This is a genomic window from Streptococcus sp. X13SY08 (assembly GCF_001182825.2).
Classification (GTDB): Bacteria; Bacillota; Bacilli; order Lactobacillales; family Streptococcaceae; genus Streptococcus.
In genome coordinates this window covers 1-57,671 of sequence record NZ_LFYO02000002.1, presented here as the reverse complement: position 1 = coordinate 57,671, position 57,671 = coordinate 1, and the positions used below count along the sequence as shown (strand labels likewise).

The 57,671-nt window shown below is 40.6% G+C and carries 46 protein-coding genes, 1 tRNA gene, 7 pseudogenes and 1 riboswitch (1 of these 55 running past the window's edge); of the genes and pseudogenes, 17 read left to right on the top strand and 37 right to left on the bottom strand.

The window, feature by feature from the left end:
• The 3 genes in view from yidA to AEX56_RS00825 are tightly spaced (each overlapping or abutting the next) and all read left to right on the top strand, a layout consistent with a single transcriptional unit that may run on beyond the window.
• Positions 1-618, top strand: partial view of a sugar-phosphatase gene (gene yidA / locus AEX56_RS08730; RefSeq protein WP_236682985.1) — the 3' portion only. Its footprint begins 183 nt before the window's first position; 618 of the gene's 801 nt are visible here — the last part of the coding sequence; its start codon lies off the left edge, out of view; it ends in the stop codon at positions 616-618.
• Positions 618-1,838, top strand: coding sequence for an aminoacyltransferase (locus tag AEX56_RS00830; protein WP_049617541.1), 1,221 nt, complete (start codon positions 618-620; stop codon positions 1,836-1,838). The genes yidA and AEX56_RS00830 overlap by 1 nt, the downstream gene beginning before the upstream one ends.
• The gene (locus tag AEX56_RS00825; protein ID WP_049617540.1) at positions 1,835-3,070 is read left to right on the top strand and encodes an aminoacyltransferase; all 1,236 of its coding nucleotides are present in this window, start codon (positions 1,835-1,837) and stop codon (positions 3,068-3,070) included. Before AEX56_RS00830 ends, AEX56_RS00825 begins: the two co-directional genes overlap by 4 nt.
• A gap of 68 nt (positions 3,071-3,138) precedes the next feature.
• Here AEX56_RS00825 and AEX56_RS00820 read toward each other — a convergent pair whose 3' ends face one another.
• The 11 genes and pseudogenes from AEX56_RS00820 to AEX56_RS08715 all read right to left on the bottom strand — a co-directional run bounded on the left by AEX56_RS00820 (position 3,139) and on the right by AEX56_RS08715 (position 21,805).
• Positions 3,139-5,862, bottom strand: coding sequence for a GBS Bsp-like repeat-containing protein (locus AEX56_RS00820; RefSeq protein ID WP_049617539.1), 2,724 nt, complete (start codon positions 5,860-5,862; stop codon positions 3,139-3,141).
• Between the two features lie 85 nt (positions 5,863-5,947).
• A complete protein-coding gene (gene tpiA, locus AEX56_RS00815) occupies positions 5,948-6,697 on the bottom strand; it encodes a triose-phosphate isomerase (protein ID WP_049617538.1) in 750 nt (249 codons plus the stop codon).
• A gap of 168 nt (positions 6,698-6,865) precedes the next feature.
• Positions 6,866-8,062, bottom strand: a complete 1,197-nt coding sequence (tuf, locus tag AEX56_RS00810) for an elongation factor Tu (protein ID WP_049617537.1) — start codon at positions 8,060-8,062, stop codon at positions 6,866-6,868.
• Between the two features lie 184 nt (positions 8,063-8,246).
• The gene (locus AEX56_RS00805; protein ID WP_049617536.1) at positions 8,247-9,287 is read right to left on the bottom strand and encodes an anti sigma factor C-terminal domain-containing protein; all 1,041 of its coding nucleotides are present in this window, start codon (positions 9,285-9,287) and stop codon (positions 8,247-8,249) included.
• A gap of 2 nt (positions 9,288-9,289) precedes the next feature.
• Positions 9,290-9,367, bottom strand: a complete 78-nt coding sequence (locus AEX56_RS08725) for a hypothetical protein (protein WP_236682984.1) — start codon at positions 9,365-9,367, stop codon at positions 9,290-9,292.
• A gap of 74 nt (positions 9,368-9,441) precedes the next feature.
• Positions 9,442-9,687: a hypothetical protein gene (locus tag AEX56_RS08720; protein ID WP_236682932.1), complete on the bottom strand. Its 246-nt coding sequence runs from the start codon at positions 9,685-9,687 to the stop codon at positions 9,442-9,444.
• Positions 9,688-10,092: 405 nt separating this feature from the next.
• The gene (locus AEX56_RS00795; protein ID WP_053093885.1) at positions 10,093-16,854 is read right to left on the bottom strand and encodes a pullulanase; all 6,762 of its coding nucleotides are present in this window, start codon (positions 16,852-16,854) and stop codon (positions 10,093-10,095) included.
• A gap of 171 nt (positions 16,855-17,025) precedes the next feature.
• Positions 17,026-19,562 (bottom strand): annotated as a pseudogene (locus tag AEX56_RS00790) (phosphoenolpyruvate carboxylase).
• 113 nt (positions 19,563-19,675) lie between these two features.
• Positions 19,676-20,850: pseudogene (locus AEX56_RS00785) on the bottom strand (FtsW/RodA/SpoVE family cell cycle protein).
• Between the two features lie 109 nt (positions 20,851-20,959).
• Positions 20,960-21,325: a DUF4430 domain-containing protein gene (locus AEX56_RS00780; protein WP_049617535.1), complete on the bottom strand. Its 366-nt coding sequence runs from the start codon at positions 21,323-21,325 to the stop codon at positions 20,960-20,962.
• Positions 21,326-21,508: 183 nt separating this feature from the next.
• Positions 21,509-21,805, bottom strand: coding sequence for a hypothetical protein (locus AEX56_RS08715; protein ID WP_236682931.1), 297 nt, complete (start codon positions 21,803-21,805; stop codon positions 21,509-21,511).
• Positions 21,806-21,894: 89 nt separating this feature from the next.
• Here AEX56_RS08715 and AEX56_RS00770 point away from each other — a divergent pair, with 89 nt between their 5' ends.
• The 5 genes from AEX56_RS00770 (at position 21,895) to lysS (ending at position 26,445) form a co-directional block, all read left to right on the top strand.
• Entirely contained in the window at positions 21,895-22,761 is an 867-nt protein-coding gene (locus tag AEX56_RS00770; RefSeq protein WP_049617534.1) for a glycoside hydrolase family 25 protein, read from the top strand.
• A gap of 22 nt (positions 22,762-22,783) precedes the next feature.
• A riboswitch (TPP riboswitch) is annotated at positions 22,784-22,879 on the top strand.
• 40 nt (positions 22,880-22,919) lie between these two features.
• Positions 22,920-23,468, top strand: coding sequence for an energy-coupled thiamine transporter ThiT (thiT, locus tag AEX56_RS00765; protein ID WP_049617533.1), 549 nt, complete (start codon positions 22,920-22,922; stop codon positions 23,466-23,468).
• A gap of 53 nt (positions 23,469-23,521) precedes the next feature.
• Positions 23,522-24,367 carry a DUF368 domain-containing protein gene (locus AEX56_RS00760; protein WP_049617532.1) on the top strand — a complete coding sequence of 282 codons (846 nt, stop codon included), beginning with the start codon at positions 23,522-23,524 and terminating at the stop codon, positions 24,365-24,367.
• Positions 24,364-24,837 carry an aminoacyl-tRNA deacylase gene (locus AEX56_RS00755; RefSeq protein ID WP_049617531.1) on the top strand — a complete coding sequence of 158 codons (474 nt, stop codon included), beginning with the start codon at positions 24,364-24,366 and terminating at the stop codon, positions 24,835-24,837. The genes AEX56_RS00760 and AEX56_RS00755 overlap by 4 nt, the downstream gene beginning before the upstream one ends.
• Positions 24,838-24,954: 117 nt before the next feature.
• Complete coding sequence (lysS, locus tag AEX56_RS00750) at positions 24,955-26,445, top strand: lysine--tRNA ligase (protein WP_049617530.1); 1,491 nt, start codon at positions 24,955-24,957, stop codon at positions 26,443-26,445.
• A gap of 652 nt (positions 26,446-27,097) precedes the next feature.
• Here the strand turns inward: lysS and AEX56_RS00745 are convergent.
• The 4 genes from AEX56_RS00745 to AEX56_RS00730 form a co-directional block, all read right to left on the bottom strand.
• Positions 27,098-27,994 carry a transglutaminase domain-containing protein gene (locus tag AEX56_RS00745; protein WP_049617529.1) on the bottom strand — a complete coding sequence of 299 codons (897 nt, stop codon included), beginning with the start codon at positions 27,992-27,994 and terminating at the stop codon, positions 27,098-27,100.
• A 122-nt stretch (positions 27,995-28,116) separates the two neighbouring features.
• Entirely contained in the window at positions 28,117-28,554 is a 438-nt protein-coding gene (locus tag AEX56_RS00740) for a hypothetical protein (RefSeq protein WP_049617528.1), read from the bottom strand.
• Between the two features lie 51 nt (positions 28,555-28,605).
• Positions 28,606-28,929 (bottom strand): YSIRK-type signal peptide-containing protein, encoded by a 324-nt coding sequence (locus AEX56_RS00735; RefSeq protein ID WP_049617527.1) that lies wholly within the window; start codon positions 28,927-28,929, stop codon positions 28,606-28,608.
• A gap of 529 nt (positions 28,930-29,458) precedes the next feature.
• Positions 29,459-30,394: a manganese-dependent inorganic pyrophosphatase gene (locus tag AEX56_RS00730; protein WP_049617526.1), complete on the bottom strand. Its 936-nt coding sequence runs from the start codon at positions 30,392-30,394 to the stop codon at positions 29,459-29,461.
• Positions 30,395-30,566: 172 nt separating this feature from the next.
• Between AEX56_RS00730 and AEX56_RS00725 the strand changes: the two genes are divergently transcribed.
• Positions 30,567-32,264: a M3 family oligoendopeptidase gene (locus tag AEX56_RS00725; RefSeq protein WP_049617525.1), complete on the top strand. Its 1,698-nt coding sequence runs from the start codon at positions 30,567-30,569 to the stop codon at positions 32,262-32,264.
• An 89-nt stretch (positions 32,265-32,353) separates the two neighbouring features.
• Here the strand turns inward: AEX56_RS00725 and AEX56_RS00720 are convergent, their stop codons facing one another.
• From AEX56_RS00720 to AEX56_RS00690, 7 genes and pseudogenes are all read right to left on the bottom strand, one after another.
• Positions 32,354-33,478 carry a hypothetical protein gene (locus AEX56_RS00720; protein WP_049617524.1) on the bottom strand — a complete coding sequence of 375 codons (1,125 nt, stop codon included), beginning with the start codon at positions 33,476-33,478 and terminating at the stop codon, positions 32,354-32,356.
• A 292-nt stretch (positions 33,479-33,770) separates the two neighbouring features.
• A complete protein-coding gene (pflA, locus tag AEX56_RS00715; protein ID WP_049618200.1) occupies positions 33,771-34,559 on the bottom strand; it encodes a pyruvate formate-lyase-activating protein in 789 nt (262 codons plus the stop codon).
• Between the two features lie 118 nt (positions 34,560-34,677).
• Positions 34,678-36,015 (bottom strand): hemolysin family protein, encoded by a 1,338-nt coding sequence (locus AEX56_RS00710; RefSeq protein ID WP_049617523.1) that lies wholly within the window; start codon positions 36,013-36,015, stop codon positions 34,678-34,680.
• Positions 36,016-36,148: 133 nt separating this feature from the next.
• Positions 36,149-36,709, bottom strand: coding sequence for a tRNA (mnm(5)s(2)U34)-methyltransferase (locus AEX56_RS00705; protein WP_049617522.1), 561 nt, complete (start codon positions 36,707-36,709; stop codon positions 36,149-36,151).
• Positions 36,678-37,354, bottom strand: a pseudogene (locus AEX56_RS00700) (YdcF family protein). Before AEX56_RS00700 ends, AEX56_RS00705 begins: the two are co-directional and overlap by 32 nt.
• A gap of 22 nt (positions 37,355-37,376) precedes the next feature.
• Positions 37,377-38,107: pseudogene (locus AEX56_RS00695) on the bottom strand (TIGR01212 family radical SAM protein); the annotation flags it as partial.
• A 327-nt stretch (positions 38,108-38,434) separates the two neighbouring features.
• Positions 38,435-39,268 (bottom strand): AraC family transcriptional regulator, encoded by an 834-nt coding sequence (locus AEX56_RS00690; RefSeq protein WP_049617521.1) that lies wholly within the window; start codon positions 39,266-39,268, stop codon positions 38,435-38,437.
• 187 nt (positions 39,269-39,455) lie between these two features.
• On the opposite strand from AEX56_RS00690, the gene AEX56_RS00685 reads away from it, so the two are divergent.
• Positions 39,456-40,067, top strand: coding sequence for a prepilin peptidase (locus AEX56_RS00685; RefSeq protein WP_236682930.1), 612 nt, complete (start codon positions 39,456-39,458; stop codon positions 40,065-40,067).
• A gap of 3 nt (positions 40,068-40,070) precedes the next feature.
• Here AEX56_RS00685 and AEX56_RS00680 read toward each other — a convergent pair whose 3' ends face one another.
• Positions 40,071-40,970, bottom strand: coding sequence for a methylenetetrahydrofolate reductase (locus tag AEX56_RS00680; protein ID WP_049617519.1), 900 nt, complete (start codon positions 40,968-40,970; stop codon positions 40,071-40,073).
• Positions 40,971-41,093: 123 nt separating this feature from the next.
• Between AEX56_RS00680 and AEX56_RS00675 the strand changes: the two genes are divergently transcribed.
• Both AEX56_RS00675 and nadE read left to right on the top strand, forming a co-directional pair.
• Complete coding sequence (locus AEX56_RS00675; RefSeq protein ID WP_049617518.1) at positions 41,094-42,542, top strand: nicotinate phosphoribosyltransferase; 1,449 nt, start codon at positions 41,094-41,096, stop codon at positions 42,540-42,542.
• Between the two features lie 14 nt (positions 42,543-42,556).
• On the top strand, positions 42,557-43,381 hold the full coding sequence (gene nadE / locus AEX56_RS00670; RefSeq protein WP_049617517.1) for an ammonia-dependent NAD(+) synthetase: 825 nt from the start codon (positions 42,557-42,559) through the stop codon (positions 43,379-43,381).
• Between the two features lie 30 nt (positions 43,382-43,411).
• On the opposite strand, the gene AEX56_RS00665 is transcribed toward nadE, so the two are convergent.
• From AEX56_RS00665 to rsmD, 6 genes and pseudogenes are all read right to left on the bottom strand, one after another.
• Entirely contained in the window at positions 43,412-43,927 is a 516-nt protein-coding gene (locus tag AEX56_RS00665) for a VanZ family protein (protein ID WP_049617516.1), read from the bottom strand.
• A pseudogene (gene rlmN / locus AEX56_RS00660) lies at positions 43,924-45,038 on the bottom strand (23S rRNA (adenine(2503)-C(2))-methyltransferase RlmN). The gene AEX56_RS00665 and the pseudogene rlmN overlap by 4 nt, the downstream one beginning before the upstream one ends.
• Positions 45,039-45,046: 8 nt before the next feature.
• Positions 45,047-45,739 (bottom strand): YutD family protein, encoded by a 693-nt coding sequence (locus AEX56_RS00655; RefSeq protein ID WP_049617515.1) that lies wholly within the window; start codon positions 45,737-45,739, stop codon positions 45,047-45,049.
• A 125-nt stretch (positions 45,740-45,864) separates the two neighbouring features.
• Positions 45,865-46,875, bottom strand: a complete 1,011-nt coding sequence (locus AEX56_RS00650; RefSeq protein WP_049617514.1) for a SepM family pheromone-processing serine protease — start codon at positions 46,873-46,875, stop codon at positions 45,865-45,867.
• Positions 46,866-47,369, bottom strand: a complete 504-nt coding sequence (gene coaD / locus AEX56_RS00645; RefSeq protein WP_049617513.1) for a pantetheine-phosphate adenylyltransferase — start codon at positions 47,367-47,369, stop codon at positions 46,866-46,868. Before coaD ends, AEX56_RS00650 begins: the two co-directional genes overlap by 10 nt.
• Positions 47,359-47,898, bottom strand: coding sequence for a 16S rRNA (guanine(966)-N(2))-methyltransferase RsmD (gene rsmD, locus AEX56_RS00640; RefSeq protein ID WP_049618199.1), 540 nt, complete (start codon positions 47,896-47,898; stop codon positions 47,359-47,361). The genes coaD and rsmD overlap by 11 nt, the downstream gene beginning before the upstream one ends.
• Positions 47,899-48,056: 158 nt before the next feature.
• Here rsmD and AEX56_RS08500 point away from each other — a divergent pair, with 158 nt between their 5' ends.
• Both AEX56_RS08500 and AEX56_RS00635 read left to right on the top strand, forming a co-directional pair.
• Entirely contained in the window at positions 48,057-48,203 is a 147-nt protein-coding gene (locus tag AEX56_RS08500) for a hypothetical protein (protein ID WP_160315154.1), read from the top strand.
• A gap of 55 nt (positions 48,204-48,258) precedes the next feature.
• Positions 48,259-48,639, top strand: coding sequence for a hypothetical protein (locus tag AEX56_RS00635; RefSeq protein ID WP_131542145.1), 381 nt, complete (start codon positions 48,259-48,261; stop codon positions 48,637-48,639).
• A 45-nt stretch (positions 48,640-48,684) separates the two neighbouring features.
• Here the strand turns inward: AEX56_RS00635 and AEX56_RS00630 are convergent, their stop codons facing one another.
• The 7 genes and pseudogenes from AEX56_RS00630 to AEX56_RS00605 form a co-directional block, all read right to left on the bottom strand.
• Entirely contained in the window at positions 48,685-49,068 is a 384-nt protein-coding gene (locus tag AEX56_RS00630) for a rhodanese-like domain-containing protein (protein ID WP_049617511.1), read from the bottom strand.
• A 1-nt stretch (position 49,069) separates the two neighbouring features.
• Positions 49,070-49,221: pseudogene (locus AEX56_RS08085) on the bottom strand (YqgQ family protein).
• 46 nt (positions 49,222-49,267) lie between these two features.
• Positions 49,268-49,867: a response regulator transcription factor gene (locus AEX56_RS00625; RefSeq protein WP_049617510.1), complete on the bottom strand. Its 600-nt coding sequence runs from the start codon at positions 49,865-49,867 to the stop codon at positions 49,268-49,270.
• The gene (locus AEX56_RS00620) at positions 49,864-50,961 is read right to left on the bottom strand and encodes a sensor histidine kinase (RefSeq protein WP_082326127.1); all 1,098 of its coding nucleotides are present in this window, start codon (positions 50,959-50,961) and stop codon (positions 49,864-49,866) included. The genes AEX56_RS00625 and AEX56_RS00620 overlap by 4 nt, the downstream gene beginning before the upstream one ends.
• Positions 50,958-51,689 carry an ABC transporter permease gene (locus AEX56_RS00615; protein WP_049617508.1) on the bottom strand — a complete coding sequence of 244 codons (732 nt, stop codon included), beginning with the start codon at positions 51,687-51,689 and terminating at the stop codon, positions 50,958-50,960. The genes AEX56_RS00620 and AEX56_RS00615 overlap by 4 nt, the downstream gene beginning before the upstream one ends.
• Positions 51,686-52,564: pseudogene (locus AEX56_RS00610) on the bottom strand (ABC transporter ATP-binding protein). Before AEX56_RS00610 ends, AEX56_RS00615 begins: the two are co-directional and overlap by 4 nt.
• Positions 52,565-52,688: 124 nt before the next feature.
• On the bottom strand, positions 52,689-53,384 hold the full coding sequence (locus AEX56_RS00605) for a phosphoglycerate mutase (protein WP_049617507.1): 696 nt from the start codon (positions 53,382-53,384) through the stop codon (positions 52,689-52,691).
• 214 nt (positions 53,385-53,598) lie between these two features.
• Here AEX56_RS00605 and AEX56_RS08330 point away from each other — a divergent pair, with 214 nt between their 5' ends.
• From AEX56_RS08330 to AEX56_RS00590, 3 genes are all read left to right on the top strand, one after another.
• Positions 53,599-54,774, top strand: coding sequence for an acetyl-CoA C-acetyltransferase (locus tag AEX56_RS08330; RefSeq protein ID WP_049617506.1), 1,176 nt, complete (start codon positions 53,599-53,601; stop codon positions 54,772-54,774).
• Between the two features lie 12 nt (positions 54,775-54,786).
• Positions 54,787-55,944, top strand: a complete 1,158-nt coding sequence (locus tag AEX56_RS08325; RefSeq protein ID WP_049617505.1) for a hydroxymethylglutaryl-CoA synthase — start codon at positions 54,787-54,789, stop codon at positions 55,942-55,944.
• Positions 55,945-56,005: 61 nt separating this feature from the next.
• Complete coding sequence (locus AEX56_RS00590; protein WP_049617504.1) at positions 56,006-57,268, top strand: hydroxymethylglutaryl-CoA reductase, degradative; 1,263 nt, start codon at positions 56,006-56,008, stop codon at positions 57,266-57,268.
• A 265-nt stretch (positions 57,269-57,533) separates the two neighbouring features.
• Here AEX56_RS00590 and AEX56_RS00585 read toward each other — a convergent pair.
• Positions 57,534-57,604 (bottom strand) — tRNA-Gly (locus AEX56_RS00585).
• Positions 57,605-57,671 lie beyond the last annotated feature (67 nt).

Genomic DNA, 57,671 nt, shown 5'->3' with positions numbered 1-57,671 from the left:
TACGTCATTACCTTCAACGGTGGCTTAGTCCAAGAAACAGCTTCTAGAAATGACGTTTTCAAAGACACATTGACCTATAATGACTATCTAGATATTGAACTCTTGTCTCGGAAACTGAACTTACCGCTTCATGCTTCCACCAAAAATGGCATGTATACTGCTAACCGCAATATCGGTAAATATACTATTTACGAGGCACAGCTGGTCCATTCTCCTCTCTTTTATCGGACACCGGAAGAAATGGTAGATCAAGAAATCATCAAAGTCATGATGGTAGATGAACCCGAAAAATTGGATGCCGCCATGGAGAAAATTCCCCAAGAATTCTATGATCGATTTAATATTGCTAAATCAGCAGCCTTTTATCTGGAAATCACTCCGAAAACTGCTAGCAAAGGACAAGCTGTCATTCGTCTCGCTGAAAAATTAGGCTTGACCATGGACCAAACCATGGCTATTGGAGACGAAGAAAACGATCGTTCTATGTTAGAAGTCGTCGGGAATCCTGTCGTCATGGAAAACGGTAATCCTGAACTGAAGAAAATCGCTAAATATATCACCAAATCCAACAGTCAGGACGGAGTGGCACACGCCATTAGAGAGTGGGTATTGAACTAATGTATTCCTACAAAGTGGGTATTTCTGCCCAAGAGCATGATGCCTTCGTGACATCACATCCCTTAAATAATCTTCTACAAAGTAGCCAATGGGCCCAAATCAAAGATAGTTGGGGAAATGAGCGGATTAGTTTTTACAAAGAAAATCAACTGGTCGCAGTCGCTTCTATCTTGATCCAACCATTACCACTGGGTTATTCTATGATTTATATCCCTCGCGGTCCCATTATGGATTTTACAGATGAAGAATTGGTCATCTTCGTCATGCAATCTCTGAAGAAAATCGCAAAAACCAAACGTGCTGTTTTCGTCAAATTCGATCCATCTATCTATTTCCAACAACATTTAGTAGACCAAGAAGTTACTGATCAAAAAGAAGCGCAGCACGTGATTGCTATTTTAGAAAAAGCAGGTTGCCAATGGGTAGGGCGCACAAGTGACTTATCCGAAACAATCCAGCCGCGCTTCCAAGCCAATATCTATAAAAATGATTTTGTGCCACAAGCTATTCCTAAAAAAGCACGCCAACTCATGCGCATTGCTGAAAACAAAGGCGCAACCATCGAAATCGGCCATCTGAACTTTGTCTCTGATTTCGCCAGCTTGATGAAAAAAACCGAAGATCGTAAGAATATCCATCTCCGTAATCAAGACTACTATGAAAAACTCCTGACGACTTATGGTGACGATGCCTATATCACCATGGCACGATTGGATATTGCTAAACGCTATGAAGAGCAAACACAAGCACTCGAAAAGCAAAAAGAACTAAAAGCTACTTTTACGGAAAATACGCGTGAAACCAAGGTCACCGCTACTTTGAAAGAAATCCAGCGCCTAGAAAAAGAATTAGCCTTTTTGTCTACCTATCTTGATAAAGGATTAACCACCGTTCCGCTCGCAGCGACTCTCTCGCTTAATTTTGGCACTAGTTCTGAAAATATCTACGCTGGTATGGATGACGACTTCAAACATTACCAACCAGCGCTAGCAACTTGGTACAAAACAGCAGAACATGCCTTTGAAAACATGGGGATTATCCAACAAAATATGGGTGGTATTGAAAACAATTTGGATGGTGGACTCTACAACTTCAAATCCAAATTCAATCCCATGATTGAAGAATTCATCGGGGAATTCAATCTTCCAGTTAGCCCCTTCTACGGTCTCTTCAACTGGGCCTACATACTACGTAAAAAATTAAGGAATCGACACTCATGACATTGACTATCCTCAGTCCTGAAGAATATCAGGCTCACCTTAAAGAAGTTGAGCAAGTCTCATTTCTTCAAACGAAAGAAATGGCAGAGCTTTTAGAAAAACGAGGGATGAAGACTCAGTTTGTCGGATTAAAAAAAGCAGGACAGCTAAGGGTCTCTGCTCTACTCTATAGCCTCCCTATGACAGGTGGGCTCCATATGGAAATCAATTCTGGTCCTGTGACCAATCAGCCATCCGATTTACCTGAATTCTATCGTGCATTGCAGGAATATGCAAAAAACAATGGTGCTCTTCGCCTCCTTGTCAAACCCTATCAAACCTATCAAACATTTGATAGCGATGGTAAGCCGATTTCTGACCAAGCAAGTCAACTCATTCGAGATTTGACTGATGTAGGCTATGTGTTTGATGGACTACAAACAGGTTATCCTGGGGGAGAACCAGATTGGCACTATGTCAAAGATTTAAGCCAGTTGACACAAGAAACTCTCTTTTCTTCCTTTAGTAAAAAAGGGAAAGTCCTAGCAAAGAAAGCTAATTCCTTTGGAATCAAGGTCCGTGCCCTCACTCGTGATGAATTGCCTTTATTCAAATCCATCACTGAAGCGACTTCTGACCGCAGAGAATACCAAGATAAATCATTAGAATACTATCAAGATTTCTATGATGCTTTTCACACAAAGGCTGATTTCCTATTTGCCTCTATCAACTTTCAGGATTATTTGCAGCATTTAGAAAAACAGAAAGCTAGCTTAGAAAATCACCTTCAAGCCATCGAGCAAGATCTAGAAGTCAATCCACGTTCCAAGAAAAAACAAAATGAACACCGCGAAATTTCCAGCCAAATCCAATCCTTTCAGATTCGGGAAGCTGAGGCTAGAGACCTCCTTACACAGTATGGTCAAGAAGATGTTCCTCTGGCTGCTAGCCTCTTTGTCTACACGGATCACGAGCTGGTTTATCTGTTCAGTGGCTCTCTCACCGAATTTAATAAATTCTACGCTCCAGTTGTCCTACAAGAATACGCTATGCGTAAAGCCATTGAGTTGAAAATTCCATTTTATACCTTATTAGGTATCACAGGACTATTTGACGGAAGTGATGGCGTCCTGCGTTTCAAGCAAAATTTCAACGGGTTTATTGTTCGTAAAATGGGAACCTTCCGCTACTATCCACGTCCTCTCAAATTTAAGGTGTTGCAATCTATAAAGAGAATTATCGGAAGAAATTAACTCTAACTAGTTTCTCCCATCAGCCTAATGTACATAAAAAAAGAAAGCCGAAGGGCTTTCTTTTTTGCTTATTGATAAGTTGCATAGAAGGATTCAATCCCTTGATACAAGCCAATTGCCAGTTTGTTTTGGTAACTTGCCTGTTTGATTTGTGTTAATTCACTTTCATTGTCCATAAAGCCCATCTCGACAAGTACGACTGGTTTTTCAGTTTCCCGAAGAACTGCAAATGTCGCTCTACGAACACCACGATCACTTGCTCCTGTTTGAGATACCATTCCTCCATGTACTGCATTTGCCAAGGTTAAACTTTTCGCTAGACGGTCTGGGTTGTTATGCAATGCCTGATTGATTGCTGGTGGATATAAATCAGATGACTCATACCAATAGGTCTCAATCCCCTTGGCAGTGCTGTTGGCTACTCCACTAGAATTAAAATGAAGACTGATAAACAGATCTGCATTTGTCTCATTTGCCATTTGTGAACGAGCTGTTACATAATCAACATAATAATCGCCTGTTCGACTCAGTAGAACTGTGAATCCTGCTGCTTCTAATTTTGCTTTTAGAAGGTTGGCAACTCCCATTGCTAGATCCTTTTCCTTGACTCCTCCATAGTAAGCACCAGAATCTGTGCCACCATGACCTGGATCTAAGAAAATAACTCGCTTGAGTGCCTGTTTGTAATCAACTACTGTTGTCTTCGTAGTTAATCCAGTTTTATTGCCTACTTCTGGTGTCATGTATAGATGCACTTGGTATATCCCTTTTTCACCTTTATGGTTAGTCTGTGATACACTGGCTTTGAACGTCCCATCCACCTGCTTCACTGCTGTGTACCAGATAAGATCATTTTGTCCATTCACTTCGCCCCAAACCGCAACTTCCACTTGCTTAATAGCAGTTGGCGCTAGGATACGCGCAATAATATCAAACGAACCCGTCTGCAAATTTCGATTGGTGATTTCCAAGCTACCTTGTGGCTGAACTGACAACATATTGATGGCTGCACTTGTGCTAGCCACACCAGACATTTCTCCAGATGGATGAGTGACATAGAGATGTGCATGGTATAAACCACTGCTGTACTTATGGTTACCCAGACTAACGGTTACCTTGTAACTACCATCAGCTTGTTTCCCAGCCGCATACCACTTGATGTCATCTTGTCCATTTTCATCTGACCAGACAGGAATTTGCACGCTTGAGATACCTTTTGGATGGCTCAGATTGGTTACCCGCACTTCAAACAATCCTTGTTTGCTATCTACGTTTTCAATAGCGATATTCCCCGTCGCCGCAGGTGAAGTTAAGGTCGTTTTGGTTGATCCTACTCCCAGCAATCTATTAGACGCATCTTCATAGTAGAGATGGATTTGGTATTCACCTAGTTCATTCTTATGATTTGTTTTATCAACGGTAAGAAGATAAGAGCCATCCGCCTGCTTAGTTGCAAGATACCACTTCAAATCATCTTGTCCATTTGCTGATGTCCAAACAGGAATCTTAACCGTTTTTAGTCCTGTTGGAGCTACAATATTTGAAACCCGAACCTGAAATGTCCCTAATTTTGTATTGACATTTTCAACCGTAATCGTTCCCTTGGGCTTACTTTCAAGAGTCGTTTTGGTAGCAGCAATCCCTTGTTTTTGACCATCTTTATAGACGTAATAAAGATGAACATGGTAAACACCCATACTATTTTTGTGTTGCGCCTTATTAACGTTAACCTGATAAGAACCATCTATCTGTCTAGTTGCTGTATACCATTTAATATCATCCTGTCCATCAATGTCCGACCAAATAGGAACTTGGACAGAAGTGACTTCTGCATCAGCATTCCCTCTAACATCTGTAATTCGAACGGTAAAGGTTCCTCTTGCAGCATCTAGTTGTTGGATTTGGATAGTCCCTGTTGCGTTGACATTTAGTGACGCCTTGGTTGACGTGACTCCATTTACTTTGCCGCTATTATCAACAAAATAAAGATGGACTTGATAGGTTCCTATCCCATTCTTATGGTTCTTTTTATCCACTTGAACCTGATAAGTTCCGTCATTTTGTTTGATGGCTGTGTACCATGTTAAATCATCTTGTCTATTTTCTTCTGTCCAAATAGGAACACGCACTTCTTTCACTCCTGACGTCGGTACATTCCTAACTTTGACAGTAAAGGTTCCTAATTGGTATTGAAGATTTTCGATAGATAGACTCGGTTGCAAGGCAGATTCTGAAGTGGGCTCTGACATCAAAGTCTTTTCCTTTTCTATTCCTGCCTCACTGGAAGAACTTGTCTGGCTGTCTGTGCTAGTGGAGGAACTTGATTGCTCTGAAGACAGACTAGAGCTTGAAGAGCCCATCGGTGCACCCTGCTTTGGATTAACTTGCCAATCCACTTCGTAGCCTCCCAATGCATACAGACTATCTTCATTTTTCACCAGATCCAATTGAATCATTAGCTTGCTAGATTCTACTGGCAAAACTGCTGACTCTACCTTAGCTTGATAGCTTCCATCTTCCTGCATTCCAAAGACGAGATCACTAATTTTTTGGTCCATATCACTCATACGAAGTTGGCCCTTGACTTCTTGGAGAGCAAAAGGTAGTTTCGTTACGGTAATAATCAATTGGTCATTCTCAAAGACTGCCTGCACTTCTGCTGAAATAGTTGTATCCTTTTGCGCAGTTACCACTTCTGGTTGAGCTATCACCTGATCCGCATAGACAGCTTGACCCAGTGTAAAAAGACCCAACAAACTACCCGCGTAGATGAGTGATTTAAATGTTTTCATTTTCTTAAGTTCCTATCATTTGCCAGAAAACTTCTAGGCGATATGCTTAGAAGTTTGATATGTTTTCAATAATAGTTTGTCTCAATTAGAAGTCTAACAATGCTAAGAAGCTTGCTGGTTCAAGTGAAGCACCACCAACAAGAGCACCATCAACGTCTGGACAAGCCATGTATTCTGCTACATTCTCAGGTTTTACAGAGCCACCATATTGTACACGAACTTTGTCTGCAACTTCTTGACCGAAGTCAGCTGCGACAACATCACGAACTGCTTTACACATTTTTTGTGCATCATCTTGAGTAGCTGATTTACCAGTACCGATAGCCCAGATTGGTTCATAAGCGATAACCAAAGAAGCCACTTGTTCTGCTGATAAGTCTTTCAAAGCTGCTGATACTTGTGCACCAACAAATTCTGCTGCATTACCAGCTTCATAAGTTTCAAGTGACTCACCACAACAGATGATTGGTGTCATACCATTTTTGAAGATAGCATGTGCTTTTTTATTGATATCTTCATCTGTTTCATGGAAATAGTCACGACGTTCTGAGTGACCAATAACCACGTAGTCCACACCCATTTCAGAAAGAACTTTTGGAGAAGTTTCACCTGTAAAGGCACCAGCATCTTCAAAATAACAATTTTGAGCAGCAACTTTAAGGCCTTCAACATTTGCCGCAAGAAGAGCAGACAAGTCAACGGCTGGAGCTGCAATCGCTGCTTCAACACGATCAGTAGATGGCAATTTACCTGCGATAGCTTCTACAAATGCTTGTGCTTCTTGTGGATTTTTGTTCATTTTCCAGTTTCCGGCAATAATTGGTTTACGTGACATTTCACATACCTCTTTATCTTTTATTTTTACTTGTCTAGTATACCATATTTTGAATAATAATTCTACTCGTTTTATCTCTCTTACAATACCAAAAAAACTCACTCCACAAGGGGAGTGAGTTTGCAATTAAAGTCTGACCAATAATTGTTATTCTGGGAGCTTAATCAATTAAGCTTCGATTTCAGATACGATACCTGAACCAACTGTACGGCCACCTTCGCGGATAGAGAAAGTTGTACCTTGTTCAACGGCGATTGGGTGGATCAATTCAACTTCGATAGTCACGTTATCACCAGGCATTACCATTTCAGTACCTTCTGGCAATTTGATTGAACCAGTTACGTCAGTTGTACGGAAGTAGAACTGTGGACGGTAGTTGTCGAAGAATGGAGTATGACGTCCACCTTCTTCTTTAGAGAGGATATAAACTTCACCCTTAAATTTAGTGTGTGGGTTGATTGAACCTGGTTTAGAGATAACTTGACCACGTTCGATTTCATCACGTTGTACACCACGGAGAAGCACACCAACGTTATCGCCGGCAAGACCTTCGTCCAATTGTTTACGGAACATTTCAACACCAGTAACAACTGCTTTATGTTTTTCTTCTTTGATACCAACGATTTCGATTTCGTCGTTGACACGAACTGTACCACGGTCGATACGTCCTGAAGCAACAGTACCACGACCAGTGATTGAGAATACGTCCTCGACTGGAAGCAACAATGGTTTGTCAGTGTCGCGTTCTGGTTCTGGAATGTACTCATCAACAGTGTTCATCAAGTCCATAACGATATCTTCGTATTTAGTATCGCCTTCAAGGGCTTTAAGAGCTGAACCTTGGATAACTGGAAGATCGTCACCTGGGAAGTCGTATTCTGACAAGAGGTCACGGATTTCCATTTCAACCAACTCAAGCAATTCTTCATCGTCAACCAAGTCAACTTTGTTCATGAAGACGATCAAGTGTTTAACACCAACCTGACGTGAAAGCAAGATGTGCTCACGAGTTTGTGGCATTGGTCCGTCAGTTGAAGCAACTACGAGGATCGCACCGTCCATTTGGGCAGCACCAGTGATCATGTTTTTAACGTAGTCCGCGTGTCCTGGAGCGTCGATGTGAGCATAGTGACGTTTTTCAGTTTCGTACTCAACGTGCGCAGTGTTGATAGTGATACCGCGTTCGCGTTCTTCTGGAGCAGCATCGATAGACGCATAGTCTTTTGGTTGGTTAACTGATGAAGGCAAGCGACGTGCCAATACAGTTGTGATCGCTGCTGTCAAAGTAGTTTTACCGTGGTCAACGTGTCCGATTGTACCGATGTTAACGTGTGGTTTACTACGATCGTATTTTTCTTTTGCCATTTTAGGAAAAGCCTCCAATAAAATATATTTTATAGATAGACAGTAGGCAATACGGTCTAACTTTACCTTACTATTCTATCAAATTGTCGTGAAAATGCAAGTATTTTCTATCTTTTTCTGATGAAGGAGCCATAAAAAGACGGAAGGAACGGATATTTCCATCCATTTCTTGACTGATTTGCTCCTACTTTTCTAGGTGATGATAAGGCTGAATTTCGACACTCTGACCAATGTTAGAAGCGAAAATCCATTTTACATCTTTTAACTGAGCAAAGTTCTCAGCACGACCTGTTAGAATAACGCCAGCAAATTTAGCGGTTACGGCATCTTTATTTTGAGCTAAAAAGTCTTTTAATGCTACAAGTTCTTTAGAATCACTTTCATCCCCACGCATAGCTAAAAATTTTTGAGCATTATCTGCAAATATTGTGAAACTATTTTGCATCCCAACTAGGGGGGTGACTTTTTGCTCCTGCTCATATTTCCTGTATATCTTTGCCACTTCAGCCTTAGAATTTTTTGTGAGTGCTTGATTAACCTCTTTTGTCATTGCGTTCTGTTGCTCAGCCGTTAGTCCCTGATCAAAATGGGGAGTAAAACCATACTGATACGCTAAATTCCCATTCACAAATCCTTGCTTGCCAACACCAATCCAAATCCAATTCATTTTTAAACTATCTGGTATCATCTTGCTGATTTCTTCTAATGTATACCCTTCATCAAATGTAATAGCTACTTCCACAGCTTGATTTGTCATGTCTGGAATAAAGTCTAAATCTTGCTTTTGTTTATAAAACACGTTTTCATTCTCCAGCACATCGTAAAAGCGTGGTATTTTGTAATTTTCCTGATAAGTATAATCTGACTTTCCATCATCACCTGTTCTCAACGCTTCGTCTTGGTTCAAATCATAATGGTGGAAAATGGAATATTCTCCCTCATATTTAATAAAAGGAATCGTAATCCCATCAACATCTTTGATTCGGTTGGAATAAAATTTACCTGAGAAATTTGACGTTGGTTCCCATCCCCATGTTGTGTACTCGATATTCGGGTAGGCAATTTCGTTCAATAGTAGATATTGTTTTTGAATTTTTTTACCGTTTCTCGCTGTCAATCTAGTTAAGCCATAAGATAATCCTCCAACTGCTAACACGCTGACTAAGACGCTAGCAATCGTCCATTTCATCCAGTTTTTCCGCTTATTTTTTTGTGATTTTTTCAAAGTTAGATAAGGTCTTCATAAATAGAGAGAATGTGGCTCATTTCCTTGACTGTAAAATCTTGGAAATAATACAAATCCATCACCAGTCGGTATTTTTCAGGTAATTCTCCCAATAAATGATAGAGTTCACTGGTGTCCTCTTGGTCAAATTGAATCAGGTTTTCCTTCGAATAGCAACACGATACATCCGCGCGCGGATTTTATCACGTGACAAAATCAATTGACTTTCCAATATGTTGACGAGGACATCTTGGGTCACATCCCAACTATCTTCTGGACTAGCGCCAGATTTCCTAAGATAATAAACGATCTCGTCTGCTATTAAGATTGATTCCTTTTCATACAACTCAAATCGAATGCCCCTCACCTCCTCGCTGAAGGAATGGCAAATCTTAGCCAAAATTACTATTTTTCTCTCGTCACTATTATAACGAATCAGCACATGCTTTGGTCACAAAAAAAACACGAACAAAGTTAGCTCCATTTAGAAACTTCTTTGCTCGTGTCATAATGATAGCGGCACAAAAATCGGTGACTCGTCACTAAATAAGATTTCGATTTTTCAGCACTTTTTCATTTTAGGTTATTAAGCTAAAACAGTCTACTAGACTGTTTTACTCCAACTTCCGCACAGTTGATTAGATAGGGGCTATCCCTTGCAATGTAAGGGATTAAGACTTGCAATCAACCACTGCGTTGAACATTTATTACGTAAAAAGTGAAAAGAGGTAGGTCTTTTTTGACCCAACCTCTTTTAGGACGGACCCTGATAAAACGAATTTTCCTCTCGAGATTACTCTGGTACCTAACTTGCGTCATATCGTGAATAAGTCAAGACTTGATGCAAAGTAGATGTTGTTATTGTAAATGCAGAATAGGAAGCTCTAGCTGTCCATCTTGGACTGGGTTGACCCAGCGTCCAGTCAAATCCCGGAATGGACATGCCCCAATTCATCATGCTAAGTCGAGGATCAACCATATAAGGAGCCGCATAGTAACGATAATGTTTGTTAGCTGAGCGTCCTAACACTGGTTTCAATCCTATTCCCACTAGGTGTTTCAATGCCTGATTGAGTACTTTTCCATCAAGTTGCACACGAATGAATTTCCCATTACCATTTACAGTGACCTTGACTCCCTCAAAATGGAGAGTGCTTTGATTTAGCTTGCCTTTTTGTAGTTTATCAACAGGCTTGCTTGGCTTAGTCGTTTGAATTGGTTTAGCAGGTTCCAATTTAGTTGCTGGAATAGTTTCTACTACTCGAATTGGAATAGTAACCTGACGACTGCTACCATCTTTGAAGGTCACGCGCACCTTAGATTCGGTTAGACCAACTTTGCTCAAATCAGGGGCTACTTCAACTCCACTGAGCACAGCCCCTTCTAGCAAGGTCAAAGCTGTTTTATAATCAATCGTTTGGGCATCTTGATGGAGATTTACACGCATTTCAGTTGGTTTAGGAATCTCAGGAATGTCAACAATAGATGCCGCAGGTTGCCCCTTTGAGATACGAAGCACGACAGCGGTTAGACCATCCAATTTGATTTGATAATTGGTTTTATCAATGTTGACACCAGTTGGATTTGCGGTTGCCTCGATTCCCGCTCTTGATTGATCAACGAGGATTTCTGCATTTACCAGATGACGGAATTTCTCTGGCAAATAGAGAATTCGAGTATTGGTATCTGCGTTGAGAATGACCGCGTAGATATCCCCGTTTGAAGCGACTGTTTGATAAGCGATAAAATGATCACTGTTCCCAACTGAACCTTGATTTGGCTCTGTTATCAAGGTCACATCTCGATCTACTTCTGCTTTTGTAGCTTTTGAAAATGCATCTGTTGAACGTCGAAGAGCAATCAACCCAGCTGTGTAAGCTTGCGTTTTAGTCGTGATGGGATGTGCTGCTGTGTCCGTTGCCTTCGCCCAATCAAAGTGATTAACACCATCTGAAGAATCGTAACTATCATGTATAAAGTACGGATGGTTCGCAACACCACTATTATAAGTTGACTTGTGAGGATCCTTGCCCTCACCCAAGTAGCTTGCATATTCATCATTTAGCAATTGCTTAGTGCGTCCGTATTCCTGTCCTGAATGGATAAATGGTGTACCTTGCGATGTCAAAATCAAGGCATTCCCAAGACGAAGACGCTGATGAGTTTCCTGCTCAGCTGTTGCTGGATCTTTTTTGAGCGAATAAGCAATGACATCATGGAGTGTCAAATTATCATGAGCAGCAATGTATTGGATAACATCCCCTGGATCATCACTGTTGAAGTTATTTGGTTGTGCTTTTATCGTATGGAAGAGTTTCCAGATGTCCTGACGACCGTTTGTTAAGAAGGCTGCTGCTCCCTCATTTGGAAAACCTGATTTGAGCATATTTCGGATATCGTCTGAAAAGACTGCAACAGTATCTGTTTTTTCCATCCAGCCTTGGTCAGCAGCTGGAACACCTTTATTGTCATCTCCTGTAAATGTGCGCCATCCCTCACCCAACATGATGATATTTGGATTCAGTTTTTGTGCTTCTTTAAGGGCTGCTTCAATGGATGCTGCATCATGGTCTCCCATCATATCAAAACGGAAGCCATCCACTTTAAATTCATTTACCAAATACTTGATTGAGTCCACTAGCACGCGACGGCTCATGTGGTGTGTTGTTCCCAAACGACCTCCACCAAAACTTTCTTTTGGCGTCCCGTCAGCAGTCATGAAGTGGTAGTAATTTGGCTCTAAATCTTCAAAAATCGCTGTTTTAGCAGTATGGTTGTACACAACATCCAATACGACACCCATATTGCGTTTATGGATTTCGTTGACCAAGTTTTTGAATTCTTGAATCCGCAATTCAGGATTGGTCGCATCTTCCGAATACATACCTGTCAGCGCAAAATAGCTTTGTGGATCGTAACCCCAGTTATAATTTTGATTGGCTGAATTGTACTCTGCTGAACGAGTCTTATCCAACTCATTAACATAATAATAGCTGAGAATTGGCAAGAGTTGAATATGCGTGACACCTAGTTTTTGAAGGTAATCCAATTTTTCAGCGAAGGCTGCAAAGGTTCCAAATTGATGCTTGAGCTCTGGAGCAATGGCTTGATCAGAAGTGAAATCACGTACATGCGCTTCATAGATGATGGCATCTTCTCTCTTAGTGAATCTTGGAATGTTAGCAAAATCCAATTTTGGTCCTAATTTACTTGGGTTAACAAAAGCTGCTTTAGCAACATAACTCGTATCCGTCACTTTGCTATTGTCCCATTCCGCCAATGACTTAGCATATGGGTCTAGGGCTAGAACAGTTTTTGTGCCACGCGTAATTTGGCAATGGTAGTAATAGCCTGTCAAATCTGAAAGTTTGAGACTTGAAGCTGCTAAATCTAAGGCCCATACCCCTTTTTCTCCTTTGGTCATTGCTACCGTACCGACAACGGTATCTTGCTGGTCTTTGTCATAGACTACTACTTCTACTTTATCTGCACTTGGTGACCAGAAATGAAGAGTTGCTTGGTTACCAGACTCATTGAGCTGTGCTCCTAAATCTCCATCGTAGGCGTAGAGTTCATCCTTTAATTCCCACGACATACGTGTTTGATAAGATGCAGATCCGAAGGTAATGGTGTAATTGGCTCCTTCTTGTCCAAATTTTCCGCGAATCAAAATCGTCTTGTTTTTACTATCCAACTCAACACCTTCAAACTTTACGGATTGTCCAGCTTTGTCGATCACTTTTAAGTCTTTTAAAGCAGCATCTTTCGTCAAGCCTTCTAAATTGCTAAAATCCGCAACCAAACTGCTTGTCGAACGATGTTCAGCACCCGTTAATTTTACCTTATCTACGTAATATGTATTGGTATAAATTTTCGGATCATTATCTCGAACAAAAATCTGACTGTGATTTGCAAGATCGGTGAAAATGTAATCAGACGGAGTTTTCTTAGCTGCGTCCCCTTCCTTGGTTTCGTCTACAATCAAGAAACCTAGTTCTTTTGCCAAATCCTTCAATTCAACATCTAGGTAAACTCCATAATCTCCTTCATTGACTAAGTTGGTGCCATCAGGGAACTTCCCAGTTGAAGGGAATTTGACATCTCGGAAAAGCCATGCGCCTAGGTGATTATAATTTCCATCTTCACGTTTGTAATTAATTCGAATAAAGCCTTTTTGACTTAGCGGTTCATAACTGTATTCATTAAAGGCTTCATAAATCCACACTTCCTTCTTACTTGGGCTGAGAATTTCAAAACTTTGATTTTCTGTTAAGTTGGTACCTGAACCGCGCAAATCATTGATTAAGTATGAAATCTTTCCATGGCGATCTGGATGCATTTTGACATCTAAATAATAACCATAATCATCTTGACTTGCTTGTGCAAATTTATCCGCTCCATTAGGCCAGCCACCTTTATCATTAGAAATAGTCTCTACATCATCCCACGTCCACAGACCTAATTGGTTAATATCGTGACCGTCAGGTAGTTTCTTGAAATGCATGCGAATGTAGCCTTCTTGAATGTCTGGTGCTTTGATGGTGATAGCCTGGGCTTTCTCCACACTACCATTTTCCACTGTCAAAAGCATCGTGCCACCATCAGTAATAGCTGGCGCATCCAAGTTGATAATCCATTGGCCAGCTTCATTCTGACTGGCTTTGAAACGTTGCCCGCTGTAATGATCCACTACTGCAGTATCTGGACCGGACACAGTCAAGGTGATAGTGCGTTTTTGCTGATTAAGATTATAGGTAATAAAGGCTGTTTGTCCTTGGTAATCACGTTTCGCCATTAACCAACGTTCAGAATCTGTTCCTGCAAAAGTTTCGTTAGTGCCACGTGAGAGTAATTCAGAATAATTTTTGCGGAAGTCCAATACCTTTTTGTAATGTGTCAGAATGCTGTTATTATCCGTAGCCTTCCAGTCAAAATCAGGTCTCTTTCCATAATATGGCCAATTATTTTTGCCAGATTGTCCAACTTCTTCCCCATAGTAAACCACAGGCTGACCTTTAGCTGTCAATTGCATAGTTGCTGCGATTTTTAACCGATCTTCTGTAAGCTCCTTACTGCCAAAAAGATCTGAATTCACTTTAAATCCATCTTCATCATGGCTACTGAGGAATTGTCCCAATGTAAAGGAGCTAGTTAATATTTTGTTTCGAGCAATCAATTCTTGGTTGGCAGCTTGTAATTGACCAGTAACCAAATTTTTGGCAATGCCTTTAAAGCCAAAGTCAACCAAACTATCCATCATTCCATTTCCCAAGTGGCCATTGGTATTCTTGTAATTGGCTCCCCAAGATTCTCCGATCAAATGGAAATCTGAATCCTTGCTCACCAATTCATTTTTGAAATGCTGCCAAGTAGTATGGTCAACATGCTTAACTGTGTCCACACGGAATCCATAAATTTTATTACCTTTTGCAGTAGTTGATTTACGAATCCAATCGGATTGCCAAGCGACTAATTTATCCCGAACAGCCTTATCCTCTGTCTTGAAATCAGGTAAACCAGCTAGTGAACCAAGAACGTCGTTCCCTTTTTTATCCTCAGAACCTGTTCGAGTCATGCCTTCAAATCGTTTTCGATCTTCTTCAGTTGGCGCACCGGGTGCTTTCGACTTGGTATCCTCATTCATACCATACCCAGCATGATTTAAAACGACATCCACAATGATATTGACACCCAAATCAGCCGCTTTATCAATCAATTCATGGTATTCTTCCATGGTTCCCAAATGCGGATTTAATTTTTCAAAATCAGATGCCCAGTAGCCATGATAAGCATAGTAAGAACCATCTTTGCTACCATATGAGGCATCATGTTCTATATTTTCTACAATAGGTGTCAACCAAATAGCGGTCACGCCTAATTTTTTCAGATAGTCTAACTTTTTAGTAACTCCTTTAAAATCGCCGCCTTGATAAAGCCCACGTGGGTTAGATGGATTCGAATAATCCATCATTTTTGGATTATCATTCAATTGATTCCCATTGTAAAAACGGTCCGTCACCATGAAGTAGATTACTTGCTCATCCCAATCCAAGTCACCTTTTTGCTTCTTCCGCTCTGCAATAGTCACTTTGGCAGTAGTGGTGTAGGAACGCTGATGGTCATCATAGAGAGTAATCGGAATATCATAAACACCTGGTGCCACACTAGAATTCGTATTAACTGTGATTCGTTTCAATTCTGGAGAAATCTCTAATTTCCCACCTTGAATACTAGAAGCATCGGCAGTGATTTTAACAATTTTAGCGTCGCTTGGCTCTTTATAGGTAATATCTAATATACCAGCCTCATTATAGTTAAATGGCTTTTGTAAGGTAGCGGAAGCTTGAATATCTTCTGTCCCTTGAGTAGCTTTACTGGTATCAACTTCTTTGGTTGATGCCACAAAATAAGGATTGGTATAAACCGTCTCATCGTTTTCACGCAAGAAAATTTGACTGTATTTTCCACGGAGATCAAAAGATAGATTCTTTGTCTGTGTCTTATCTGCTTGATTGATCAAAAGGAATTGCAAATGAGAATCCAATCCTTTAGACAAGTCAACATCTATATAACGGCCATATTTTCCTGTTTTTATAAAATCTTCCGCCCCTTGAGGCCATGTTCCTTCAACAGATGGTGTCTTGGTGTCTCCCCACATCCAAACACCCCAGTTATCGTATTTACCATCAGCACGATCGTAATTGATGCGGAGTTTATTTTCATCTTGTAGAGGTTCAAAACTGGCATCTTGATAATCTTTATTGATAAAGACTTCATTCATATCTTTATGCAACAAGCTAATTTTTTGATTATCAGGAGTGACCTTCGTCCCATTTGTACCGCTTAAAACAAGGTAACCAATTTCAGCAGCGTTGTCTTTCTTTTTGACATCAATATAATAGCCATAGGAAGATTTCTTTGCATCTTTAAGGCTGAGAGCTCCTGTTGGCCAATTTTGTGACTCATCTGCCACACCACCCCACAACCATAAACTACGGTCAGCTTTGTTGCTTTCGTCAATGGATTCCAAGTGAATGCGCACGTACCCATCTTGGTTTTTATCTTCTTCTGCTGTGTCAGCTGTTACTTCTGCTATTGCGGTGACTGGTTGAGCAGCTACTTCGACAGATTGGCTATCTGCTCGTTCCTCGACCGGAGCTACAGCACCATTTAACGCATTAAGTTCCGCTGGTACTTGTTTCTCAACTGTTTCTGCTACAGCAGTATCAGTTTTGGAAGCTGGTTCCACAATCACTTTTTCTTCTGTCGAACTAGTTGATTTTGATGGGGTCGATGCAGACGTTTGCATAGAAGGTTCTGTTGAACCCGCGCTAGAATTTTCCTGATGGGAAAGACTGGCATCTGCTTCAGTGACAACTTTCTCTGGAGCAAGTTGGCTATTTTCAGTTAGCTGAGTTCCCGTTGTAGGCGCTTCAGCGAGAACCATTCCCCCATTTACAGCAAAAAAGGCACCAATCACGACTGAAGCGACACCAACGCTCGGCTTCTTGATACCATATTTAAATTGCTTGTCAAACAAGGACTTGCTTTGATTTTTCTTGTGCATAAGAACTCCTTTTAGTAGTTTTTCACTTGCATTATAACATGTGGCGCAAGCGTTTTCAATGCAATGCTTGGATTTTCTAAAAGAAAATGTTACCAGAAAATTACTGTAAACCAATTTTCAAAAACTAATAAAAAAAGAAAACCAAGATACACTTGATTTTCTAAATAGAGTCTATCCTGAATTTCGCAAGCCTGTTGCGATTCCGTTGATGGTAATATGAATGAGATTTTCTTGGTCCGCACTCAGTTCTCCACGGCGCAAACGGTTGATGAGTTCAATCTGAATATAATTTAAGACATTGAAGTAAGGTAAACGATAATCTAGACTAGCTCTAAGGAATGGTAATTCAGCAAGTAGAGAATCGTTCTGTTCAATTTGCAATATTATATTTTTGGTCAGCTGCCACTCATCCAGTATAGGATAAAAGACTGCCTCTACCTCAGGATCCTGACACATTTTAGCATATTCAAAGGCAATATTCATATTAGACTTAGAAAGAACCATGTCCACGTTTGACAAGAGGGAGCGGAAAAATGGCCAGCTAGTATACATTTTTTGTAGTTTGGCGAGATTTTCAGGTGCCTTGTCAATATAGCGCTTAAAACTAGAACCAACACCGTACCAACCTGGTAACATGACACGGTTTTGCGACCATGAGAAGACCCAAGGAATTGCACGTAAACCAGAAATTTCAGTAATGGTTTTACGAGCAGCTGGACGAGAGCCGATATTCAAACTTGATACTTCACGAATCGGGGTAGCAGCAAAGAAATAGTCATAGAAATGAGGATTGCCAAAGACTAGCTCACGATAAATACTGTAGCTGTCTTCTACAATATCATCCATAGTGGCACGATAACCATCGATTTCACTCGGGTCGGTAATCATCTGGGTCACCATACGATCCAAAGTTGCACCCCTTGTTCTGTCAAGCGAATGCGATCATTGATGGAACCGAATGGCTGGGAGGTAATAGCATCATAAGAAGGACCACCACCGCGTCCGACAGTTCCACCACGACCATGGAAGAAGGTAATTTTTACCCCATGATTGCGACCGATTTGCGTCAATTGGTTTTGAGCCTTATACAAAGTCCAACCAGAAGCCAGATAGCCTCCATCCTTATTTGAATCAGAATAACCCAGCATAATTTCTTGGTAATGATGGTTATCAGCAATCCAGTTTTGAACAACTTCAAGATTCAAATACTCTTCTAAAATAGCCGAAGAATGTTCTAAGTCTTCAATGGTTTCAAATAATGGAACGATTTGAATGCGAGCTTTTTCCTTATCCACCAAGCCAACTTCCTTAAGAAGAATAGCTAGCTCTAGCGTATCTGACACACTTTCAGAATGAGAAATAATGTGCTGCTTGATAACGTCGTCACCCAATTTGTCCTTGAGCTCACGCGCGGCTTGAAAAATAGCCAATTCTTTTTCCAATTGCTCTGATTTTGGCACATGAGTAACAGATAGAATTCGCGGATCCTCTGTGAGTTCTTGCAAAAGGACACGGCATTTTTCATCCTCAGATAAACTAGAATAATCTGCCACAATATTAGCTGCTGCCAGTAATTCAGCGACACTGGCCTCATGAATGATGGAATCTTGACGCATATCAATACTTGCTAAATAGAAACCAAAAGCTTCAACAGCTTCTAACAATTCTGCCAGATCGCCTTTGACTAAGATAGCCGCATTGTTTTCTTCAAGCGACGTTTTAATAGCCAGCAAGTCCTCCTTAAATTCTTTCACACTGCCATATCGCAAGTCATGCTTTTGATCATGAATGAGAAAATCCCGTGTATGTTTCAATTTCATACGGATAAAGTGGAAAGCACGACGGTAGGGCTCGTGTTCACGATAGACTGACTTATCTTCCGACAAATCCGCCAAGGCTAACACTTCAGGAGTCACATCAACAATAGTCGTTGAAAGAGAAAGTGTGCGGTAAAGCTGAGAAAGCTTTTCGTCATAGTAATCCATGATTACTTCTGCCTGTGTCAATGCAGATAATTTGAGCGTTTCTGCTGTGACGAATGGGTTCCCATCGCGGTCTCCACCAATCCACATCCCCATAGTAATAGGACGAGGATTTTCCAACTCCACTCCACGCTCCGCAGCCAAACGCTTGTATTCGCTCTGTAATTTGGTAACAGCTTCAATAAAAGAAGAATTGTAGTATGCCATGGCATTGGTGATCTCATTGGTCACCTTGAGTTTCTTCTCACGAATCATATCCGTCTGCATGATAATTTCAACGTAAGAGCGCAATTGTTCTTCCCACTTGGTTTTATTGAGAAGACCCATTTCGATATCACGATAACGACGTAAGAGTTCATGAATCCGATTGGTCAAATCCAGCATGGATTGGCGCTGTACCTGAGTCGGATGGGCAGTTAAGACAGGCACCACATTAAGATGTTCCAAAATGTCTTTTGCATCTTCACGCTCTGCTACCATTTCAATGGTCGTTGAAATTTTGCCTAGATAATCTGTTCCAAGATTGTTTTGACGATTGATTTCATAGGCCAAATCCACATCTTCTGAAATATTGATGAGAAGAGGCAGTACAGCAAAATAGCGAGAAATGACTTCCAATTCCTTATTGGTCAAATCTTTGATAATATCCAACAATTCATGGTAATGTTCTGCCGTAGCGAGCTCTGACAATTCAATGATTTTATCGAAACTATCCTTTGAAATCATCTGACGAGCCACATCTTTTAGAGTCTCTGTCAAGATGAGAACTTCTTCATGAATCGTTTCTTTATTGTTATGGCTTTCCAATTTTTGTATCGACATCATTTATCTCCTAGTAACTACTCTTTTTCAGCATCAAAAGCGGTGCGTTCAATTTCCTCGCGGAGAATTTCACGTTTTTCATTGGCATCAATATTAAGGACAAAGGCAATCCCAATCGAGATAATCAAAAGGCTTGATCCCCCTTGTGATAGGAAAGGGAAGGTTACTCCAGTTGCTGGGATAAGACCAGAAATTCCTCCGACATTGACGAAGGTCTGGATGAGAAGCATGCCTGCAATTCCAAGTGCCATCATGGAATTAAACGTATTCCTTGCTCGAATTCCCACCACGATAATACGCAGAATAAGGAAAAATAAGATCGCCAGAATCAAGCTAGCACCAATCAAACCTAATTCCTCAATCACAATTGAAAAAGCAAAATCTGTATGGGCTTCTGGCAAGTAACCATTCTTTTCTATCGAATTTCCTAGTCCCAAACCAAGCCAGCCCCCATTACTCATAGCATAGTATGAATTTGCCAACTGGTGACCTGCATTGGTTACATCCTCAAATGGATTGAAAAAGGCTGAAAAACGTTTGGCGACATAACCAATCCCAGGAATATTGGATACAACATCCACTCCAAAAATAGCAATCGTTCCAAGCAGAGCACCTGCCCCCGCTACAAGGCCCGTCAAAGCGACTGAAAACCAGCGAAAACCAATACCACTAACGGTAATCATGATGATAATTTCTAAGCCAATAATGGTCGCATTCCCCAAATCAGGCAAACTCGCAACTAAGCCAAGCAAAAGGACGCTGACAACACGCCAATCATTAAAATGATGGGGCAAGAAATGCCCTTTTGTTAAAGCTTGATAATCATAAGTCCGAATATCGCCCTGTATTCTGGCAAATTTATGAGCTAAGAACCATATGATGACCAACTTTAAATATTCACGGTAGGGAAAAAACGTGAAGCAATCAAGAGGATAATTTCTACCCAAATGGCCCCCATGACAACCTGACTGCTTCGCAAAAAACTCAGCCGCATCCGATAGATAATAAAAATAGCCGCTAAGCTCACAATCCAAAAGGCAGATTGGCTAATCACCGGACGAAAAGGATTAGCTCCTCTTTGAATCTGATTGGCACTGGTCGTTGAATAAACAATGATTAAGCCCACGACAGATAAGATTAAATAGGGAATCAAGATTGAATAATTTAATAAATGACGCTTGTCGATTTTCATGCATACACCTTCGTTCTCGTGGATAATCTACATTTTTTCATATTGTTTCATTATACCATATTTCTTCTTAGAATAGCAGAGCAAAAAAGGGCTAGCGCCCTTTATTCCTTTATTTAAACGCTTCAAGCCGGAAAGCAATCTTGTCCCCTTCTTTAAGGACAGCTTCTTCTGCACCAACTTCCGCCATTTTTCCATTAATATCATAGAGCCAATAAAGATTTTTTGAAGCATCTTCACTCACGCCATCAATAGCTGTAATAAAGCCACCATCTTCTTCAATGTCATAATTGTCTTCCATGACGTCCATGACTGAATCTCCTTCTTCTACTTGAAACTCTTGGGTACGTGATTTCCCATTTCCCTCGATAGTGACTGCAACTGGAATCATTTTTTCGCCATCAGACGACTGGTTGTGACATGCTCCTAAAAATAGCAGAGTGACAAGTGAACAAAGGATCAGACTAATTTTTTTCATGATAAAATCTCCTAAAAATAGAATAAATAAATGGGTAGAAGAAAAAAGTAGATAGAGCATGCATGACATCAAAGCTCAGCCCATTGAGCCAATAGGGCAAAAAATCAGCTCCAAACTGCATAGAAGTTGGAATACTAATCAAAAATCCATATAGAAATGCTGCTAGACCGGCACAGAAAGGACCTAGCCAAACAGGGAGTTTTCGCCTTTTTTCAAGAGGACAAATGGTACTAGACCAGCATAATGAGTAGATATGCCAACACCTGCCAGACAATCGCGGGGCTCATCCCAAACAAAAAAACCACTCCCCACCATAGTCAGAGCCATGATAAGTAGGCTATCTACCAACGGAAGATAACATAAGCTAATCAAGAAAACAGCCGTCAATGGCTTGATATTTGGAAAAGCACCGAATGCGACGCGCAGCACGATAGATAGCGCACTTAGCATCACAATATAGCTCAATTTCTGTACCTTCATCTCACTCCTTCTTCTAATAATTACTAAATATAGTTGGTTTTAGCTTATATTTTTTGATTTTTTATTTCGATTAATGTAGAATATACCCGATGAGAAAGAAAATTAAACCTATCTTTGTGATTGCCTTTTTCCTCTTTTTCACTGGACTCATACTTGTGACTAGAGGATATGCTCAAAGCACTTCACAAGACCTGACACAACCATCTACAACCACGGGAGTTCTATCCACCTCCTCTGAAGTCTCTTCTTCCACGGCGGCCTACAGTGCTAGCCCTGTTTACATTGAAGATCCTCTGGAGATGAAACCCATTATTGATGTATCTGGCTGGCAACTTCCAGCCGATATGGACTATGATGTTTTAGCAGCCAACATTTCAGGTGTCATTGTGCGCGTCCAATCTGGTTCACACACAAAAAAAGATAATAACGCTTCTGACAAAAATGGTTTGGATAAATCGTTTAAAACTCATATCAAAGAATTCCAAGCACGTGGCATTCCAGTAGCAGTATATGCCTACGTAACAGGAAACAGTGAGAAAAAGATGAAAGCCGAAGCTAAAACCTTCTATGAAGCAGCTTCTCCTTACCACCCAACTTTTTACTGGCTTGATGTAGAAGAGAAAACCATGGACGATATGAATGCGGGTGTAGAAGCTTTCCGCCAAGAATTAGTGGACTTGGGAGCTAAAAACATCGGTATTTACATAGGAACTTACTTCATGGAAGAGCACAGTATTTCAACAGAGAAGTTTGATTCCGTTTGGATTCCAACATACGGTAACGACTCGGGCTACTATGATGCCGCGCCAAATACCAATTTGGACTATGATTTGCATCAATACACTTCTCGTGGCTATGTCAATGGTTTTAGACACCATTTAGATTTGAATTTGATTACTCCCCTCAAGGAACCAAATGCAGTTTATCAAAAGCTCTTTACAGTTCCTGAAAAATAGGCTATACTATTTCTACAATTATATATTCACAAAGGAGCGCCTTGGCTGAGATCGCGTAAGCGAAATCCTCAAACCTGATCTAGTTAGGACTAGCGTAGGGATTGTGTTGATAACTTGCTAAAAAGCAGAGCTCCTTTGTATTTAGAAGGAGTTTTTTTATGTTCCAGTCTCGACTACGTATCCTTGCAGAAATCGCTATTTTTGCCGCCATTGCTCTCATCCTAGATCGTCTTCCCCTTTATACTTTGCCTCAAGGTGGCTCTATCTCCTTGGTTATGCTACCAATCTTGCTCTTGGCGCTTCGCCATGGATTTGCTACAGGATTGGTAACAGGTGCTATCGTGGGCTCCATTCAGCTCTTTTATGGTGGCTACTTTCTCAATATTTTCCAGATCTTCCTTGATTATGCTGTAGCCTATGCTGGAGTTGGTTTTGCCGGACTCTTCGCCACATCTCTCAAACAGGAAAATACTGGTTCTAAAGCTGTCCTCATCATGACATTGGCAAGTCTGGTCGGTGGACTCTTCCGCTTTTTAGGGAATTTCCTCTCAGGAGTCATCTTCTACGGTGATTATGCTCCTAAAGGTATTCCAGTTTGGCTCTATTCTCTTCAGTACAATATGAGTTATATCCTACCTTCAACTATTATCTGTTTGATTTTACTGGTTATCCTGTTTAAAGCACGTCCTAGCTTTTTTAAAGTATAGACCCCTTTCAAAAATGTGGTACAATAAAGTATCACATTTTTTTGGAGGAAATTATGGCTTCTTGGATTTCAAGAATCATCAAAGGCATGATTATTGCTCTGGGCTTTATTTTACCAGGCGTTTCTGGTGGCGTACTCGCTGCTATTTTAGGTATTTATGAACGATTAATTGGTTTTTTAGCCCATATCCGTGAAAACTTTGTAGAAAACGTTCTTTTCTTTATTCCTGTGGGAATAGGAGGAATCCTTGGAATAGCTTTGTTTTCATTTCCAGTCGATTTCTTATTGACTCATTATCAAGTTCCAGTTCTCTGGGGATTTGCGGGTGCCATTGTTGGGACATTGCCAAGTCTCTGGAAAGAATCTAGCAAGCGCTCTTCAAGAGACACGGCAGATTGGTTATGGTTAATTGGAACATTTATCATTTCAGGGTTCTTCTTGTATTCCTTGAATGATTTGGTAGGAACCTTACCGGCTAATTTTGCATCCTTTATCTTAGCTGGAGCCTTGATTGCACTTGGTGTGTTGGTCCCTGGCCTCAGCCCTTCTAATTTACTGCTTATCTTAGGGCTCTACGCACCTATGCTTACAGGCTTTAAAAAATTAGATTTAGCGGGTACTTTTTTACCCATTGCTATTGGTGGTATCCTTGCCATTCTCCTCTTTTCCAAAGCCATGGATTATGCCCTAAAGAACTTCCATTCACGTGTCTATCACTTCATCATTGGAATTGTCCTTTCCAGTACCCTTCTCATTCTCATTCCAAACCCAAGTAGCAAAGAATCTATTATTTCTTATCTTGGAGCCGGTTTTGGTACGTGGGCAATGGCTGCGCTTCTCTTTGTACTCGGTATTTGGTTGGGACTTTGGATGAGCAAACTTGAGGAAAAATACAAATGAGTAAGAAGACAAAAGTCAAGAAGACCCTAGTGGATCAAATTCTAGACAAGGCAAAGATTCCACACGATAGCTTAGTTTTAAATGCTTTTGAAGGAGTTTTACCAGAGGGTATAAAAGAATCAGATATCTACAAAACCCTTGCCCTAACTGGGGATAAGACTGGTCCGATTATTGGAATTTTACCCATCACAGAGCATTTGTCTGAGAAAAAATTAGCCAAAATTTCTGGCAATAAAAAAGCCAGCATAATTCCCCAAAAGGATCTTGAAAAGACAACAGGCTATATCCACGGCGCTAATAATCCCGTCGGTATTCGTCAAAAACACGCTTTTCCCATTTATATTGACCAATCAGCGGCTGACAAAGGAACACTGATCGTCTCAGCAGGAGAAATAGGTCGCTCTATTCGCATCGACAGTCAGCTACTAGCAGATTTTGTGGGTGCCAGCTTTGCAGATTTAGCCCAATAAACCAAAACATGGATCATCTGGTCCATGTTTTTTCCTGTCTGGCTCAACTTTTCCTGCTTTTTTGTCTAATCTATGATAAAATAAAAAGAACAGACTTTTTTATAGGAGAAATCGAGAATGTCTAACGAACACATCGAAGAATTAAATGACCAACAGATTGTCCGTCGTGAAAAAATGACGGCTCTTGCTGAACAAGGAATCGATCCTTTCGGAAAACGATTTGAGCGCACTGCCAACTCAGCAGAATTAAAAAAAAAATACGCAGATAAGACCAAAGAAGAATTGCATGACATGGACGAAACAGCTATTATCGCTGGTCGTCTGATGACCAAACGCGGCAAAGGGAAAGCTGGTTTTGCTCACGTTCAAGATCGTGAAGGCCAAATTCAAATCTACGTCCGCAAAGATATGGTTGGCGAAGAAAATTATGAACTCTTCAAGAAAGCTGACTTAGGTGACTTTGTCGGTGTTGAAGGGCAAGTGATGCGCACAGATATGGGTGAGTTGTCTATCAAGGCTACTAAATTGACTCACCTGTCTAAAGCACTTCGTCCACTTCCAGAAAAATTCCATGGATTGACAGACGTCGAAACCATTTATCGTAAACGCCATTTGGATTTGATTTCCAACCGTGAAAGCTTCGATCGCTTTGTAACATGTTCAAAAATCATTTCAGAAATCCGTCGTTACCTTGACGGACTTGGCTTCCTCGAAGTGGAAACACCTGTTCTTCACAATGAAGCCGGTGGTGCTGCTGCTCGTCCATTTATGACTCACCACAACGCACAAGATATGGATATGGTTCTTCGCATCGCCTTGGAATTGCATCTCAAACGCTTGATTGTTGGTGGTATGGAACGCGTTTATGAAATCGGTCGTATCTTCCGTAACGAAGGAATGGACGCTACTCATAATCCAGAATTTACTATGATTGAAGTCTATCAAGCCTATACAGACTACCTTGGTATCATGGATTTGACAGAAGGTATTATTCAGCATGCAGCACGTGCTGTCAAAGGTGACGAACCTGTTATCTATCAAGGAACAGAAATCAAAATTAATGAACCATTCAAGCGCGTGCATATGGTAGATGCTATCAAAGAAGTAACAGGCGTTGACTTCTGGAAAGAGATGACTCTCGAAGAAGCAATCACTCTTGCAAAAGAAAAAAATGTTCCACTTGAAAAACATTTCAATACCGTTGGTCACATCATCAATGTCTTCTTTGAAGAATTTGTTGAAGAAACCTTGATTCAGCCTACATTTGTCTACGGTCATCCAGTGGAAATTTCTCCACTTGCTAAGAAAAATGAAGAGGACCCACGCTTCACAGATCGCTTTGAGCTCTTCATCATGACCAAAGAGTACGGAAATGCCTTCACTGAACTCAATGACCCAATCGACCAATTATCTCGTTTTGAGGCACAAGCTGCTGCTAAAGAACTCGGTGATGACGAAGCCACTGGTATCGACTACGATTATGTAGAAGCCCTTGAATACGGTATGCCACCAACCGGTGGTCTCGGTATCGGTATCGACCGCCTCTGCATGCTCTTGACAGATACGACAACCATTCGTGATGTGCTCTTGTTCCCAACGATGAAGTAAACAAATTTCTAATCCTAAACTACACCTCAATGCTAGATGGAAAAGGACTCTTATCAACATAATGGGTAATGAGCGATTAAGTAGAAGAGAGAATCAGATTGATTCTCTCTTTTCTTCTATTCAAAATCAGGAGAATAATAATCATCTAGCAATTTAAATAATTTTTTGCTCATTCTCTTGAAAACAAAGATACACTAGTTGATAGAAATGGTAATCATAAAAGATTACTTTAAAGAACTCTCTGAGAAAAACATTTTCCTAAGTTCACGAGTTTCCCTAAAAATTCAAGACCATAAGGGATTGTCCGAGAGTCATGAGTTATCTATGTCGAAAGTTTCCCAATACTGTTTCATGATGTGATAGAGAATGACAGCTTCTCAACAGACATCATGATGACAGCCACACTTCATCTTTCTTGTCTTCAAAAAACATTAAAAAGTGATTTTCAAAATGAAAATCACTTTTTTTATATGCTGCCTTGACGTAAATTGATATATAATGATCAAATTTGATTTGGCATTTTACATCACACGAATATTTTTTAACATAAGTCTTATGCTTATTATTTTACAATGTCTTGTTCAGCTAAATTTGGCATCTTGCTAAAATCTGCGTCATAAGACTCATTTGCTTTTTCGAGAGTTCTATTGTTTCAGGCTTTTAAGATGTAATAATTTCTGTTAGGTTTTAAGGCTATTTTATTTTCTTCAAAAACGGAATCAGATTTCAAGAAATACATATAAGGATTTTCTTGTTGCCAGTTTTTTAGCATATTATCAGTATGATAAGTATTGACATGATACCACTTATCTTCAATTTTCACAAGATTCCAAGCATGATTTAAATTAGCCTCACTATAAGTACTCGTATCAATATTTTTAAATTTCTGCTTAGCTAAATCTATTGATGTTGCTTTAGCTGAGGAAGTCATAGCTGAATACCCATGAACCACTCGCACATCTATTCCAAATCTCTCAGCCATACGCGCAAAAGCAGTTGTATAGGTCAAACAAACTCCCTCCCCATCAATAAAAATTGAAGCCGGAGAATGTATTCTTACATGTTTATTTGTATTATAGACCCATGGATAATGTTCTTCAGTAGGTGCTACATTTCTTGCGCTAGCATTCAATAATAACCAATCATGAATCAGTTTTTCTCGCTCAAGATCAGTTTTTGCGATGTCTTTGTATTTTTCGTAAAATTCAGTAACTTTCTTTTCTCCTTGCCGGATGTAATCCAGCTCTTCTCTATACCCAAATTTGATTTCTAATTGATACTTACCATTTTCAAGATAAACGGGTGGTTGCACTTTGATTTCAGCGTGTCTGAAATAAGCTCCTTGGAATGAGCCATTGATCATATGCTGGTATACTAAATCCGCTTGATCTTTCGTTCCATAAAAGACACCTGTAGTTTCTGCCCCCTCATAGACTTTCTTCACAACGAGATCTTCTAGATCATCTTGTCTGCCAGTGAAATCTACATTTTTGTACTTCACTGGATGTTTAAAATCTACTTCTCGTGATAGGAATTCTTTTAGGGACATTTTTTCTCTTGAAGGACCCACCTTGAAGAGAACTTCATTTGCTTCATTTTCTTTTAGGGTAATCGTTTTAGATTCGTCATCTAAATTTTCATAGTTTTCATCAAGGTTTTCAGGTTTGACAACTACTTCCTCTCCAATAAAGCCGTCTTTGACAATTGGTGTCTGCTGGATAGTTTCCCCAGATGGACCAACGTATCGAATCGTGTAAGTTGTAGGAACCTTATTGCTATTTTTTCAGCATTTTCCAGCTCTTCTTTAACTACTCGAAGCATATCTTTATACAAGTGCAAATGATTTCCGTATTGGTTATTGTCTAAATTGTTTTTAAGCCAACCTTGAGTTTCTGGAGAAACACTTGGATTATTAAGATATGCATGCAATTGTTCTTTCATTGCTTCAAGTTCTTGGTCTAATGCAATAGCTTTTTCATTTGACGAGATTGTTGCTTCTGAGAAGATCTTTTGAACTTCTTCCTCGCTAGCTTCTTCTTTCATTTTATTGACAAAATCAACTTTTTCGCCAAATGTTAATCCATCTAATTCCCAAATCTTATCTTCCAAAGATTTCTTCAATTCTGCAACTTTAAAAGTATTCTTTTCAAAATACTCGACTTAAGATCTAAACCCAGCAATATGAGTTTCATTTAAATCGCTTAATCTAGACAGTCTTTGATACTCATTGACTAATTCGATGACTTCTTCTCCGACAAATTTATCTTCAATAGCATCAAAGTCGTCATTTAACTGATTGATGCGTTCAGCTTCTCTATCCAAAATGCTTTTATACGGTGATTCGACCTGATCAGTGGGAATACTTAACGTTTCTGCACTAGCTACTACTGGCACAATCCCTTCGAAGATAGCAGTAGCAACAATAACAGAAGCAACTCCATTTTTAAATTTTCTAAGCGAGAAACGATTTATATTCTTTTTCATTTTTTCACTTTTTTCCTTTCTTTAATCCATTTATTCTTTTGTGAAATTTTCTCAACTTGAACATTTTATCTTTTTGTACATATGTGTAAATAGTGTTTATGCTTTTTTGGATTTTTTGTATCACTCTTGTTGAGATAAGAATAAATAGTCTACCTCTTGGCGCCGAAAAAGTGAAACTTATAAGGTTATTCAGATAGATAAATCGACGAATAGACTGAACTACTCGGAAAAAGCATTATCCATTCCGTGTCCCAAAAAGGAACATTCGCAGATAATGCCTATAGTGACTAATTTCATTTTACCCAGAAGTCTAAAAGAATCCACTTCCGTTCATAAATGAAGGTCCCTGAAGAAATGAGGGGATAAGTGCTATTGATAAACATCCTATCTGGTTTTCAATGAAATGAGAATTCATTAAAAACGAAAGGACCAGCCTTCTGGTATGTACAGAAAACTGGTCGCATAAGTATATTTTTCTTTTATTTCATTTATATGCGAACGACTGCCATCGGAGCCATCTTCCATTTCACTAAGCATTGAAGCTGTCTGTCAATTGTGGCACAACTTGTTTTTTACGTGAAACGGCACCTGCAAGAAAGGCATGGTTATTTTCAAGGGTGAAATTGAAAGCTGCCTCTACCTTATCCATGTTGGTTCCGAGTGCCAAAATTTCAGAGTTTGAATTCACAATATCCGTAATCATGAGGACAAAGTCCGAATAACCTTCTGATGCGATAGCTTCTAAGATGGCTGCTTCGATTTCTTCTTGACGTTCTAAAACTTCAGCGATATCCACTGTATTGACTTGAGCAACACGAACTGGATTGCCATTTAATTCAAAGGTTTTCGCATCGATATCAATTAATTCTTCTGCAGATTTGCTTGCCAAGTCTGTACCAGCTTTTAAGAGTGCCAAGCCATATTCTTCCAAATTTACTCCAGCAATTTCAGCCAATTCTGCTGCTACTTGTGGATCAGAAGCGTGAGTAGTTGGAGATTTCAAAAGAAGAGTATCTGAAATGAGACCTGACAAAAGAAGACCTGCAACTTCGCGAGGTAATTCCACACCAGCTTCTTTAGCAGCACGGTAGACGATTGAGGATGCTGAACCAACTGGCTCTAAGCGCATGAAGAGAGGATTTGCTGTTTCAAAGTTTGCCACACGGTGATGGTCAATAACAGCTGCTACTTCCACTTCACAGATATCAGCGATAGACTGTTGGAACTCGTTGTGGTCTGTCAAGATGACTTGGCTCACGCCTTCGGCCACTGCTGAATCCACCACGCGCGGTGCCGTCACACCAAAGTACTCAAGAGCAAAAGCTGTTTCTTCGTTTGGTGTGCCAAGTGCTACCGCTTCGGCATCACGTCCCCAAGCTGTGCGCTCCAAGTAAGCCCAACCGTAAGATGATGCAATCGCATCCGTATCTGGATTTTGATGACCAAAGACTAAAAATTTAGACATGTTTCAAACCTCTTTTTTCTATTATTCATCCTATTTTACCACATTTCTGCTTTCTTGTGAATGGAGCATGTCTCCATTTGCAATCCGCTTTCAAAAAGGGTAGAATAGCCTTATATGTGGTTTTTAAGCGCCTGACGCCAAAGACCGATTTTACTACTAGAAAGAGAAATTCATGAAATTCTCAGAATACAAGTATACACGTCCTGATTATGAAGCTATCAAAGCTACATTAACCGATTTGACCAATCAATTAGCTGCTGCCGAAAATGCTGATACAGCGCTTGAAATCGTCAAAAAAATTACCGCTATCAACCTCAACATTGATACGCAAGCCAACTTGTGGAGTATCCGTCACTCTATTGATATGAATGATGAATTCTACAATGAAGAAACCAAGTTTTGGAACGAGTACTCACCACTCTTTGATGAGCTCATGACCGACTACTACCGCGTCGTGGTAGCTAGCCCATATCGTGCTGGTTTGTCTGATTTCTTGCCAAAAACATTCTTCCTCTTGGCGGAAAATAAACTCCAAACTTTTTCATCAGAGATTATTCCTCTTCTTCAAAAGGAAAACCAATTGGTAGATCGCTATAATAATCTCATGGCGACCGCCAAATTGGACTTCCGTGGCACCACCTACAACCTGTCTCAAATGGGACCATTCGCCCAATCAACAGACCGCGCTACGCGCAAGGAAGCTTCGGCTACCATAACAGGCTACTTTGAAAAACACGAAGCAGACTTTGATGACGTTTATGACCAGTTGGTACAGGTCCGCAATGAAATCGCAACAAGACTTGGTTTTAAAGACTATGTAGAATATGGCTACAAGATGATGAATCGCTTTGACTACAATCGTGAAATGGTCAAAACCTACCGCGAAGAAATTCAAAAATTGGTCGTTCCTGTAGTTAATCAACTGCGTGAGCGCCAAGCGGAACGTATTCAAGTAACAAGTCTCAAACATTATGATTTGACTTTGGAATACTTGGATGGAAACGCAACGCCAAAAGGGACCCCAGAAGAATTGGTTGCCCAAGCACAAAAAATGTATCGTGAATTATCTCCTGAAACAGGTGAATTCTTCGACTTCATGGTAGAGAAAGAATTGCTGGATTTGGTGGCAAAAGAAGGTAAGGACACTGGTGGATATTGTACTTATATCGCTGATTCCAAGAGTCCATTCATCTTCTCCAACTTCAATGGAACTAGTGGGGATATTGATGTTTTGACCCACGAAGCTGGACACGCCTTTCAAGTATACAACTCACGCTGGATTCAAACACCAGAAAGTATCTGGCCAACCTACGAATCCTGTGAAATCCACTCTATGTCTATGGAATTTATGATCTGGCCTTGGATGGAACTTTTCTTCAAGGAACAAGTTGACAAATATAAATTCAGCCATTTATCAAGCACGCTCTTCTTCTTGCCTTATGGTGTCTTAGTGGATCACTTCCAGCACGAAGTCTATGAAAATCCAAACATGACGCCAGCAGAACGCAAGGCAACATGGCGCAAATTAGAAAAAATGTACCTGCCATCAAAAGATTACTCAGAATCTGAAGCACTAGAACGCGGTATTTTCTGGTATCGCCAAGGACATATCTTTGCAAGTCCATTCTACTATATTGACTACACCCTTGCTCAAGTCTGTGCTCTCCAATTCTGGAAACGTACACAAGTGGATCATGATGAAACAGCTTGGGAAGATTACCTACGTATCTGTAAAATGGGCGGAACAGCTACCTTCCTTCAAATCGTGGACGCAGCAGGTCTCCAATCCCCATTCCAAGAAGGTGCCCTCGAAGCAACTATCAAAGCTGCTAACGATTGGTTAGATGCCATTGATGACAAAGCACTATAAAGAAATGTGCTAGCTGATTGCAGCATGTCATCAAAAAAATAAGCTTGCCTTCCTAATTAAATTGTTTGCGAACACCTTGTCTAACAGTGTTATTGTTCACGGTAGTAAATTTTGAATACATCTTTATTTTCACGTACAATCTTACCTGTAAATTCATATGTATTTCCATTTTTTCCACCTACGATTGTTTTATCTCCCTCATTTAATGAAGATTTCAATCCCTCAATGGTTACCTGTGAAAAGATTTCGTGTTCTTTCTCAACCAATGTCACATCGGTTGCTTCATCAACATATTGCAACGTGATGATTTGTTTTTCATCCGTTTCGTCTTCCTTAGCAATATAGTAAATTTCTATGATAGCATCTGTATGGCTATCAGAAGGCTGGCGGTTACCTTGTACAATATATTTAAATTCGTTATCCTCGTAACTGTCGTATACAAATCTTCTCGCGCCAGAATCTACCATGACTTCAGTGCTGAGTCGTTTAACAAGTTTATAGCCTTCTTTAGCTTCTTTAGTTGTCTCAAATAATTTTTGTGCATTGTTCCAGAGCAACTCTGAACTGATTTCATCACCAATTTTTGCGTATCCTGTTCCAGCTTCAGCCATAACTCCTGTTGAAATAAGACTCGTGCCATCTTTTTTCTTAAAGGTAACTTCTTGTTGCCACTCTACATCATCTGTGTCCACAACATGCTTGCCACCAATCGGCTTTTCAGCTACGACTCGATGATCCTCTTCGGTAGCTTTTAGAGTTTCTCTCAAAGTTACTGTTCCACTCAAATTGAAAACTGGTGTTTTTCCGTAATATGTAAGGCCAGGAACGGCAAAACCAACTTCAGGGATTGGCAAGTTTGTCTTACGGTAACGCTCATTGTTAACTTCAAGTTGCACATTGGCATATTCAGTTAATTCATAAGTGTTTGGCAATGTAGCATTGATTGTAGCAAGAACCATTTCTTGAATAGTCGCTAAATCTAATTGACTTCCGATGGTTAAAGGAAACTCCACTACGCGTGGACGAAGAATGACATTTCGGTCCATATCGACACCAGTAATGTTGACTTTTAGATGTGTTCCTTCTAATTCGTTAAATTTTTTAACGTGTGTTGAAACAACATCTGTTTCTTCAGTATTTGCAGAAACTTCTGTAGCATTTGCTAAAATAGCTGTGCTAAGAGCAAGTGAGGTTAATAAAACGATTCTTTTCATATAAAGATTCTCCTTTAATTTTTACTCTCTTAGCATAACATGTTTCTAAATTGAAAAATTTACACCTTCCGAAATTGTGTCTAAAAATACATAATTTGTACTAAATTTAAAACTTCTGATAATTCTGATATTTTACAAAAGCCTAATAATCTAGCATAAAAAGCTGACATTCTCTATCCTGCCTATAATTCTCAAATTAATAAATATACAAAGAAATATCACATCCTTGCCCTAAATTAGAAATACTGTCTCGAACTCGTAACAAAAAAAGAAACCAAGTTTCCTTGATTTCTTAATTACGAATGCGATTGAGATAGTCTTGATAGGTCTCGGTTTCCATGAGAGATTTGGCATTTTCTACACGTGCTTTGCTAGGCGGCTTAGTTCCTTCTAGCGGATAAGGGCGACCGAGTTCCCGCCATTTGAATTCTCCCAAATTATGATATGGAAGTACTTCAAAACGTTCTACATTCGTCAGCGTCTTAACAAACTCACCTAGATTTTTCAAATCTTCGTCTCGATCCGTCAAACCAGGTACCAAAACATGACGAATCCAAACAGGCTTTCCAATATCTGATAAATAACGGGCACAGGCTAGGATGGTTTTATTGCTATGACCTGTGACAATTTTATGTTGGTCTGGATTGATTTCTTTAATATCTAAAAGAACGAGATCCGTTACCGCCATCAACTTTTCATATTTCTCTAGATAGCGTGGATTATTACGGAAAGTCAGAGCACATGTATCCAAAGTCGTATGAATGCCCTGCTCTTTTGCCAATGTAAACAGTGCAATCAAAAAGTCAATCTGGATCGTGGCCTCCCCACCTGAAACGGTAATCCCGCCTTCTTTACCCCAGAACATCTTGTAGCGCATGGCTTCGTTGAGCACATCCTCAGCGGTTCTCTCAGTCGCAGCAGGATTGATTAGATCCCATGTATCAGGATTATGACAGTATTGACAGCGCATGTGGCATCCCTGCATAAAAATGACAAAACGCACGCCAGGACCATCTAAAGAGCCAAAACTCTCCGTTGAATGTACCAGACCTGTTACTTTTCTGTAGTCTATTTCTTCCATTGTTTCATCCATCCTTTATCTCTATCCATTATAGCACGATTTCCCCTCAAAAAAAAGACGAAAGTCGGAAACGTTTTCCTAAACTTTCATCTTTTGATTTCACACTGTTTTCAAGGACTCAATCAGCTTCTTCCTCATCAGCTTCGATAGGGATAATCATCAATTTGAGCTTAGTCACACGACCATTTTTAACCTTATCGTTAATCAAGATCAGGTGTTTATCCTTGCTGTCCACTTCATAGGTTTCTTTTTCTTCTTGACTCGGAATAGTCCCCACTCCAGTCAGATAGAAGCCTGCAATGGTATCCACATCATCACTTTCCAGCTCAGTATCAAAATATTCATTGAAATCATTGAGAGTCATGTTTCCCTGAACAATATAAATTGACTCCGCAATCTCACGGACAAAGATCTCCGTCTTATCCGTCTCATCATCAATCTCACCGACAATCTCTTCCAACAAATCTTCCAGTGTTACTAAACCAGAAACACCACCATATTCATCCAAGAGAATAGCCATCTGATTTTGTGTATTTCTAAAGGAAGCTAATAAATCATCCACAAAAATGGTTTCTGGCACAAATAACGGTTCTTGCATGATGCGGCGAATATTAAGGTAATCAAACCCGTTTTCAAAACCTTCTGCTAAAATTTTCTTGGTATGAATAAGCCCGATAACATTGTCTTTATCGCCATCATAGACAGGAATTCGTGAGAAATTTTGCTTAAGAATTTTCGTCATGATTTCAGCGGTCGTATCGTTGATATCGACCATGAAAGCATCTGTACGAGGCACCATGACCTCACGCGCCACCAATTCGTCCAAGGAGAAAATTCCTTGTAACATCTCGATTTCTTCGGCATCTAGACTGGCTTCACTCTTGGTTAGCATGTACTCAATTTCGTCACGAGTCATCTGCTCATCCGCATCATCAAACTCCATTGGCGTTAAGCGCGATAAAAGATTGGTGGAGGCAGATAAGAGCCAAACGAAGGGACTGACAATTTTCCCTAGAAAGATGACAACGGGCGCTGCAACTACTGCCAGATTTTCCTTCATATTCATAGCAATTCGTTTTGGATATAGCTCACCAAGAACGATAGATACGTAAGTTAAAAGCGCCAAAGCGAGCCAATAACCCACTGTATTTGCCGTTGAAGAGTTGCCCATCCAACCAGCAAATACTTTGCCCAAATCATCTGCCAAGCTAGCCCCTGATAAGATAGAAATAAAGGTAATCCCAACCTGAATGGTGGACAAAAACTGATTGGGATGTTCAAGAACATTTAGTAAACGAATGAATTTTTTCTCTCCATCGGCTGCTTTTTGCTCCACGCGGGAACGATTGAGCGAAACGAGGGCCATCTCTGTGGCTGAGAAAAAGGCATTGAGCAGGGTCAATACAAACAACAATAAAATTTGCAAATAGATGGTCTGACTACCGGGGTCTTCCATGATGTTCTCCTATATAAAATTCAAATAGTACCCCCATTATATCATATTTTTTCTTCTCAAATACAATATTTATCTTTAGGAAGTCATTTTATTCTCCAAGGTTTAGCATAAATTTAAATATAAAATAGTCGATTTAATCGACTATTTTTGCTAATTTCTCCACCATTACCAAAAATGGCGGAGTATTGATTTGGTTGAGCGGTTGGTAAAGCATGGCGGTGAAGACGGTCTGGTCCAAAGTCTTGATGTATTCCAGCACCGCATCTTTTTCCATAGATCCGCCCTCATGACCGTAATAAATCATGATAGCTAGGCGCCCGCCAACTTCTAGACGCTCTAAGATTTTAGAAATGGCAGACAGCGTCGTATCTGGTTTGGTAATAATAGATTTATCGACAGATGGTAGGTAGCCCAGATTGAAAATAGCTGCGCGGATCGCCTCAGGCACATGCTGGTCCACTGTCTCGTGCCCCGCCAAAATCAATTCCGCATTGTTTAAACCAAGCTGCGCTAAACGCTCAGCGGTTTTTTGTAGTGCTTGCTCTTGTACATCAAAAGCGTAGACTTTCTTGGATAATTTTGCCAAAAAAGCCGTATCATTGCCATTGCCCATGGTCGCATCCACCGCAATAGCCTCTTTATCTAACACCTCTGCTAAAAAATCATGTGAGAGGTGAATGGGACGTTTGATCATCGTTTTCTCCATTTTCTAAATCAAGGGCCAAAATATCCCCTTTGTTGCCATACTGCAGGATCCGTAAATATTCTCCCCACACGCGTGAGCGACCAAGCTCGCTGGTCATCCAAGTATCACGTGATATCGGAATTCCCTCATAAATCGCATCAAATGTGTAGGGCACATGGGTTAGGCGAGCTGGCAGATGCTTTGCTAAGGTTCGCCACTGTCTACCTGTCACATGACTCTTCAGATAAACAGGAGCGACTCAATCGTCTCAAAATCAAAGATTTCCTTGGCAAATAAAACATTTTCCAGTGTATTTGTAGAGCGATTCTCATAAAAAATATTCTCTTTTGGAATTCCAGCCGCCAACAAGCATTCCACTATGACTTCTGCTTCTGGCGTCTTTCCATGTACCCAAGATGGATTGGGCGTACCTGTTGGACTAATTCCACCTGTCACAATTATCTTCTTAACTAGTCCTTTTTGATAGGCTTCAATCGCTTTTTCCCAATGGCCAGCATGAGTCCCTCCAAAGACAAAGAGAGCATCGCAAGGAACTAGAGAAGTTTGTTCCCCAAATGTTACTTCCGTTAAAAAATGAATTTCTTCCACTGTCAGTTCTGGTACATCAGGTGTTTTTGGAATAATAGGATTCATTTTTCCTCTTTCGTATTGTTTCTTCCCATTTTTTTAGACTCCACATAGGACCAATCAGCATGTCGCGCGGGGCGTCACCTGTGATGCGGTGAATTACCATATGTTCTGGGATGATTTCAAGTTGATCACAGATAATCTGAATATACTCTTCCTGGCTCAACAATCGCGTGTTTCTTCTGGCAAACCATTAATCAAATGGCTGACAATCTCTACCCTTGGAGCTTGCTTACGAATCCGCTTGACCGTTTCTACATACAGTTCATAACTATGCGCACGATTAATGAGCCGAGAAGTATCTTCATAAGTGGTCTGCAAGCCCAGCTCAACCGTCACGTGCATACGTTCTGAAAGCTCTGCTAGATAAGCAATGACATCATCTGGCATACAGTCAGGACGGGTTCCAATATTGATTCCCACGACTCCAGGTTCATTGATAGCTTGTTCATAGCGCTCACGAATGACTTCCAATTTTTCATGAGTATTGATGAAATTTTGAAAATAAACCAAATATTTCTCAACATCGGGCCATTTGCGATGCATGAAATCAATTTCTTTGTAAAATTGCTCGCGAATAGGCGCTTCTGGTGCCACAATAGCATCTCCTGATCCCGAAACCGTACAAAATGTACATCCTCCATGGGCAACGGCCCCATCCCGATTAGGGCAGTCAAAACCCGCATCAATGGGTAATTTTAAAATTTTTTCACCGAATAATTCTCGGTAATAAGCATTTACTGTGCGATAACGTTTCATGTCTAATATTATAGCACATCTTATAGATTCTAGATTTAAGAATTCAAGAGAGTATGAAGTAAAAATCAGCCATTTCAAAGAATACGATTTTAGCCCCACTTCCCTATTTCGTGGAAAATGAAGCGAGCATTTCTTACATATTACATTTTGGATTGAAAAAAAGGAGTTGTTAGCGCAATTGAGAGGAGGAAGTTGCTTGGAACTCATAATCTTTCCCCTCAAGCCGTTTTAAATAGTCGGAATACTCAACCACTAACCACTAGATATTTTCAAATAAACCATATAAAAAGGTGTTTGGAACTACTTTTGTCCCAAACTCTACTTGACTTATTTTACCACTGGAACCCAAATTTCCATTTCATAATCTGGACTGTGCATATCTCCTTCTGCATAGACTTCAAAGTCTGGTGCACCTGAATGACGATAGCCAGTTTCTGGGAAGAAAACTTCCAAAACATATTTCCAAGCCTGATGAAGGGAAGCTGGAATGGCCCCTTTGACTGGAATAATGGCGTACTCAGCCTCTGCAATGTCTAAAATACTTAAGTTAAGCGCATGTCCCTTTTCCTTATCCGTTACCTGATAGCCTGCCATGTAGTTCATTTTTTCACCTACAGCAATATCTGAACAGACTCCATAAGACTGGCCACCGCCTAAGGCTTCTAGTGTCTCAAATGAATGTGCCTTATACAATCTATCCCAAGCAGCTGGACATTTGCTATTATTGACATTCTCTAATAAAATGCCTGCCACTGCAAATGCGGGTTTCTGTTGAATACTGATATTCATATTTTTTCCTCCTGTAATCTTCATAGATAATTGAACTTTGGGAAAGATCTTAGAAGGCTTTCTATTTCTGACTTCTGAGGGTGTCCTTCCGTGAAATTTCTTGAAGGCAGCGCTGAATGAATCGACAGAATCATAACCATATTTAAGCGCTATATCAATGATTTTATCAGATGTTTCGCGCAAATCGTTGGTCGCTTCTGATAATCTACGCTTGCGCAGATACTCAGCTAAAGTCATATCCGATAAGATGGAAAATAATCTGCTAAACATAGAATAAGAATACCCTGATAGTTGCGGAACTCTATTCATATCCACCTCTGTGTGCAACACACTTTCCAAGTAAGTCATGGTTTGATTAAATTGATGCATCATCTTTCTTCACCTCTCGAATATAGTTTAACAAATTCTGTTCACGATTACCCAAGAATTACCGTACAAAGATTAGGGGATTTTTCTACCTCACACCATAAGAATACTTTTTTCATCTCTATGTTTTGAAAAATAGATTTACGAATAGATAAGTATGAAGATTATTTTATTATTTTTCTTAGGAGCATCCTTGGGATCATTCCTAGGTGTCGTCATTGATCGATTTCCCGAAAGATCTATCCTATTTCCTGCTAGCCACTGCAACCATTGCAAGCGTCCTCTCAAAGCGTGGGATTTGATTCCCATCATTTCGCAACTTTCAACACGTTCAAAATGTCGCTACTGTGGGCTTAAGTTTTCTTATTGGTATTTACTCTTGGAAGCTACAGCGGGTCTACTCGTTGTAATTGTCAGCATGGGTTCTCTATCATTGGTGACGGCTTGCGTTGTGTTAGCGGGTACAGTCATATCCATTTATGATATCAAGCACCGAGAATATCCTTTCCTTGTCTGGGCTATTTTTACTGCGCTAGCTGTACTTCTTTCCGCTCTGAATCTTCACTTTCTCCTATTTTTATTTCTAGCTTATCTAGCGGAAAAATATCCTTTGAGAATTGGTTCAGGTGATCTGCTCTATCTAGCCAGCCTATCCTTGATTTTTCCAATAATAGATCTTCTTTGGATTATCCAGATTAGTTCTGTGGCAGGTATTTTTGCAATTATTTCCTTAAATCTCCGAAAATCTCCCCTGCCTTTTATCCCATTTCTTGTTTTTGCCAGTCTCCTCCTCTTACTACTGTAAGATCTATGGGCACACTGTTTCTTTTGCTTTTATATAGTCAATTAATTGACAAGTCACCTCCATTTGTTGTGGCAAATGAACAAGATAGATACTATTAAAATGCTGCAAAATCACATCCACTAATTTTTTCATATGCGTCAAAGCAACTTCCTGACATTTTGCAAGGTCATCCTTTACTTGTTCTAAATCTTCCAAATAGCTAGGTGGCAGGTGAATACCTGGCACATTTTGATGAGCTGATAAGGCACTTTCATAGGTCGAAAAAGGCATCAATCCCAGAATCATTTTATCGAGATTATCTGGCGAAGTGGCTAATAATTTTTCCACTGTTTCCATCTCAAAGACGGGCTGGGTAATCGCATAATTCGCGCCAGATTCCATTTTATTACGGAGAGAATTTTTTAGCTCATCTTGTTCTAAATTCGGGTTAATGGTTGTCGCCACTCGAAAATTCGTTGATTTTCCTAAAGACGATCCATTAAATGCTCGTCCCTGATTTAATTGCTTGAGCAAGGGAATTAACTGGTGAGAGGTAACATCATAAACGCTACTGGCACCGATTAATTGCCCCATCTGAGAGGGATCTCCCGTCACAGCCAAAACATCATGAAATCCTAAAAGGTGCATGCCCATGAGCTGGGACTGGAGACCAATTAGATTTCGATCACGACAAGTTAAATGGAGCAAAAAGGGTGTTTTTGTCTCCCCTTTCACAGATGCGGCTAAGCTAAGATTAGAAATACAAGGATTTGCCATGGGATTATCCGGTATCGATATGGCCGAAACATTTTTTCTGTCAATCATCTTAATAGCTTCTCTAAACACACTATCATCCAAGGTTTTGGGAGGTGCTATTTCAACAATAATCTTGAGTTTACGAGTTGATTTCAATATAGTTTCCATTTTCCTAGTATACCATAGAGGCAGTGTCATAACTTATTTTCATATTGAAAACATGAGGCAGCAGAAAATAGCATGTCTTCTTTTTTCCTATCTATGCTATAATACTGTAAAAGGAGAGAAATCATGTACACTGACGATAGCTTAACTCTACACACCGACCTCTATCAAATCAACATGATGCAGGTTTATTTCGATCAAAATATTCATAATAAAAAAGCTGTTTTCGAAGTATTTTTTCGAAAATTGCCTTTTGAAAATGGCTACGCTGTTTTTGCTGGCTTGGAAAGAGTCATTGATTACCTGTCAAACTTACGATTTACTGAAAACGACATCGCCTATCTGAAAGACCTGGGCTATCCCGCTGATTTTTTGGCTTACTTGAAGGAATTCAAAGTAAACTTAACCATTTCTTCGGCTAAAGAAGGCGATCTAGTCTTTGCAAACGAGCCTATCTTACAAGTTGAAGGTCCGCTGGCCCAGTGTCAATTGGTCGAAACAGCTCTATTAAATATCATCAACTACCAAACCTTGATTGCTACAAAAGCACGCCGTATCAAAGCAGTCATTGAAGAGGACCCCTTGTTGGAATTTGGTACCCGTCGTGCTCAGGAAATGGATGCAGCGATCTGGGGTACCCGCGCAGCTTTCATCGGCGGGGCAAATGCTACATCTAATGTGCGCGCAGGAAAACTCTTTGGTATTCCTGTTTCTGGTACGCACGCGCACTCTTTGGTCCAAGCATTTGGAAATGACTACGAGGCATTTAAAGCCTATACGGCAACTCACAAAAATTGTGTCTTCCTAGTAGATACTTACGATACTCTTCGCCTGGGTGTACCTGCTGCTATTCGAGTTGCCAAAGAATTAGGCGATAGCATCAATTTCCTTGGTGTTCGTATTGACTCTGGGGATATGGCTTATATTTCTAAAAAAGTCCGCCATCAGCTGGATGAAGCTGGTTTTACAAATGCAAAAATTTATGCTTCCAATGATTTAGATGAAAATACTATCCTCAACCTCAAGATGCAAAAAGCAAAAATTGACGTCTGGGGAGTTGGTACCAAACTCATTACCGCCTACGATCAACCTGCTCTTGGCGCCGTTTACAAAATTGTTTCCATGGAAAATGAGGAAGGACAAATGGTCGATACCATCAAGTTGTCTTCCAACGCTGAAAAAGTATCTACTCCTGGAAAAAAACAAGTTTGGCGCATTACTAGTCGCGAAAAAGGCAAGACAGAGGGAGATTATATCACTTTTGCAGGGACTGATGTGACAACATTAGATGAGCTTCATATGTTCCATCCAACCTATACCTATATCAATAAAACGGTTCGAAATTTTGATGCGGTTCCACTGCTCGTTCCGATTTTTAAAGCTGGACGATTAGTCTATGAATCGCCAAGTTTAAAAGAGATTCAAGCCTATGCTAATCAGCAATTTGACAAGCTGTGGGATGAATACAAGCGAGTTCTCAATCCGCAAGATTATCCTGTTGACCTAGCTAAAGACGTCTGGGATAATAAGATGGAATTGATTGACCGTGTTCGTAAAGAAACGACAAAAGAGTAGAGAAGGGGCTTTAGATGACATTACAAGAAGAGATTATCAAAGAATTAGGCGTAAAAGCTAGCATTGATCCGCAGGAAGAAATCCGTAAGGCCATTGACTTTCTAAAAGCCTACATACTTAAACATCCATTTCTGAAAACCTATGTTCTAGGTATTTCAGGTGGGCAAGATTCCTCTTTAGCAGGTCGTCTAGCTCAATTGGCTATGGAAGAGTTACGTGATGAAACAGGGAATTCAGATTATCAATTTATTGCTGTTCGCTTGCCGTATGGCATTCAAGCAGATGAAAAAGATGCCCAGCGAGCTCTCTCTTTTATCCAACCTGACAAACATCTCACTGTTAATATCAAGCAGGCTGTTGATGGACAAGTGGCCGAGCTAGAAGATGCAGGTCTGAGCATTTCTGACTTTAACAAGGGCAATATCAAGGCGCGTCAGCGTATGGTTACCCAATACGCTATCGCAGGTCAAATGGCAGGCGCTGTCATTGGTACGGATCATGCTGCAGAAAATGTAACAGGATTTTTTACCAAATTTGGAGATGGCGGAGCAGATATCTTGCCACTATTTCGCCTCAATAAACGTCAAGGAAAAGCACTCCTTGCAGAACTTGGGGCAGAGCCACGCATTTATGAAAAGACACCTATCGCTGACCTAGAAGAAAATCGTCCTGGTCTCGCCGACGAGGTGGCTTTAGGGGTTACCTACGAAGAAATCGATGACTATTTAGAAGGAAAAACAGTTCCTAAAAAAGCTCAGGAAACAATTGAAAGTTGGTGGCAAAAGGGGCAGCATAAACGCCACCTTCCAATCACTATCTTTGATGATTTCTGGAAGTAAACGAAAACGACTGATTTGTAAATCAGTCGTTTATTTTTTTCGATACAGTCGATTCATTGATACAAATCCATGATAAGCTAACAATCCTCCTAGTGTATTGGTCCAGAGGTCATCGATTTCAAAGACACGACCTGCATCTATTAGGAGATCCAGAAGCAGCTGCGTACACTCGATAGTCAGACTCATGAAAAATGTGTAAAGCAAGACCTTCTGTAAGCTCCGCCATCCTTCCTTAAGAAACAGCATAGATAGTACAAAGGGAAAAAGAAGAAAAACATTAGAGAGATTTTGCAAGAGAATCCAGAAATAACCTCTGAGTGACTCAATCTCGTCGCCATTTACCAGAGAATTAAAGGGCGTGAGTAGAAAATAAAGGCGCCCTACTTGAAAAATACCTGGTGTCAAAAATCCTTTTGGATTGGGATAGATCCATTGTGGAAGAAAGCATAAGAAAGAAATAGCCAGGAGATGAATCCCGGCTAAACTTTTGATGACTTTTCTTCCAAAAATGGTTAATTCTCCATCTGCTTGAAAAAAGTGTCTCATCTTGCTTTAATTCCTGCCTTAGCTTTGGCTGCTGCAATCCGTGCACGCGCCGCTTCACGGTCTTTTTTAAGTGTATTAGAGCGTAATTGCCCACAAGCCGCATCAATATCGGTTCCATGTTCTTGACGCACGACATAGTTGACGCCATTTTTCTTGAGACGGTCATAAAAGGCGGCCACGCGCTCTGGCGTTGAACGACTGTATTAGTCATGTTCTGAAACAGGATTGTAAGGGATTAAGTTAACATAGGACAACTTACGGATTTTCTTAGTTAAATCTGCTAATTCCTGTGCTTGCTCAACGCCATCATTGACACCATTTAACATAATGTACTCAAAGGTAACACGACGATTGGTCACAGCAATGTAACCTTCAATGGCGGCAAAGAGTTGCTCAATTGAAATTTGGCGATTGATTCGCATCATGCGAGAGCGAATTTCATTATTTGGCGCGTGAAGGGAAACAGCCAAGTTGACTTGAACACCTTCGCGGGCAAATTCACGGATTTTGGGTGCTAGACCTGATGTTGAAACCGTAATATGACGAGCTCCAATTGCCAGACCCTTATCGTCATTGACGACACGCAAGAAATTCATGACATTGTCATAGTTATCCAGTGGCTCACCAATTCCCATCACGACGATATGGCTGACACGCTCTCCATCCCCACGCTCATCAAAATATTTTTGTACCAGCATGATTTGAGCAACAATTTCACCGCTGGTCAAGTCACGTTGTTTGGGAATGAGACCGGATGCACAGAAGCTACAGCCGATATTACAGCCAACCTGCGTCGTCACACAGACGGATAAACCGTAATGCTGACGCATGAGAACCGTCTCAATCAGCATGCCATCTGACAATTCAAAAAGATATTTAACCGTTCCATCTTGCGATTCTTGAACGATACGCTGTTTAAGGGGATTCACCACAAATTCCCTATCCAATTTTTCGATCAATGATTTGGGCAAGTTGGTCATTTCTTCAAATGTTCCAACACGCTGTTGATAGAGCCACTCCCAAATTGAGTTGCTCGGAACTTTTTCTCTCCTTGCTCAAGAGTCCATTCTAATAATGCTTTACGCGTTAGTCCATAAATGGACGGTTTCATGTTTACCTCTATTTCTGACGGATGACAAATCCGCGTTTCATTTCCCTTACTTCTGGCGTTTTGACCTTCTTGTTGCGGCTGCGGTTAGATTTACGGTTTGACTCATTTTTCTGACGTTTAGAGCCCACTTCTACCTTCTCTGTCACCTTGAAATGACGTTCTTCTTTGGCTGCCTGTTTGCCACGCTTATCCCGTTTTTGCCCCTTGTCAGGCCTTGTCGAGTCAGCTTTTTTCATTGGCTTAACAGGTAGTATCTCTGCCTCTGTCCCACTATGCTTGCGTTTGCGATTGTTGCGGTTACGGTTACGATTTCGTTTCCGTGCTGGACGATCTTCAATTTCCTCTGGCAATTCAAGCGGGCTAGGATTTTCTAAGACAAAGTACGCACAACCAAAATTACAAAATTCCAACAAATAATCTTCTAAATGGCTAATTTTAGTATCTTGTTTGACAGCCTTATCATCCTTGTAAAAACCCTTAAGGCGCAATTGTTCATTTCCCCAATCACCCACGATATAATCGAATTTAAGCATGAGCTGAGAAAAACGTTGACCAAAAGCAGTCTGGTCAAATGCCTCCCGATAATTATCCACCAGATTCAATTCAATATTTTCAGATACAACCTTGTCCCCTACCAAGGCAAAACTTGGTCCAGGAAATTTGTTGTAATTGTACATTTCTGGAGAAATATCTTTCTTCATTCTACTTCCTTTTCTAACTACTCTAACTTTTTAATTATAACCTATTTTTTTTAATTTTTCCTTAGATGACCCATAGATAAGAAATTTCTGACACTTCTCATTTAACTTTGATGAAAAAAGGACGATTATTCGCCCTTACTTTCCTTGAGGTAATCAATAGCTTCTTGCACATTGGTCACAGGTACAACTGTAATATCCAATTTTTCCTTTTTAGCAACTTCCAAAGCCTCTTCGTAGTTGGTTTTGGCATCTGGATTTTCTTTTAGAACTTCTTTACTTACGGGGTTATTTGGGGCAAAGAAAATCGACGCTCCAGCTTTAGCAGCAGATAAAACTTTCTTATCCGCTCCACCAATATCACCAACAGAGCCATCTTTTTCGATAGTTCCTGTCCCTGCAATCACGCGACCATCTCGAAGGGTAGAGTCTGCTAATTGGGTGTAAATGGACAACGTAAACATGAGACTCGCACTTGGTCCACCAATATTCCCCGTCTGAAACTCAATATTTACAGGACTGTGGACTTCTGTATGATCAACTAGACAAATCCCAATGCCATTTTTACCGTTAGCTAATTTAATAATCTGACCACTGGTCATATAAGTCACTTGGACATCACTTCCCAAGTCCAAGCTGCTAACATAGTCAATCAATTCTTTAGAACTTTCAAATTTTTTGCCATTAACAGCTGTTACTGTATCTGCGATGTGAAGGACATTTTTAAAAGTTGAATCATCCGTCACATTGAGAACATAGACCCCAAAGAAATCCATATTGGCTTCTTTATTCGCTAGAGTTAAGGCTTCGTATTTCGCCAAATTCTGGGATGTTTCCATGTAAAACTGGCTAATTCGGAAATAGTCCGCGCTAGATGATCCTCCTGTCATCTCTTCAGCTGTATGAACATCTGCATGCGGATCAAGTGCAGCAACTAAAAGCTGAAGAGATGATGCTTGTTTCACTTGAACGTAGACAAAATTATAGGAGCCATCTTCCTTATCTTCCTGACCATCCACGCGCAAGACACTCCGAACATCAGACGCTCCTCCTGGACTTTCAACGTAGTAAGGAAGCGGAATCAGAACTGCTGCCCATAGTAATAGACTGACCAAAACAGCAGCTACAATTAAAATGATTTTTTTATTTTTTTTTCACGTAATTTTACCTCTTCATAAACAGACTTAGGAACGTAGGAAGCAATATCTGCCTTAAAATAAATGAGCTCTCGCACCCGACTAGACGAAATTTCTCGGTGCTCAGGTTTAGCTGTCAGATAAATGGTTTCCAGCTGGTGCGACAAGTCACGGTTGAAAAATTCCATGTTCACTTCATAGGCCAAATCTGTTTCATTGCGAAGCCCACGCACCATGTGGGTCACGCTTAATTTTTCTGCCACAGATACCGCTAATTCATTGCTAGATTTAATCATCGTCACATTTTCCAAATGAGCTAAAGCAGACTCTACCATCTTCTTGCGAAGGTCAATGGAAAAAAAGCCCTGCTTTTCTTTATTGAAAAAAATACCAACATAAAGCTGGTCAAACAGCCGACTGGCACGCTCAATTAAGTCTACATGCCCCTTGGTGATAGGATCAAATGACCCCGTAAACAATCCAATTTTATCTGACATATACTGTCACCTTGCTAATTCCATAAATTTTTTGCTTCCAAATCCCCAAATCAGCGATTTCTTCAGGCAAGTCCACAGTTTTATCCGTCTCACAGACTACCATGACCGCTTCTGACAAAAGCTGGCGCTGACAAAGTTGTGTCACCGTCTCCACAATGGTCTCCTTGGCATAGGGCGGATCAAGAAAGACCAAATCAAAGGTTCCCGATAGTTGCTCTAAAGCCCGCGCTGCCTCCATTTTCAAGAGTTGAAACTTCTGACTTTCCTTGGTCATCTGGATATTTTCTTGGACAATGGCTTGCGCTCTACGATCACGTTCAACCAGAACAGCAGCATCCATCCCACGCGATACTGCTTCAATGGACAGCCCACCACTACCAGCGTATAAATCCAGCACTCGCCCGCCTTCAAAGTAGGGACCAATCATATTAAACATGGCACCACGCACCTTATCAGATGTGGGTCTTGTCGTCTGACCATCCAAAGTTTTAAGGGGGCGTCCCCCGTAGTTTCCAGAAACAATTCTCATAGGAAACATTATAACACAGTTTCTTGGATTTGACAGAATCTGAAATAGCTATATCAATCAAGTGTTACAAAAATATTACAATTATTACACAAAGCACTTGTTTTATGTAATGTTTAAGTTTATACTATCCTTAAGATAATAAAAAAGGAGTTTACCTCATGAAACATCGTTCTCTCACTATCGGACTATCTCTTGTCAGTCTTGTTTCTGCCGCCATTCTGCTTTCTGCTTGTCAAGGAAAAACTGACAAACAAAGAAGTCCCTCAACTACTAGCCAAACAACCTCTACTTCTGAATCAAAGTGAAACAACTACCACAGAATCTAGCTCAACAGAGGCTTCCACTGCAATAAATCAACTCATGCCAGCTGAACTTGTCGGAACTTTTAGCGGAGAAAGTTTGCAAGCAAAAGATGTTTCCATCACAATTTCTGCAGATGGTGCTGTCTCAACTACTGCGCATTTTATTTTTGATGGTGTGGATGAAATTAAAGAATCTCAAGCGCAAATTAAGACGATTGTTGCAGTAGCTCCGAACATTTATCGTATCGATGATTATGATGGACTAATCGATGCCATTCAACCTGGGATTACTGGTCTTGGGGGAACTGGATTTGTTGCCTATGTTGGGTTTAAAATTGAAAATGATACCCTCACACCTATTGCCTTTGTTGCCCCAACGGCTGAAGAAATTCCTTCTGTTCAACCCACCGATCTTGGCGTCAACCTCACTCGTAACTAATTCAAATTAAAACAAAAAAATCAGACTTATAGCAGTCTGATTTTTTTATCCAGCTTTCACTTTTCCATCCCAGTCATTGAGACCATAACTAAGAATATAAATATCCTTGTACCCTTGTTTTTTGAGATAGATAGCAGCGGGTGTCACACGTTGTCCACGGTCATTCTCATAGATTAAGATGGGTTTATCCTTACGAAGGGCACCCAAACTTTGTTTGAGCTGCTCATAGGGAATATTCCGTGCTCCCAAGATATGTTTACGGCGAAATTCATCTGGCGTCCGCAAATCAACCAATTGACCTTGTGGGATTTTCGCAGCAAATTCTGCATTTTCTAGCAAGGTTGCTGCACGCTTCAAGCGCCAATAATTATAGCCCATCCAGCCAAGTAGAATCATAATGGCTATAATTAAAATATACAAAGTTGGCATATCAACTCTCCTTTTTCTTCTGATACTCTTCCTCTAAACGATGTTCACGTCGCAATACCAGCTCTGCTTCAATATACTCTGCCGCCGATTGCCCATATAGACAAAAATCCCATAGCGCTTGAGCAACTGCTGTACATCATAGAGTCGTTTCATAAGAAAAGTCTAGCAAATTTTTCAAGTTTTTTCAAGTTTTCTCAGATTATATCCACTGATTTTCTTGTGCAATCTTAACTGCTGCCGTTCGATTTTCATCCCCTAGTTTTTGCAAAATTACCGTCATATAATTTCTTACAGTTCCGTCTGATAAGAATAGTTGAGCTGCTATGTCTTTATTGGAAAGTCCCAGAGCCACCTTCTGCAACATCAATTCTTCCTGATGGGTTAAGGGGGATTTTCCTGTCAAAATGATGTCCATGAGCTCTGGAGAATAGTCCTTCTGACCAGCCTGAACTTTCTTAAGTGTTCCCATCAAATCCGCCATAGAGCGGTCCTTTAGTACGTAAGCATCCACATCTGCTTTGACTGCTCGTTCAAAATACCCAAGTCGCTTGAATGTTGTCATAATGACGACCTTGATAGGCAATTTTTCATCACGAATCCATTCTAGAACATCAAGTCCTGTTCTTTCTGGCATTTCAATATCCAGTAGGGCAATATCTACCTTTTGCTCCTGAAGACGGTCAATGGCTATTTGTCCATTTTCCACTGGCAAAACGGTCTCAATCTCCTCTTGAAATCCTAACAATTGACAAAGAGCATCACGCAACATACTCTGATCTTCCGCAACTAAAATCTTCATTTACTTTCCTCCTTGAAGGGAACCATGATGCGTATTTGAGTCGGCGCCTTCAGCGATACCATTTCCAGCTGTCCTTGAATGATGACTAGACGTTCCTTGATGGTATGTAAATCAGACGGTTTTTGCTCTTTAAAACCACAGCCGTCATCCTTATAATGGATAACTAAGGTGGCTCCCACTTGCTCAAACTGCAAGGAACAGTTTGATGCCTGACTATGCTTGATGAGATTGGTAGCTAATTCTCGCAGAACCATAGGTAAAGTTCCTTGCACCGTATCTGCTAATCGCTCTGCTATTTCCTGACCTGTCACCGTCAATTCTACCCCTGCTAACTCCAGCATATTATCTAAAATCATGATTTCCTCTGCGAGGGAATGCCGTTTGAGAGATTGGACCATAGCTCGTACATCTCCCATAGCTTTTTTAGAAATAGACTGCAAATCAGTAACTTCTTGCTGGGCAGCTCCCACATCCTCATTTTCTAAAAGAGCCTGAGTCAATTCTGCCTTGATGGTCAGCATGGCAAAGACATGGCCCAGCGTATCATGCAAATCCTGTCCAATCCGATTGCGTTCATTTTCTGCCAAAAGTAAATTGATGGACCGATTTTTTTCAACCAATTCCTTCTGTTGGCGCTCTACTTCCAGATCCTTTGTCCAGTAAAATTGCATGGATAGGCAAATAATTGGTAACAAAATCGCCATCAACCGCGAACCCATATTGCTTCCATAGATGACTCCCATCGTCATAACAGCAAGTATCAACACCAAGTAAGACAAAAAACGATAGGAGCGCAGCTTGTCCCCAAAGTTAAAGGTCAAGAGATTAGCAAGATAGAAGATAAACCACATCATGCCGCCATTGACATAGATGGTCATATAAAAAATGTAGCCGATCATGACAGTCCAAAGAATATTAGTTAGCCAAGTCTGGGGCATGTGAATCAGATAGAGATAGGAAAAGATGAATAGGCTAGTCAGCCCAATCGTCCACTGGGGATAGTCAAAGTAAAAGATTCCTAAAACGGGAAAAGCAATAAAGACCAAGGGGACATAGAACAGAGGATGCTGCCACTGGATTTTCTTCAACATCATTTGACCTCACTTTTTTCTTTCACGACAAGAGCAACTACTCCTATTATTATGGCATAAGCAAAGACAATGAGCAAGCTCTTACCTAGTAGCTCTCCTTTTTCTGCAAATGTCGTTACTACCTGATTAGCATGGTAGGTAGGTGTTATTTTGGAAATGACCTGCATCCAGTCAGGAAAGACGGAAATAGGTATCCAAGAGCCACCCAAAATAGCCAAAGCAAAAAAGAGAATATTGGCAGCGATGGACAGAATTTGTGAAGACGGAATCTGAGCCAGCAATAGTCCCATAGCCAAAAATACCAAGCTCGTCATCAGTAAAAGAAGAATAGACATGAACCACCGATCCAAGCTCATGGACACGCCTCGAAATAGAATTCCAACCGTAAAAGTTACGCTAATAGCAATAATAAAATAGATCAAAACGCGAATGATTTTGGCCAGATAATATTTCCAAATAGGTACAGGCGAATGTTCGATATAGGTCAAATAATGACTGATTTTATCTGACTGAAGCATAAACGGAAAGGTAAACAAGGCAAAGCTAGACATGGAAAAAGAAGTCATCGTCAGCAGATAACGCTGGATAAAAAGCGCTTGCTGGTTGGTATTATCTGCCATTTGCATCCCCGAATAAAGCAAGAAAAATCCTACTGTCATGCCGATGGAGAGGATAAATATGGTCCAATTTCGTAGCACTTGAATAGCCTCTATTTTTAATAATGCGGTCATAATGCAGCCTCCTTGGTATGGTCAAATAATGTGTTTAAAAGTTTTTTATTTTGCAATTCCATATCAGCAATCCTGCAACCTGCTGTTGACAAGGCTGTCCATACACCTTCTATCTCATGCGTTTCAAAACGAATCACATCACCTTGTCGAACAATTTTTTCTACAGATGGTAGTGCCCTCACTAAGCTCTCATAGTCCAGCGGCACCATCACTTCCTTGACAGCTTCCTGACGTCGCATAAGTATTGGCGTTGTATCCTACAAGAGCCGTCCTTGGTGCAAGACCAAAATCCGATCCGCCGTATGCTCCACTTCCTCTATATAATGGCTAGAGTAAATAATGGTCACACTTTTCGATTTTAGATCTTGTACAATTTCCCAAAACCGTTTGCGAGTACTGGTATCCATCCCCGCTGTCGGCTCATCCAAAAAGAGTAATTTGGGTTTTCCAATCAGACATAAGACAAATGCCAAAAGACGTTTTTGCCCACCGGATAATTTCTCTGCTAATTGCTGATACTGACTATCTGAAAATACTAATAAGTCCTTGATTTCTTGATCTGATAGATGATCTTTGTAGATAGATTGGAAAAATGCAATCAGTTCCTTCGCTTTCAGACCTTCCGGTACTCGATTTTCTTGTTTCAATACGGCAATCTTCATTTTATTACCTAAATACTTTGGTTCGTGACTATCTATTAAAAGCTGACCCGTAGTGACCTTCCAATCTCCCAAAAGACAATTGAACAAACTTGTTTTACCAGCACCATTTTGCCCAATTAAGGCTAAACGTCCCCCATCTTCTATCACAAAAGACATAGGCTGAAGAATCTGCTTATTCTTGATAATTTTTGATATGCTCTCTACTCGTAACATAGTGAACCTCCTCCTATACTTCATAGTATAAGAAAAGCCCTCTAGCTATGCTAGGGGGCTTTGTCACCATATCAGATGACATTTGTCATAAAAAAGAACCAGCACAAGCTAGTTCCTAATCAGATTATTCACCACCGAGGTAGTATTCTTTTTCAATCTTAAGTTCTTCGTCCAACTCGAATACAAGTGGTGGGAAGTTTGGAATTTCTACGTCCATGATCTCGTCGTCTGAAAGACCTTTGATATGTTTTACAAGGGCGCGGATTGAGTTACCGTGTGCACCTACGAAAACATTTTTACCTTCAAGAAGAGCTGGAGCGATTTTTTCTTCCCAGTAAGGCATCGCACGCTCAAGCGTTACTTTCAAGTTTTCAGCGTCAGGGATGAGTGATGGATCAAGATCAGCGTAACGACGATCGTTGTGTGCTGAGTATTGATCATCTTTGTCCATAGCTGGTGGCAACACATCGTATGAACGACGCCAGATGTGTACTTGCTCATCACCAAATTGTTCAGCAGCTTCTGCTTTATTTTTACCAGTCAAAGCACCGTAGTGACGCTCGTTTAAAAGCCAAGATTTTTCAGTTGGCACCCACAATTGGTCACAGTTTTCAAGAACCAAGTTAGTTGTTTTGATAGCACGTGTCAATACTGATGTGAAAGCAAGATCGAATTCGATGCCAGCTTCTTTGATCAATTTACCAGCGTCAATTGCTTGTTGAGTTCCTTTTTCTGACAAATCAACGTCTGCCCAACCAGTGAAAAGGTTCGCTTTGTTCCATTCTGACTCACCGTGGCGAGCAAAAACTAATTTTACCATGTGTAAAATTCTCCTCTTTATTTTATCTTACATATTCTATTTTACCAAAATTCATCAAAAAATCTAGCTCTTCCCCTAACTGTTTACGCTTACATATATTTTTCCTATAAAATCAGTCGCTAGACGGATAAGAATTTCTATCATTTTTCACTAAAAATGGTATAATGGTAAGGTTGAAAACAGGAATATGAGTGTCTAAGAATTGGGAGTGACCATGAAAAAAGTAGCCATTGTGACCGCAACTCGTTCTGCTATTGGCAGTTTTGGCGGCTCATTATCTGATATGCCCTTAGCTGATTTAGGTGCAAGCATTACCCGCTCAGCTCTCGAAAAATCAGGACTTGCAGCAAATCAAATTGACGAAGTTATCTTCGGGAATGTTTTATCAGCTGGACAGGGGCAAAATATCGCTCGACAAATTGCTATCAAGGCTGGGCTGCCAGAAACAACTTCTGCTTTTTCAGTCACTAAAGTCTGTGGTTCTGGACTCAAATCTGTCCTTCTTGCTGCTCAATCCATCCTCCTCGGAGATCAAGATATCGTCATCGCAGGTGGTATTGAAGTCATGAGTCAGGCTCCTTATCTATCTAAGACAAGTCGATTTGGCAGTAAACTAGGGAACATCAGCTTAGAAGATTCCATTTTGACAGATGGTCTGACGGACGCTTTCGACGGACAACATATGGGAATAACCGCTGAAAATATCGCAGAGCGTTACCAATTGACGCGTGTAGAACAGGACCAGTTCGCTCTGGAAAGCCAAGAAAAAGCAGCAAAAGCTATCTCACAAGGTCGATTCAAGGACGAAATTACTCCCCTGACTATCAAAAGAGGGCGCAAAGAACTTACTTTCGACACAGATGAATATCCGCGTGCTACCAGTCTTGAAAAACTGAGTATGTTACGGACTGCCTTCAAGAAAGACGGAACTGTCACCGCTGGAAATGCCTCTGGGATCAATGATGGTTGCGCAGTTGTCATCCTAGCTTCACAAGAAAAAGTTGAAGAGCTTGGACTCACGCCACTAGCCTATATCGAGGCTTATGCTACCAGCGGACTTGATCCAGCCTACATGGGACTAGGACCCATTGAAGCCAGCAAAAAAGTGCTAGCAAAATTGAATAAAAGCGTCGCAGATATTGACTTATTTGAGTTAAACGAAGCTTTCGCCGCCCAGTCAGTTCCTGTTATTCAGGAACTGAACTTGAATAAGGAAAAAGTTAATGTCAATGGCGGAGCGATTGCCCTTGGTCATCCTATCGGCGCTAGCGGTACTCGTATCTTGGTTACTCTCATTCATGAATTGAAAAAAAGACAAGGAAATCTTGGACTTTGCTCACTATGTATTGGTGGCGGTCAGGGAATTTCTCTTATCATCTCAAATGCATAAAAAGGAATTATTATGAAAATTGGTATTGATAAAATCGGTTTTGCCGCTCCTAACTATGTTTTAGATTTGGCAGATTTAGCAGAAGCACGATCTATTGACCCAAATAAATACAAAATTGGCCTTCTTCAGAGCCAAATGGCAGTCTCACCAGTCACACAAGATATTGTCACACTGGGAGCGCAAGCAGCGGATGCTATCCTCTCTGAGGAAGATAAATCTAGTATTGATATGGTCATCGTAGGTACTGAATCGAGCATTGACCAAAGTAAAGCTGCAGCAGTTTTCATTCATGGACTCTTAAGCATCAATCCCTTTGCCCGGTCTATTGAAATCAAAGAAGCTTGTTATGGTGCGACAGCAGGACTCAGTCTTGCTAAAAGTCATATTGCTCGATTTCCAAACTCCAAAGTCTTGGTAATTGCCAGTGATATCGCCAAATATGGGATTGCTTCTGTCGGTGAGCCGACTCAAGGAGCTGGAGCCGTTGCTATGCTAGTGACTGCAAATCCTCGCATCCTTGTTTTGGAAAGTGATAATGTCTGCCAAACCCGTGACATCATGGATTTCTGGCGTCCAAACTACAGCCGTTTCCCACAGGTGGATGGAAAATTCTCAACTGAACAATACACTGACTGCCTAACCACAACTTTTGCTGAATATACCCGTCGCACAGGCAAATATCTCCGCGATTTTGCAGCCATGTGTTTGCACATCCCTTTCGCCAAACAGGGCTTGAAAGGATTGCGCGCTATCGCTTCTGACGACGACAAAACTCTCTGTCGCCTTACAGAACGCTTCAACGAAGCCATCGTTTATAACCATGTCATCGGCAATATCTACACTGGTTCTATCTTCCTCTCTCTTTTATCCCTTTTGGAAAATAGCAAAGCGCTCACAGCAAATGACCAAATTCTCTTTTATAGCTATGGCTCTGGAGCAGTTTGTGAAATTTTCAGCGGACGCTTAGTAGCAGGCTACGAAGATCAGTTGCAAGCAAACCGCATGGAAGAATTGGATAGCCGTACTCGTCTTTCCGTACTCGAATATGAAGCTATCTTCTTTGAAAAAATCCAATTAGATGATCAGGGTAATTCAATCCACTTTGTGGACGAGACCCCATTTGCCCTTGAAAAAATTGAAGAACACAAGCGCATCTATCGTAAAAAATAAAGAAAAAAAGTCCGGATTTCTTGCTGGACTTTCTTGACACCCAATAGAAAAAGGATATCACATGGTAGATTTTTCAGGATTTTATAAAAAAACACGCCAGGAACGGATTGACATTCTGAGCAATGCACGACAAATTTCACTCGAAAGTCAAGAAATAATCAAAACAGATACCAATCTCCCCGAAACGATTGCTGGAAAAATGGTAGAAAACCATCTAGGGACTTTTGCTCTCCCATTTTCTGTCCTCCCAGACATTGTCGTTGATAACATGCACTACAGTGTCCCCATGGTGACAGAAGAACCTTCTGTTGTTGCAGCAGCATCACTAGGTGCCAAAATCATTGCTAAATCTGGTGGGTTCATCACTACCGTTCACAACCGTCTTATGATTGGCCAGGTAGCACTCTATGATGTGGCAGATACAAGTGCCGCCTGCTTCTCTATTTCACAAAAAAAAGCGGAGCTTTTAGAAATGGCAAATGCCGCACACCCTTCTATCCTTAAACGTGGAGGTGGTGCACAAGATCTAACAGTTGAAGAAAAAGGTGAATTTCTCATCGTCTATCTTCATGTGGATGTTCAGGAAGCAATGGGCGCCAACATGCTCAATAATATGCTGGAAGCCATCAAGGAGCCGCTGGAGGAACTCAGCCAAGGACAGAGCCTCATGGCTATTTTATCCAACTATGCTACAGAGTCACTGGTGACAGCAAGTTGTCAGGTTTCCATTTCAACGTTAAACATCAAACAAGATCTAGCAAAAGAAATTGCACAAAAAATAAGTCTAGCTAGCCAGCTAGCTCAAGTGGATCCATACCGAGCTACTACCCACAACAAAGGGATTTTCAATGGTATTGACGCTGTTTTACTAGCCACGGGAAATGACTGGCGTGCCACTGAAGCGGGAAGCCACGCCTGGGCTTGTCAGAAGGACCACTATCGTGGCTTATCCACATGGACAATTGAGGAAGATGCCCTAGTAGGTAGCCTGACCCTCCCTCTACCTGTTGCGACGGTTGGTGGTTCTATCGGGCTCAACCCAAAAGTCCAAGTCGTATTTGATATTTTGGGGCATCCAAGTTCTAAAGAATTAGCCTCTATCATCGCTTCCTGCGGTCTATCACAAAATTTTGCTGCCCTACGTGCACTTGTCACCACAGGTATTCAACAAGGACACATGAAGCTTCACGCCAAATCACTTGCCATGCTTGCAGGAGCAACCGGAAATGAGATTGATATCATCGCTACTCAATTGCGCCAAGAAAAGCATAGCAACCTAGAAACTGCTCAGAATCTACTCTTCAATCTCCGAAATAAAAAATAAAAATGATAAAACTCTATTAAATTACCTGAGAATCCCTCTCGCCTAACTAATAGAGTTTTTTTGATTGTCAAAAGTTTGATTACATTTTTATAGTATACAAAACATGTACAACCATTTTCTACTCCTTTTAAGTACGCTCTTTTTATTCATCTCAGATAAGTTTCGGATAAATATAAAAAAATAAACTCAATTTCTTGAGTTTATTTTTTTAACTGAGCTACGCGCCCAAACTCTTCTATTTGGTAATGAACAGTTACCTGTTCAAAGCGGGTGACGAGAATCGAACTCGCGACAACAGCTTGGAAGGCTGTAGTTTTACCACTAAACTACACCCGCTTAAATGGGAGTTAACGGGATCGAACCGCTGACCCTCTGCTTGTAAGGCAGATGCTCTCCCAGCTGA

Bases quoted from the DNA above. Each gene is read 5' to 3' on its own strand.
- AEX56_RS00830 (WP_049617541.1), top strand. From the start codon at position 618: ATGTATTCCTACAAAGTGGGTATTTCTGCCCAAGAGCATGATGCCTTC.
- AEX56_RS00825 (WP_049617540.1), top strand. From the start codon at position 1,835: ATGACATTGACTATCCTCAGTCCTGAAGAATATCAGGCTCACCTTAAA.
- AEX56_RS00820 (WP_049617539.1), bottom strand. From the start codon at position 5,862: ATGAAAACATTTAAATCACTCATCTACGCGGGTAGTTTGTTGGGTCTT.
- tpiA (WP_049617538.1), bottom strand. From the start codon at position 6,697: ATGTCACGTAAACCAATTATTGCCGGAAACTGGAAAATGAACAAAAAT.
- tuf (WP_049617537.1), bottom strand. From the start codon at position 8,062: ATGGCAAAAGAAAAATACGATCGTAGTAAACCACACGTTAACATCGGT.
- AEX56_RS08725 (WP_236682984.1), bottom strand. From the start codon at position 9,367: ATGGATTTGTATTATTTCCAAGATTTTACAGTCAAGGAAATGAGCCAC.
- AEX56_RS00795 (WP_053093885.1), bottom strand. From the start codon at position 16,854: ATGCACAAGAAAAATCAAAGCAAGTCCTTGTTTGACAAGCAATTTAAA.
- AEX56_RS00780 (WP_049617535.1), bottom strand. From the start codon at position 21,325: ATGAAAAAAATTAGTCTGATCCTTTGTTCACTTGTCACTCTGCTATTT.
- AEX56_RS08715 (WP_236682931.1), bottom strand. From the start codon at position 21,805: ATGAAGGTACAGAAATTGAGCTATATTGTGATGCTAAGTGCGCTATCT.
- AEX56_RS00770 (WP_049617534.1), top strand. From the start codon at position 21,895: ATGAGAAAGAAAATTAAACCTATCTTTGTGATTGCCTTTTTCCTCTTT.
- thiT (WP_049617533.1), top strand. From the start codon at position 22,920: ATGTTCCAGTCTCGACTACGTATCCTTGCAGAAATCGCTATTTTTGCC.
- AEX56_RS00760 (WP_049617532.1), top strand. From the start codon at position 23,522: ATGGCTTCTTGGATTTCAAGAATCATCAAAGGCATGATTATTGCTCTG.
- AEX56_RS00755 (WP_049617531.1), top strand. From the start codon at position 24,364: ATGAGTAAGAAGACAAAAGTCAAGAAGACCCTAGTGGATCAAATTCTA.
- lysS (WP_049617530.1), top strand. From the start codon at position 24,955: ATGTCTAACGAACACATCGAAGAATTAAATGACCAACAGATTGTCCGT.
- AEX56_RS00745 (WP_049617529.1), bottom strand. From the start codon at position 27,994: ATGTCCCTAAAAGAATTCCTATCACGAGAAGTAGATTTTAAACATCCA.
- AEX56_RS00735 (WP_049617527.1), bottom strand. From the start codon at position 28,929: ATGAAAAAGAATATAAATCGTTTCTCGCTTAGAAAATTTAAAAATGGA.
- AEX56_RS00730 (WP_049617526.1), bottom strand. From the start codon at position 30,394: ATGTCTAAATTTTTAGTCTTTGGTCATCAAAATCCAGATACGGATGCG.
- AEX56_RS00725 (WP_049617525.1), top strand. From the start codon at position 30,567: ATGAAATTCTCAGAATACAAGTATACACGTCCTGATTATGAAGCTATC.
- AEX56_RS00720 (WP_049617524.1), bottom strand. From the start codon at position 33,478: ATGAAAAGAATCGTTTTATTAACCTCACTTGCTCTTAGCACAGCTATT.
- pflA (WP_049618200.1), bottom strand. From the start codon at position 34,559: ATGGAAGAAATAGACTACAGAAAAGTAACAGGTCTGGTACATTCAACG.
- AEX56_RS00710 (WP_049617523.1), bottom strand. From the start codon at position 36,015: ATGGAAGACCCCGGTAGTCAGACCATCTATTTGCAAATTTTATTGTTG.
- AEX56_RS00705 (WP_049617522.1), bottom strand. From the start codon at position 36,709: ATGATCAAACGTCCCATTCACCTCTCACATGATTTTTTAGCAGAGGTG.
- AEX56_RS00690 (WP_049617521.1), bottom strand. From the start codon at position 39,268: ATGATGCATCAATTTAATCAAACCATGACTTACTTGGAAAGTGTGTTG.
- AEX56_RS00680 (WP_049617519.1), bottom strand. From the start codon at position 40,970: ATGGAAACTATATTGAAATCAACTCGTAAACTCAAGATTATTGTTGAA.
- AEX56_RS00675 (WP_049617518.1), top strand. From the start codon at position 41,094: ATGTACACTGACGATAGCTTAACTCTACACACCGACCTCTATCAAATC.
- nadE (WP_049617517.1), top strand. From the start codon at position 42,557: ATGACATTACAAGAAGAGATTATCAAAGAATTAGGCGTAAAAGCTAGC.
- AEX56_RS00665 (WP_049617516.1), bottom strand. From the start codon at position 43,927: ATGAGACACTTTTTTCAAGCAGATGGAGAATTAACCATTTTTGGAAGA.
- AEX56_RS00655 (WP_049617515.1), bottom strand. From the start codon at position 45,739: ATGAAGAAAGATATTTCTCCAGAAATGTACAATTACAACAAATTTCCT.
- coaD (WP_049617513.1), bottom strand. From the start codon at position 47,369: ATGTCAGATAAAATTGGATTGTTTACGGGGTCATTTGATCCTATCACC.
- rsmD (WP_049618199.1), bottom strand. From the start codon at position 47,898: ATGAGAATTGTTTCTGGAAACTACGGGGGACGCCCCCTTAAAACTTTG.
- AEX56_RS08500 (WP_160315154.1), top strand. From the start codon at position 48,057: ATGAAACATCGTTCTCTCACTATCGGACTATCTCTTGTCAGTCTTGTT.
- AEX56_RS00635 (WP_131542145.1), top strand. From the start codon at position 48,259: ATGCCAGCTGAACTTGTCGGAACTTTTAGCGGAGAAAGTTTGCAAGCA.
- AEX56_RS00630 (WP_049617511.1), bottom strand. From the start codon at position 49,068: ATGCCAACTTTGTATATTTTAATTATAGCCATTATGATTCTACTTGGC.
- AEX56_RS00625 (WP_049617510.1), bottom strand. From the start codon at position 49,867: ATGAAGATTTTAGTTGCGGAAGATCAGAGTATGTTGCGTGATGCTCTT.
- AEX56_RS00620 (WP_082326127.1), bottom strand. From the start codon at position 50,961: ATGATGTTGAAGAAAATCCAGTGGCAGCATCCTCTGTTCTATGTCCCC.
- AEX56_RS00615 (WP_049617508.1), bottom strand. From the start codon at position 51,689: ATGACCGCATTATTAAAAATAGAGGCTATTCAAGTGCTACGAAATTGG.
- AEX56_RS00605 (WP_049617507.1), bottom strand. From the start codon at position 53,384: ATGGTAAAATTAGTTTTTGCTCGCCACGGTGAGTCAGAATGGAACAAA.
- AEX56_RS08330 (WP_049617506.1), top strand. From the start codon at position 53,599: ATGAAAAAAGTAGCCATTGTGACCGCAACTCGTTCTGCTATTGGCAGT.
- AEX56_RS08325 (WP_049617505.1), top strand. From the start codon at position 54,787: ATGAAAATTGGTATTGATAAAATCGGTTTTGCCGCTCCTAACTATGTT.
- AEX56_RS00590 (WP_049617504.1), top strand. From the start codon at position 56,006: ATGGTAGATTTTTCAGGATTTTATAAAAAAACACGCCAGGAACGGATT.